Source organism: Escherichia sp. KS167_9B, from assembly GCF_030295215.1.
GTDB lineage: Bacteria > Pseudomonadota > Gammaproteobacteria > Enterobacterales > Enterobacteriaceae > Escherichia > Escherichia coli_F.
On sequence record NZ_AP025754.1, the window covers coordinates 3,608,314 to 3,665,984 of the forward strand.

Annotated in this window: 56 protein-coding genes, 1 tRNA gene and 1 pseudogene (2 of these 58 only partly in view); 29 read left to right on the forward strand and 29 right to left on the reverse strand. The window is 49.1% G+C overall.

Translation table 11 applies throughout. From position 1 onward, the window contains the following. Window positions 1–611, reverse strand: the 5' end (the start) of a protein-coding gene (gene tkt / locus QUE34_RS18125) for a transketolase (protein WP_000098632.1). 1,381 nt of this gene lie to the left of the window's left edge; 611 of the gene's 1,992 nt are visible here — the first part of the coding sequence; it begins with the start codon at window positions 609–611; the stop codon falls past the left edge of the window. A gap of 277 nt (window positions 612–888) precedes the next feature. On the opposite strand from tkt, the gene loiP reads away from it, so the two are divergent. Further along, complete coding sequence (loiP, locus tag QUE34_RS18130) at window positions 889–1,647, forward strand: metalloprotease LoiP (protein ID WP_001299420.1); 759 nt, start codon at window positions 889–891, stop codon at window positions 1,645–1,647. 141 nt (window positions 1,648–1,788) lie between these two features. On the opposite strand, the gene speB is transcribed toward loiP, so the two are convergent. The 6 genes from speB to yqgD all read right to left on the reverse strand — a co-directional run bounded on the left by speB (window position 1,789) and on the right by yqgD (window position 6,437). After that, on the reverse strand, window positions 1,789–2,709 hold the full coding sequence (gene speB / locus QUE34_RS18135; RefSeq protein WP_000105566.1) for an agmatinase: 921 nt from the start codon (window positions 2,707–2,709) through the stop codon (window positions 1,789–1,791). 135 nt (window positions 2,710–2,844) lie between these two features. Beyond that, complete coding sequence (locus tag QUE34_RS18140; RefSeq protein ID WP_103253868.1) at window positions 2,845–3,576, reverse strand: hypothetical protein; 732 nt, start codon at window positions 3,574–3,576, stop codon at window positions 2,845–2,847. 145 nt (window positions 3,577–3,721) lie between these two features. Continuing rightward, window positions 3,722–5,698, reverse strand: coding sequence for a biosynthetic arginine decarboxylase (gene speA / locus QUE34_RS18145; protein WP_286338869.1), 1,977 nt, complete (start codon window positions 5,696–5,698; stop codon window positions 3,722–3,724). 8 nt (window positions 5,699–5,706) lie between these two features. Beyond that, the gene (yqgB, locus tag QUE34_RS18150; protein ID WP_001360961.1) at window positions 5,707–5,838 is read right to left on the reverse strand and encodes an acid stress response protein YqgB; all 132 of its coding nucleotides are present in this window, start codon (window positions 5,836–5,838) and stop codon (window positions 5,707–5,709) included. A gap of 93 nt (window positions 5,839–5,931) precedes the next feature. Further along, on the reverse strand, window positions 5,932–6,075 hold the full coding sequence (gene yqgG, locus QUE34_RS18155; protein ID WP_001297404.1) for a small protein YqgG: 144 nt from the start codon (window positions 6,073–6,075) through the stop codon (window positions 5,932–5,934). A 110-nt stretch (window positions 6,076–6,185) separates the two neighbouring features. Then, on the reverse strand, window positions 6,186–6,437 hold the full coding sequence (gene yqgD / locus QUE34_RS18160; RefSeq protein WP_001446113.1) for a protein YqgD: 252 nt from the start codon (window positions 6,435–6,437) through the stop codon (window positions 6,186–6,188). Between the two features lie 55 nt (window positions 6,438–6,492). Between yqgD and metK the strand changes: the two genes are divergently transcribed. From metK to ruvX, 8 genes are all read left to right on the forward strand, one after another. Further along, complete coding sequence (gene metK / locus QUE34_RS18165) at window positions 6,493–7,647, forward strand: methionine adenosyltransferase (protein ID WP_001062128.1); 1,155 nt, start codon at window positions 6,493–6,495, stop codon at window positions 7,645–7,647. A 486-nt stretch (window positions 7,648–8,133) separates the two neighbouring features. Further along, the gene (gene galP / locus QUE34_RS18170) at window positions 8,134–9,528 is read left to right on the forward strand and encodes a galactose/proton symporter (RefSeq protein ID WP_001352953.1); all 1,395 of its coding nucleotides are present in this window, start codon (window positions 8,134–8,136) and stop codon (window positions 9,526–9,528) included. 76 nt (window positions 9,529–9,604) lie between these two features. After that, window positions 9,605–10,102, forward strand: coding sequence for a SprT family zinc-dependent metalloprotease (locus QUE34_RS18175; protein WP_046080680.1), 498 nt, complete (start codon window positions 9,605–9,607; stop codon window positions 10,100–10,102). A 94-nt stretch (window positions 10,103–10,196) separates the two neighbouring features. Continuing rightward, window positions 10,197–10,904, forward strand: coding sequence for a deoxyribonuclease I (gene endA / locus QUE34_RS18180; RefSeq protein WP_000286513.1), 708 nt, complete (start codon window positions 10,197–10,199; stop codon window positions 10,902–10,904). Window positions 10,905–10,983: 79 nt separating this feature from the next. Beyond that, window positions 10,984–11,715: a 16S rRNA (uracil(1498)-N(3))-methyltransferase gene (gene rsmE / locus QUE34_RS18185; RefSeq protein WP_001222509.1), complete on the forward strand. Its 732-nt coding sequence runs from the start codon at window positions 10,984–10,986 to the stop codon at window positions 11,713–11,715. Window positions 11,716–11,727: 12 nt separating this feature from the next. Then, window positions 11,728–12,678, forward strand: a complete 951-nt coding sequence (gene gshB, locus QUE34_RS18190) for a glutathione synthase (protein WP_000593273.1) — start codon at window positions 11,728–11,730, stop codon at window positions 12,676–12,678. A 108-nt stretch (window positions 12,679–12,786) separates the two neighbouring features. Further along, entirely contained in the window at window positions 12,787–13,350 is a 564-nt protein-coding gene (locus QUE34_RS18195) for a YqgE/AlgH family protein (protein WP_001339287.1), read from the forward strand. Beyond that, window positions 13,350–13,766, forward strand: a complete 417-nt coding sequence (gene ruvX / locus QUE34_RS18200; protein WP_000017111.1) for a Holliday junction resolvase RuvX — start codon at window positions 13,350–13,352, stop codon at window positions 13,764–13,766. The genes QUE34_RS18195 and ruvX overlap by 1 nt, the downstream gene beginning before the upstream one ends. 173 nt (window positions 13,767–13,939) lie before the next feature. On the opposite strand, the gene QUE34_RS18205 is transcribed toward ruvX, so the two are convergent. Continuing rightward, window positions 13,940–14,920: a PilT/PilU family type 4a pilus ATPase gene (locus tag QUE34_RS18205; RefSeq protein ID WP_071526068.1), complete on the reverse strand. Its 981-nt coding sequence runs from the start codon at window positions 14,918–14,920 to the stop codon at window positions 13,940–13,942. 17 nt (window positions 14,921–14,937) lie between these two features. Between QUE34_RS18205 and yggS the strand changes: the two genes are divergently transcribed. From yggS to hemW, 5 genes are read left to right on the forward strand one after another with little or no spacing between them, the layout of a single operon-like run. Next, window positions 14,938–15,642 carry a pyridoxal phosphate homeostasis protein gene (gene yggS / locus QUE34_RS18210; protein ID WP_000997797.1) on the forward strand — a complete coding sequence of 235 codons (705 nt, stop codon included), beginning with the start codon at window positions 14,938–14,940 and terminating at the stop codon, window positions 15,640–15,642. A 17-nt stretch (window positions 15,643–15,659) separates the two neighbouring features. After that, window positions 15,660–16,226 carry an osmotic shock tolerance protein YggT gene (gene yggT, locus QUE34_RS18215; RefSeq protein WP_001094831.1) on the forward strand — a complete coding sequence of 189 codons (567 nt, stop codon included), beginning with the start codon at window positions 15,660–15,662 and terminating at the stop codon, window positions 16,224–16,226. Then, window positions 16,223–16,513 carry a DUF167 family protein YggU gene (gene yggU, locus QUE34_RS18220; RefSeq protein WP_001277222.1) on the forward strand — a complete coding sequence of 97 codons (291 nt, stop codon included), beginning with the start codon at window positions 16,223–16,225 and terminating at the stop codon, window positions 16,511–16,513. Before yggT ends, yggU begins: the two co-directional genes overlap by 4 nt. Before the next feature lie 7 nt (window positions 16,514–16,520). Further along, window positions 16,521–17,114, forward strand: coding sequence for an XTP/dITP diphosphatase (locus tag QUE34_RS18225; protein ID WP_001174747.1), 594 nt, complete (start codon window positions 16,521–16,523; stop codon window positions 17,112–17,114). Continuing rightward, entirely contained in the window at window positions 17,107–18,243 is a 1,137-nt protein-coding gene (gene hemW, locus QUE34_RS18230; protein ID WP_000239967.1) for a radical SAM family heme chaperone HemW, read from the forward strand. Before QUE34_RS18225 ends, hemW begins: the two co-directional genes overlap by 8 nt. A 64-nt stretch (window positions 18,244–18,307) precedes the next feature. Here the strand turns inward: hemW and QUE34_RS18235 are convergent, their stop codons facing one another. From QUE34_RS18235 to trmB, 5 genes are all read right to left on the reverse strand, one after another. Beyond that, window positions 18,308–19,315, reverse strand: coding sequence for a DUF1202 family protein (locus QUE34_RS18235; protein WP_103253871.1), 1,008 nt, complete (start codon window positions 19,313–19,315; stop codon window positions 18,308–18,310). 115 nt (window positions 19,316–19,430) lie between these two features. Further along, window positions 19,431–20,477, reverse strand: coding sequence for an L-asparaginase 2 (gene ansB, locus QUE34_RS18240; protein WP_000394126.1), 1,047 nt, complete (start codon window positions 20,475–20,477; stop codon window positions 19,431–19,433). Window positions 20,478–20,652: 175 nt separating this feature from the next. Further along, window positions 20,653–21,372: a YggN family protein gene (locus tag QUE34_RS18245; RefSeq protein WP_000984793.1), complete on the reverse strand. Its 720-nt coding sequence runs from the start codon at window positions 21,370–21,372 to the stop codon at window positions 20,653–20,655. A gap of 183 nt (window positions 21,373–21,555) precedes the next feature. Further along, the gene (locus QUE34_RS18250; RefSeq protein WP_001107564.1) at window positions 21,556–21,882 is read right to left on the reverse strand and encodes a YggL family protein; all 327 of its coding nucleotides are present in this window, start codon (window positions 21,880–21,882) and stop codon (window positions 21,556–21,558) included. After that, window positions 21,882–22,601 carry a tRNA (guanosine(46)-N7)-methyltransferase TrmB gene (gene trmB, locus QUE34_RS18255; protein WP_000786911.1) on the reverse strand — a complete coding sequence of 240 codons (720 nt, stop codon included), beginning with the start codon at window positions 22,599–22,601 and terminating at the stop codon, window positions 21,882–21,884. Before trmB ends, QUE34_RS18250 begins: the two co-directional genes overlap by 1 nt. A 160-nt stretch (window positions 22,602–22,761) precedes the next feature. On the opposite strand from trmB, the gene mutY reads away from it, so the two are divergent. From mutY to nupG, 4 genes are all read left to right on the forward strand, one after another. Further along, a complete protein-coding gene (mutY, locus tag QUE34_RS18260) occupies window positions 22,762–23,814 on the forward strand; it encodes an A/G-specific adenine glycosylase (protein ID WP_103253873.1) in 1,053 nt (350 codons plus the stop codon). Window positions 23,815–23,841: 27 nt separating this feature from the next. Beyond that, window positions 23,842–24,117 (forward strand): oxidative damage protection protein, encoded by a 276-nt coding sequence (locus tag QUE34_RS18265; protein WP_000091700.1) that lies wholly within the window; start codon window positions 23,842–23,844, stop codon window positions 24,115–24,117. Between the two features lie 64 nt (window positions 24,118–24,181). Then, window positions 24,182–25,261 carry a membrane-bound lytic murein transglycosylase MltC gene (gene mltC, locus QUE34_RS18270; RefSeq protein WP_000760323.1) on the forward strand — a complete coding sequence of 360 codons (1,080 nt, stop codon included), beginning with the start codon at window positions 24,182–24,184 and terminating at the stop codon, window positions 25,259–25,261. Between the two features lie 201 nt (window positions 25,262–25,462). Further along, window positions 25,463–26,719, forward strand: a complete 1,257-nt coding sequence (gene nupG, locus QUE34_RS18275) for a nucleoside permease NupG (protein ID WP_001049791.1) — start codon at window positions 25,463–25,465, stop codon at window positions 26,717–26,719. 48 nt (window positions 26,720–26,767) lie between these two features. On the opposite strand, the gene speC is transcribed toward nupG, so the two are convergent. Continuing rightward, entirely contained in the window at window positions 26,768–28,903 is a 2,136-nt protein-coding gene (gene speC / locus QUE34_RS18280; RefSeq protein WP_103253874.1) for an ornithine decarboxylase, read from the reverse strand. Window positions 28,904–29,065: 162 nt separating this feature from the next. Then, window positions 29,066–29,143 (reverse strand): hypothetical protein, encoded by a 78-nt coding sequence (locus QUE34_RS18285; RefSeq protein WP_212734103.1) that lies wholly within the window; start codon window positions 29,141–29,143, stop codon window positions 29,066–29,068. A 152-nt stretch (window positions 29,144–29,295) separates the two neighbouring features. Between QUE34_RS18285 and QUE34_RS18290 the strand changes: the two genes are divergently transcribed. The 11 genes and pseudogenes from QUE34_RS18290 (at window position 29,296) to QUE34_RS18340 (ending at window position 41,679) form a co-directional block, all read left to right on the forward strand. After that, window positions 29,296–30,003 carry a DUF554 domain-containing protein gene (locus QUE34_RS18290; RefSeq protein WP_000234499.1) on the forward strand — a complete coding sequence of 236 codons (708 nt, stop codon included), beginning with the start codon at window positions 29,296–29,298 and terminating at the stop codon, window positions 30,001–30,003. A gap of 105 nt (window positions 30,004–30,108) precedes the next feature. Beyond that, window positions 30,109–30,184, forward strand: a tRNA-Phe gene (locus QUE34_RS18295). A 236-nt stretch (window positions 30,185–30,420) separates the two neighbouring features. Beyond that, window positions 30,421–31,598 (forward strand): IS3 family transposase gene (locus QUE34_RS18300; RefSeq protein WP_152895938.1). Its coding sequence is split into 2 segments (ribosomal slippage): window positions 30,421–30,679 and window positions 30,679–31,598, totalling 1,179 coding nucleotides; the frame shifts between segments, so codons are not numbered across the junction. Window positions 31,599–31,616: 18 nt separating this feature from the next. After that, on the forward strand, window positions 31,617–32,405 hold the full coding sequence (locus QUE34_RS18305) for a DUF4942 domain-containing protein (RefSeq protein ID WP_105268448.1): 789 nt from the start codon (window positions 31,617–31,619) through the stop codon (window positions 32,403–32,405). A gap of 330 nt (window positions 32,406–32,735) precedes the next feature. Beyond that, window positions 32,736–32,918 (forward strand): annotated as a pseudogene (locus QUE34_RS18310) (IS110 family transposase); the annotation flags it as partial. 810 nt (window positions 32,919–33,728) lie between these two features. Further along, window positions 33,729–34,712, forward strand: a complete 984-nt coding sequence (locus tag QUE34_RS18315) for a KpsF/GutQ family sugar-phosphate isomerase (protein ID WP_001298261.1) — start codon at window positions 33,729–33,731, stop codon at window positions 34,710–34,712. 71 nt (window positions 34,713–34,783) lie between these two features. Beyond that, window positions 34,784–35,932: a capsule biosynthesis protein gene (locus QUE34_RS18320; RefSeq protein ID WP_050009853.1), complete on the forward strand. Its 1,149-nt coding sequence runs from the start codon at window positions 34,784–34,786 to the stop codon at window positions 35,930–35,932. 23 nt (window positions 35,933–35,955) lie between these two features. Beyond that, window positions 35,956–37,632, forward strand: coding sequence for a polysaccharide biosynthesis/export family protein (locus QUE34_RS18325; RefSeq protein WP_001298258.1), 1,677 nt, complete (start codon window positions 35,956–35,958; stop codon window positions 37,630–37,632). 9 nt (window positions 37,633–37,641) lie between these two features. After that, entirely contained in the window at window positions 37,642–38,382 is a 741-nt protein-coding gene (gene kdsB, locus QUE34_RS18330) for a 3-deoxy-manno-octulosonate cytidylyltransferase (protein WP_000030742.1), read from the forward strand. Beyond that, window positions 38,379–40,406, forward strand: a complete 2,028-nt coding sequence (locus QUE34_RS18335; protein ID WP_105268449.1) for a capsule polysaccharide biogenesis protein — start codon at window positions 38,379–38,381, stop codon at window positions 40,404–40,406. The genes kdsB and QUE34_RS18335 overlap by 4 nt, the downstream gene beginning before the upstream one ends. Window positions 40,407–40,440: 34 nt before the next feature. Further along, entirely contained in the window at window positions 40,441–41,679 is a 1,239-nt protein-coding gene (locus QUE34_RS18340) for a capsule polysaccharide biogenesis protein (RefSeq protein WP_105268450.1), read from the forward strand. 366 nt (window positions 41,680–42,045) lie between these two features. Here QUE34_RS18340 and QUE34_RS18345 read toward each other — a convergent pair whose 3' ends face one another. The 14 genes from QUE34_RS18345 to gspD all read right to left on the reverse strand — a co-directional run. Beyond that, entirely contained in the window at window positions 42,046–45,345 is a 3,300-nt protein-coding gene (locus QUE34_RS18345) for an HAD family hydrolase (protein WP_286338870.1), read from the reverse strand. Further along, window positions 45,342–46,610 (reverse strand): CatB-related O-acetyltransferase, encoded by a 1,269-nt coding sequence (locus QUE34_RS18350; protein WP_157945166.1) that lies wholly within the window; start codon window positions 46,608–46,610, stop codon window positions 45,342–45,344. Before QUE34_RS18350 ends, QUE34_RS18345 begins: the two co-directional genes overlap by 4 nt. A 323-nt stretch (window positions 46,611–46,933) precedes the next feature. Continuing rightward, window positions 46,934–47,590: an ABC transporter ATP-binding protein gene (locus QUE34_RS18355; protein ID WP_105268454.1), complete on the reverse strand. Its 657-nt coding sequence runs from the start codon at window positions 47,588–47,590 to the stop codon at window positions 46,934–46,936. Further along, window positions 47,587–48,363: an ABC transporter permease gene (locus QUE34_RS18360; RefSeq protein ID WP_123059890.1), complete on the reverse strand. Its 777-nt coding sequence runs from the start codon at window positions 48,361–48,363 to the stop codon at window positions 47,587–47,589. The genes QUE34_RS18355 and QUE34_RS18360 overlap by 4 nt, the downstream gene beginning before the upstream one ends. Window positions 48,364–49,535: 1,172 nt before the next feature. Next, window positions 49,536–50,072 carry a GspM family type II secretion system protein YghD gene (yghD, locus tag QUE34_RS18365; RefSeq protein WP_105268456.1) on the reverse strand — a complete coding sequence of 179 codons (537 nt, stop codon included), beginning with the start codon at window positions 50,070–50,072 and terminating at the stop codon, window positions 49,536–49,538. 1 nt (window position 50,073) lies between these two features. Beyond that, complete coding sequence (gene gspL, locus QUE34_RS18370; protein ID WP_105268457.1) at window positions 50,074–51,252, reverse strand: type II secretion system protein GspL; 1,179 nt, start codon at window positions 51,250–51,252, stop codon at window positions 50,074–50,076. Continuing rightward, window positions 51,249–52,226, reverse strand: coding sequence for a type II secretion system minor pseudopilin GspK (gene gspK / locus QUE34_RS18375; RefSeq protein ID WP_105268458.1), 978 nt, complete (start codon window positions 52,224–52,226; stop codon window positions 51,249–51,251). Before gspK ends, gspL begins: the two co-directional genes overlap by 4 nt. After that, the gene (gspJ, locus tag QUE34_RS18380) at window positions 52,223–52,828 is read right to left on the reverse strand and encodes a type II secretion system minor pseudopilin GspJ (RefSeq protein WP_105268459.1); all 606 of its coding nucleotides are present in this window, start codon (window positions 52,826–52,828) and stop codon (window positions 52,223–52,225) included. Before gspJ ends, gspK begins: the two co-directional genes overlap by 4 nt. Continuing rightward, a complete protein-coding gene (gene gspI / locus QUE34_RS18385) occupies window positions 52,825–53,196 on the reverse strand; it encodes a type II secretion system minor pseudopilin GspI (RefSeq protein ID WP_105268460.1) in 372 nt (123 codons plus the stop codon). The genes gspJ and gspI overlap by 4 nt, the downstream gene beginning before the upstream one ends. After that, window positions 53,193–53,756, reverse strand: a complete 564-nt coding sequence (gspH, locus tag QUE34_RS18390; protein ID WP_105268461.1) for a type II secretion system minor pseudopilin GspH — start codon at window positions 53,754–53,756, stop codon at window positions 53,193–53,195. Before gspH ends, gspI begins: the two co-directional genes overlap by 4 nt. A gap of 3 nt (window positions 53,757–53,759) precedes the next feature. Then, window positions 53,760–54,215, reverse strand: a complete 456-nt coding sequence (gene gspG, locus QUE34_RS18395) for a type II secretion system major pseudopilin GspG (protein ID WP_001087289.1) — start codon at window positions 54,213–54,215, stop codon at window positions 53,760–53,762. A 16-nt stretch (window positions 54,216–54,231) separates the two neighbouring features. Continuing rightward, on the reverse strand, window positions 54,232–55,455 hold the full coding sequence (gene gspF, locus QUE34_RS18400) for a type II secretion system inner membrane protein GspF (protein ID WP_001173476.1): 1,224 nt from the start codon (window positions 55,453–55,455) through the stop codon (window positions 54,232–54,234). Further along, window positions 55,455–56,948 carry a type II secretion system ATPase GspE gene (gene gspE / locus QUE34_RS18405; protein WP_105268462.1) on the reverse strand — a complete coding sequence of 498 codons (1,494 nt, stop codon included), beginning with the start codon at window positions 56,946–56,948 and terminating at the stop codon, window positions 55,455–55,457. The genes gspF and gspE overlap by 1 nt, the downstream gene beginning before the upstream one ends. Next, window positions 56,948–57,671: the final stretch of a type II secretion system secretin GspD gene (gene gspD / locus QUE34_RS18410; protein ID WP_032303780.1), read on the reverse strand. 1,337 nt of this gene lie beyond the right edge of the window; 724 of the gene's 2,061 nt are visible here — the last part of the coding sequence; its start codon lies off the right edge, out of view; the stop codon is at window positions 56,948–56,950. The genes gspE and gspD overlap by 1 nt, the downstream gene beginning before the upstream one ends.

A 57,671-nucleotide genomic window follows, 5' to 3' on the forward strand; every position in this document is an offset into this window, starting at 1 on the left:
CGCATTGCGGTGTCGTCGGTGAACCAGCCTTCAACGTGACCATCGATAGAGATACCGTTGTCATCGTAGAACGCAATCAGTTTACCCAGCTTCAGCGTACCCGCCAGAGAGCAAACTTCATGGGAGATGCCTTCCATCATGCAGCCGTCGCCCATGAAGGCGTAGGTGTAGTGGTCGACAATGTCGTGACCTGGACGGTTAAACTGCGCCGCCAGCGTTTTTTCTGCAATCGCCATACCGACTGCATTGGCAATACCCTGGCCCAGCGGACCTGTAGTGGTTTCCACACCAGCGGTGTAACCCACTTCCGGGTGGCCCGGAGTTTTGGAATGCAGTTGACGGAAGTTTTTCAGTTCTTCCATCGGCAGATCGTAACCGGTGAGGTGCAGCAGGCTGTAGATCAGCATGGAGCCGTGGCCGTTGGACAGCACGAAGCGGTCACGGTCAGCCCAGGACGGATTCTGCGGGTTGTGTTTCAGGAAATCACGCCACAGGACTTCGGCAATGTCAGCCATACCCATAGGGGCACCCGGGTGACCGGATTTGGCTTTCTGTACTGCGTCCATGCTCAGCGCACGAATAGCATTGGCAAGCTCTTTACGTGAGGACATTTTGACTCCAGATCGGATGATGAAGGGCACGCCCTTAACGACTTGACGACAGCGCGTTTTGGGCTACGCCGGAAAATTTGCCAACAATTTACCGCAAGCCGCGCGTCATGTACATGGAACATCCTTTTACCGCTTCAGAAATCTCTGGATCATGCTCGCATGTTGCGCAATCTACTCGCCCGTCCGCTGCGCTTTTCCTTATACTGAGACTGAGCATCGATTCACCTGCAAACGGTGCATTTTTAGAATAATCCTGACCTTGTGCGGAAGAGAAAACATGAAAATTCGCGCCTTATTGGTAGCAATGAGCGTGGCAACGGTACTGACCGGTTGCCAGAATATGGACTCCAACGGACTGCTCTCATCAGGAGCGGAAGCTTTTCAGGCTTACAGTTTGAGTGATGCGCAGGTGAAAGCCCTGAGCGATCAGGCATGTCAGGAGATGGACAGCAAGGCGACGATTGCGCCAGCCAATAGCGAATACGCTAAACGTCTGACAACTATTGCCAATGCGCTAGGCAACAATATCAACGGTCAGCCGGTGAATTACAAAGTGTATATGGCGAAGGATGTGAACGCCTTTGCAATGGCTAACGGCTGTATCCGCGTCTATAGCGGGCTAATGGATATGATGACGGATAACGAAGTCGAAGCGGTGATCGGTCACGAGATGGGGCACGTGGCGTTAGGCCATGTGAAGAAAGGGATGCAGGTGGCACTTGGTACAAATGCCGTGCGAGTAGCTGCGGCCTCTGCGGGCGGGATTGTCGGCAGTTTATCGCAATCACAGCTTGGTGATCTGGGCGAGAAATTAGTCAATTCGCAATTCTCCCAGCGCCAGGAAGCAGAAGCCGATGATTATTCTTACGATCTTCTGCGCCAACGCGGCATCAGCCCGGCTGGTCTTGCCACCAGCTTTGAAAAACTGGCGAAACTGGAAGAAGGCCGCCAAAGCTCAATGTTTGACGACCATCCGGCATCCGCCGAGCGCGCCCAGCATATTCGCGATCGTATGAGCGCGGATGGGGTTAAGTAAAGCCTGGTGGTGCCGAACGTAGGTCAGATAAGGCGTTCACGCCGCATCTGACATGAATGGCACATTTGTTACCCTGTCCGCAATGCCGGATGCGATGCTGACGCATCTTATCCGGCCTACGGGCGACATCGCATCTGGCGCTTACTCGCCCTTTTTCGCCGCCTGAATATACAGCATCTCCAGCGCCAGCGTCGCTGCTGCCAGAGCGGTGATTTCCGACTGATCGTATGCCGGAGCCACTTCCACTACGTCCATCCCAACAATGTTGAGATCTTTCAGGCCACGTACCAGTTTAATGGCGCGATCGGAGGTCAGGCCGCCGATCACCGGCGTACCGGTGCCCGGCGCGAAAGCAGGATCCAGGCAGTCGATATCAAAGGTCAGGTAAACTGGCATATCACCTACAATCTGTTTCACCTGGGCGATAACGTCATCCACGCTGCGATCGTTCACCTGGCAGGCGTCCAGTACGGTAAAGCCGTTGTCTTTATCAAACTCGGTACGAATACCAATCTGTACGGAGTGATTCGGGTCGATCAGACCTTCTTTCGGCGCGGTATAGAACATGGTGCCGTGGTCAAATTCACAACCGTTCGCATAGGTATCGGTGTGGGCGTCAAAGTGTACCAGCGCCATTTTGCCGAAATGCTTCGCATGAGCACGCAGCAGCGGCAGGGTAACAAAGTGGTCACCACCGAAGGAGAGCATACGCTTACCGGCAGCCAGCAGCTTTTCGGCATGCGCCTGCAGCTTCTCGCTCATCTCACGAGCATCGCCGAAGGCATACACCAGATCGCCGCAGTCCACCACGTTCAGACGCTCGCGCATGTCGAAATTCCACGGGAAGCGGTTGTGTTCCCAGGCCAGATTCGTCGAAACCTGACGGATCGCCGCTGGACCGTGGCGTCCACCCGCACGACCAGAAGTGGCCATATCGAACGGCACGCCGGTAATTACCCAGTCAGCATCGCTGTCATACGGCTGGAAGTTCATCGGCAGGCGTAAAAAACCAAAGGCGTTGGAAACCAGTGAGTTATCGTATTGATGACCTAAGGTGCTCATGGGTGGACTCCTATTACAAAGTCGATATAAAAAAACCCTTCCGCGTCGTTAGGCCCGACGAGGAAGGGTTGGATTTGCGAAACACAATTTTGTGCTAATTATCGCCTTAAATGGGCGAGGCATCAAGCGAGGTTACTATTTCCGACACGGTGGCGGCGCATAGCCATTGTTGTCCGCCGGAAACGCTTGTCCAGAGCACGGTGGCAGCGCGTTTTGCGCTGGGCCTTGTAATTCAAAGGCGGCAAAGCCGATTACACCGGTATTACGCACATCGCCTTGCGCCGAATTGGCTGCGTAGGAATCCGCAACGTTGGCGAACTGAAAAGCCGCTTCGGTATGTTTATCTTTGCGGAATCCTTTAATCGCCAACGAATCCCCGGCATTCACAATATAGCCGTTGTTATTCAGGGAACCTTGTTTACCATTGAGAACATCCAGGCCATCAACTGTCGCAACGATCTCGTAGTTGGTGTTACGACTGTAATTGCGGACATATAATTGGTAATTCATTCCTACTCTGGCATGGACTATATAGCGTAGTTCTTTACCTGATGAATTATAAACCCGCGTAATAGGTAGAGAATTAAAATTACCATCGCGAATAGCATATTCAAGTTCGTTAATACGAATGCTATAAACGCGGTCGTAGCCGGAAGGAACATTAGTCGAATAACTAATAACGATCATCTCTGCCGGATCGCGCCAGGCTCGTTCAGCAGATACGCCCTGAACCGTTGAGTGCACATCCCCACCCCAGGCGGTGCCGACATTGCCCGATGCACTGCTATTATACTGCGCATTACTGGAACAACCGGCCAGCAGCACGACTAATGCCACCAACGCGCTACGTACTTTCCATTTTTTCATAACCGTTCCCTCTGCATTTAATTAATGCAGCGATTGTAGGGAGATTATTCAATAAGGAAAGCAGCTAAATTATTTTTAAGAATATATAAAAAGAAAGCGGGCCGATTTACGTAAATAAATCGACCCGATAGCGGAATAATCTTAATTATTCATCTTCAAGATAGGTATAACCGTACAAACCTGCCTCGAACTCTTCCAGGAACTGTTGTTGCAGTTCAGCATCAAGATCGGTTTTCTTCACTTGATCACGGAACTGGGTTAACAGCGTTTTCGGATCGAGCTGTACATATTGCAGCATGTCCGCCACGGTATCGCCTTCGTCAGACAGTTCCACTTCTACGCTACCATCAGGGAAGACGAACACATCAACCGCTTCGGTATCACCAAACAGGTTGTGCATGTTGCCGAGGATCTCCTGATATGCGCCGACCATAAAGAAACCGAGCATCGGCGGATTCTCTGGATCGTACTCCGGCATAGGCATTGTCGTGGCAATACCATCACCATCGATATAGTGGTCGATGGCACCGTCAGAGTCACAGGTAATATCCAGCAGCACGGCGCGCCGCTCCGGAACTTGATTCAGCCCTTCCAGCGGCAATACCGGGAACAACTGGTCGATCCCCCATGCGTCCGGCATCGACTGGAACAGCGAGAAGTTGACGTACATTTTGTCCGCCATACGTTCCTGCAATTCGTCGATAATCGGGCGATGTGCGCGGTTTTGCGGATCCAGCTGCTTTTGCACTTCATGACACATGCTCAGATAAAGCTGCTCAGCCCACGCGCGTTCTTGCAGGTTGTAAGTGCCCGAAGAATAGCCGATATGAATGTCGTGCAAGTCCATCTGGCTGTCATGTAACCACTCACGCAGAGAACGGCGAGTTCCCGGTTCGTGCATCTCCTGCCAGGTTTCCCACATGCTTTGCAGCGCGCGCGGCGCGTCTTCTGCTGGCGCGGTCGGCATCGTGTATTCGTTACGTTCCACGCCGATGATATTCGACACCAGCACGGTGTGATGCGCAGTCACCGCACGACCTGATTCGGTGATTACTGTCGGATGCGGCAGACCATTTTCTTCACACGCATCGCCAATCGCCCAAATGATGTTGTTGGCGTATTCATTGAGGCCGTAATTCACTGAACAGTCGGACTGCGAACGAGTACCTTCATAGTCCACACCCAGACCGCCGCCGACATCAAAGCACTGAATATTGACGCCCAGCTTGTGCAGTTCCACATAGAAACGCGCGGATTCACGAACGCCCGTGGCGATATCGCGAATATTCGCCATCTGCGAACCGAGGTGGAAGTGCAGCAGTTGCAGGCTGTCGAGACGTCCGGCTTCACGCAGGGTTTCAACCAGTTGCAGTACCTGAGTCGCCGCCAGGCCGAACTTCGATTTTTCCCCGCCAGAAGACTGCCATTTGCCAGAACCTTGAGACGCCAGACGCGCGCGCACGCCCAGACGAGGAACGACATTCAGACGTTCTGCTTCATCCAGCACAATGGCGATTTCTGACATCTTCTCAATGACCAGATAGACCTTATGGCCCATCTTCTCGCCAATTAATGCCAGGCGGATATATTCGCGGTCTTTATAACCATTGCAGACGATGACGCTACGGGTCATGCCAGCATGCGCCAGTACCGCCATCAACTCAGCTTTGGAACCGGCTTCCAGGCCCAGCAGTTCGCCCGAATGAATCAGGGATTCAATCACGCGGCGGTGCTGGTTAACTTTGATCGGATAAACGAGGAAGTAATCGCCGTTATAGCCGTAGGATTCCCGCGCACGTTTGAACGCGGCGTTAATGGAACGCAAACGGTGCTGCAGGATCTGTGGGAAACAGAACAGTGCAGGCAGACGCTGACCCTGTGCTTCACGAGTTTTCACTAACTGCGCGAGATCGACGCGAGCTTCCGGGACGTCCGGGTCCGGGCACACGCTAATGTGGCCCAGCTCGTTAACGTCATAGTAGTTATTGCCCCACCAGGCAATATTGTAAGTACGCAGCATCTTGCTGGCTTCCTGGGAGCTCATTGCAACCTCCTGCATGGAGCGTAGTACACCGTGTTCGCCCGCTGACGAAGGCAAACTCATAGACATGTCGTCAGACATAGCGAACCTCAAATTATTTTATTAAGTGTAAAACAGTTAACGACTATCGCAGCCTGGGACTGCGATAACAACCCATAAGCACACGGATTTTCCAGCAAAGTATGCTGACGCTCCGACTGCGCAACCGGTTTCTTTTTCATAACATTATTAAACACATAACCGAACGTAAGTGTGACAGTTCGGCGAAACCACGAGAAAACTCTTGTTTTTACAAGAGCGCCCTTGTTCAGTCCTCAGTAACTGTAACCAGCTCTTGAATCCTGAGAAGCGCCGAGATGGGTATAACATCGGCAGGTATGCAAAGCAGAGATGCAGAGTGCGGGGAACGAATCTTCACCAGAACGGTGAGACAGGTTAAGCAGCAGACAACGGTTCATTATTTCGTATCACCTCCACGGCCGCCTGTTAAGACGAACCCACAAGCCAAAACTCTGATTTCAACCCGGCTGGAAGTGGCAACACGAAAGAAACGTCGTGTGCTTTTTATTTAAGCCGCGCGCCGCGTTTTATACCCCACAATGGCAGAAAATTGCAAAAGATAAATACTCAGAATGCCAGCATTGTCAGGAAAAATTTCCAGCCACGTTTTTAACAGAATGAGACACGATTCAAAAAAAAGTGGAAATCGGGTGAAGAATTGACCTAAAATAGCCATCCAGATGTTAATCCATCCATACCGATTAACACTCAGACTGCCAGTGTTTTTAACCTGCAGAGTCGTGGTAGGATCCGCTACCACAGAAAATCCACACAACAGTTTGAGCTAACCAAATTCTCTTTAGGTGATATTAAATATGGCAAAACACCTTTTTACGTCCGAGTCCGTCTCTGAAGGGCATCCTGACAAAATTGCTGACCAAATCTCTGATGCCGTTTTAGACGCGATCCTCGAACAGGATCCGAAAGCACGTGTTGCTTGCGAAACCTACGTAAAAACCGGCATGGTTTTAGTTGGCGGTGAAATCACCACCAGCGCCTGGGTAGACATCGAAGAGATCACCCGTAACACCGTTCGCGAAATTGGCTATGTGCATTCCGACATGGGCTTTGACGCTAACTCCTGTGCGGTCCTGAGCGCTATCGGTAAACAGTCCCCTGATATCAACCAGGGCGTCGACCGTGCCGATCCGCTGGAACAGGGCGCGGGCGACCAGGGCCTGATGTTTGGCTACGCAACCAATGAAACCGACGTGCTGATGCCAGCGCCTATCACCTATGCACACCGTCTGGTTCAGCGTCAGGCTGAAGTACGTAAAAACGGCACTCTGCCGTGGCTGCGCCCGGACGCGAAAAGCCAGGTGACTTTCCAGTATGACGACGGCAAAATCGTTGGTATCGATGCTGTAGTACTTTCCACTCAGCACTCTGAAGAGATCGACCAGAAATCGCTGCAAGAAGCGGTAATGGAAGAGATCATCAAGCCGATTCTGCCCGCAGAATGGCTGACTTCCGCAACCAAGTTCTTCATCAACCCGACCGGACGTTTTGTTATTGGCGGCCCGATGGGTGACTGCGGTCTGACTGGTCGTAAAATTATCGTTGATACCTACGGCGGCATGGCACGTCACGGTGGTGGTGCGTTCTCTGGTAAGGATCCATCAAAAGTGGACCGTTCCGCAGCATACGCAGCACGTTATGTCGCGAAAAACATCGTTGCTGCTGGCCTGGCCGATCGTTGTGAAATTCAGGTTTCCTACGCAATCGGCGTGGCTGAACCGACCTCCATCATGGTGGAAACTTTCGGTACCGAGAAAGTGCCTTCTGAGCAGCTGACCCTGCTGGTACGTGAGTTCTTTGACCTGCGTCCATACGGTCTGATTCAGATGCTGGATCTGCTGCACCCGATCTACAAAGAAACCGCAGCATACGGTCACTTTGGTCGTGAACATTTCCCGTGGGAAAAAACTGACAAAGCGCAGCTGCTGCGCGATGCTGCCGGTCTGAAGTAATCTTTCTTCACCTGCTTTCAAAGGCCAGCTTCGCGCTGGCCTTTTTCTTTTCCAGAGAAATGCCTGATGCGCTACGCTTATCAGGCCCACAACCGCTGTCACATGTAAGTGGATAAGGCGTTCACGCCGCATCCGGCAAAAAAAAACCGCCTGCACAATAACATCATTCTTCCTGAACACGTTTTACCCTCAAATCATCACCACGACTGAAACCGATTACACCCACCACACCAGCCAAATATTTGTAATATTTTCATATTATTATTCAGTTTTCACAGCTGTTACATTTCTTTTCAGTAAAGTCTTAATTGCAGATAACTGCGTTTAATCTATGATGATATAACTCAATTATTTTCATGCACTTAAATCATAACTAAGATAAATGTTAGTGTAAGCGATTACACTGATGTGATTTGCTTCACATCTTTTTACGTCGTACTCACCTATCTTAATTCACAATAAAAAATAACCATTTTGGAGGGCATCATGCCTGACGCTAAAAAACAGGGGCGGTCAAACAAGGCAATGACGTTTTTCGTCTGCTTCCTTGCCGCTCTGGCGGGATTACTCTTTGGCCTGGATATCGGTGTAATTGCTGGCGCACTACCGTTTATTGCTGATGAATTCCAGATTACTTCACACACACAAGAATGGGTCGTAAGCTCCATGATGTTCGGTGCGGCAGTCGGTGCGGTGGGTAGCGGCTGGCTCTCCTTTAAACTCGGGCGCAAAAAGAGCCTGATGATCGGCGCAATTCTGTTTGTTGCCGGTTCACTGTTCTCTGCGGCTGCGCCAAACGTTGAAGTACTGATTCTTTCCCGCGTTCTGCTGGGGCTGGCGGTGGGTGTGGCCTCTTATACCGCACCGCTGTATCTCTCTGAAATTGCGCCGGAAAAAATTCGCGGCAGTATGATCTCGATGTATCAGTTGATGATCACTATCGGGATCCTCGGTGCTTATCTTTCTGATACCGCCTTTAGCTACACTGGTGCATGGCGCTGGATGCTGGGTGTGATTATCATCCCGGCAATTTTGCTGCTGATTGGTGTTTTCTTCCTGCCAGACAGCCCACGTTGGTTTGCCGCCAAACGCCGTTTTGTTGATGCCGAGCGCGTGCTGCTGCGCCTGCGCGACACCAGCGCGGAAGCGAAACGCGAACTGGATGAAATCCGTGAAAGTTTGCAGGTTAAACAGAGTGGCTGGGCGCTGTTTAAAGAGAACAGCAACTTCCGCCGCGCGGTGTTCCTTGGCGTACTGTTACAGGTAATGCAGCAATTCACCGGGATGAACGTCATCATGTATTACGCGCCGAAAATCTTCGAACTGGCGGGTTATACCAACACCACCGAGCAAATGTGGGGGACAGTGATCGTCGGTCTCACCAACGTACTCGCCACCTTTATCGCAATCGGCCTTGTTGACCGCTGGGGACGTAAACCAACGCTAACGCTGGGCTTCCTGGTGATGGCTGCTGGCATGGGCATACTCGGTACAATGATGCATATCGGTATCCACTCTCCGTCAGCGCAGTATTTCGCCATCGCCATGCTGTTGATGTTTATTGTCGGCTTTGCCATGAGTGCCGGTCCGCTGATTTGGGTACTGTGCTCCGAAATTCAGCCGCTGAAAGGCCGCGATTTTGGCATCACCTGCTCCACCGCCACCAACTGGATTGCCAACATGATCGTTGGCGCAACGTTCCTGACCATGCTCAACACGCTGGGTAACGCCAACACCTTCTGGGTGTATGCGGCTCTGAACGTACTGTTTATCCTGCTGACATTGTGGCTGGTACCGGAAACCAAACACGTTTCGCTGGAACATATTGAACGTAATCTGATGAAAGGTCGTAAACTGCGCGAAATCGGCGCTCACGATTAATCTCCTCAGGCTTCCTCCCGTCGCGGAGGAAGCCACCTCTTGCAGTCATCTTTTCTTCGCTCTATCCTCTGCCGCTATGAAAACATCCCGTCTCCCTATCGCCATCCAACAGGCCGTTATGCGTCGCCTGCGGGAAAAACTCGCCCAGGCCAACCTGAAGCTAGGCCGTAACTACCCGGAGCCAAAACTCTCTTACACCCAGCGCGGAACCTCTGCCGGAACAGCCTGGCTGGAAAGCTATGAAATTCGCCTCAATCCCGTTTTGCTGTTGGAAAACAGTGAAGCCTTTATTGAAGAAGTGGTGCCGCACGAACTGGCACATTTGCTGGTATGGAAACATTTCGGCCGCGTAGCGCCACATGGCAAAGAGTGGAAGTGGATGATGGAAAACGTGCTGGGCGTTCCCGCCCGTCGTACGCATCAGTTCGAACTGCAATCCGTGCGTCGCAACACCTTCCCCTACCGCTGCAAGTGCCAGGAGCATCAGCTTACCGTACGCCGTCATAATCGCGTAGTTCGTGGTGAGGCCATCTATCGCTGTGTACATTGCGGTGAACAGCTGATTGCAAAATAATCACCTGAACTATCAGGAACTTTCCTGATCTGGCTGATTGCATACCAAAACAACTTTCGCTACGTTGCTGGCTCGTTTTAACACGGAGTAAGTGATGTACCGTTATTTGTCTATTGCTGCGGTGGTACTGAGCGCAGCATTTTCCGGCCCGACGTTGGCCGAAGGTATTAATAGTTTTTCTCAGGCGAAAGCCGCGGCGGTAAAAATCCACGCTGACGCGCCGGGTACGTTTTACTGCGGATGTAAAATTGACTGGCAGGGCAAAAAAGGCGTTGTCGATCTGCAATCGTGCGGCTATCAGGTGCGCAAAAATGAAAACCGCGCCAGCCGCGTAGAGTGGGAACACGTTGTTCCCGCCTGGCAGTTCGGTCACCAGCGCCAGTGCTGGCAGGACGGTGGACGTAAAAACTGTGCCAAAGATCCGGTCTATCGCAAGATGGAAAGCGATATGCATAACCTGCAACCGTCAGTCGGCGAGGTGAATGGCGATCGCGGCAACTTTATGTACAGCCAGTGGAATGGCGGCGAAGGCCAGTACGGTCAATGCGCTATGAAGGTCGATTTCAAAGAAAAAGCCGCCGAGCCACCAGCCCGTGCCCGTGGCGCTATTGCGCGCACCTACTTCTATATGCGTGACCAGTACAACCTGACACTCTCTCGCCAGCAAACGCAGCTGTTCAACGCATGGGACAAGATGTATCCGGTTACCGACTGGGAGTGCGAGCGCGATGAACGCATCGCGAAGGTGCAGGGCAATCATAACCCGTATGTGCAACGCGCTTGCCAGGCGCGAAAGAGCTAACCTACACTAGCGGGATTCTTTTTGTTAACCCCTACCCCACGCGTACAACCGCGTGGGGAGACGACGCGGATTTTTAACTATGCGTATCCCCCGCATTTATCATCCTGAACCACTGACCAGCCATTCTCACATCGCGCTTTGCGAAGATGCCGCCAACCATATCGGGCGCGTACTGCGTATGGGGCCGGGGCAGGCGTTGCAATTATTTGACGGCAGCAACCAGGTCTTTGACGCCGAAATTACCAGCGCCAGCAAAAAAAGCGTGGAAGTGAAGGTGTTGGAAGGCCAGATCGACGATCGCGAATCTCCGCTACATATTCACCTCGGTCAGGTGATGTCGCGTGGTGAAAAAATGGAATTTACGATCCAGAAATCGATCGAACTCGGTGTAAGCCTCATTACGCCACTTTTTTCTGAACGCTGCGGCGTTAAACTGGATAGTGAACGTCTGAACAAGAAGCTCCAGCAGTGGCAGAAGATTGCAATTGCTGCCTGTGAGCAGTGTGGTCGTAACCGGGTACCGGAAATCCGTCCTGCGATGGATCTGGAAGCCTGGTGTGCAGAGCAGGATGAAGGACTGAAACTGAATCTTCACCCGCGCGCCAGTAACAGCATCAATACGTTGCCGTTACCGGTTGAACGCGTCCGCCTGCTGATTGGCCCGGAAGGCGGTTTATCGGCAGATGAAATTGCCATGACTGCTCGCTATCAATTTACTGATATCCTGTTGGGACCTCGCGTTTTGCGTACAGAGACAACTGCGCTCACCGCCATTACCGCGCTACAAGTACGATTTGGCGATTTGGGCTAACGGAGAAGAATAATGATCAAGCTCGGCATCGTGATGGACCCCATCGCAAACATCAACATCAAGAAAGATTCCAGTTTCGCTATGTTGCTGGAAGCACAGCGTCGTGGTTACGAACTTCACTATATGGAGATGGGCGATCTGTATCTGATCAATGGCGAAGCCCGCGCCCATACCCGCACGCTGAACGTGAAGCAGAACTACGAAGAGTGGTTTTCGTTCGTCGGTGAACAGGATCTGCCGCTGGCCGATCTCGATGTGATCCTGATGCGTAAAGACCCGCCGTTTGATACCGAGTTTATCTACGCGACCTATATTCTGGAACGTGCCGAAGAGAAAGGGACGCTGATCGTTAACAAGCCGCAAAGCCTGCGCGACTGTAACGAGAAACTGTTTACCGCCTGGTTCTCTGACTTAACGCCAGAAACGCTGGTTACGCGCAATAAAGCACAGCTGAAAGCGTTCTGGGAGAAACACAGCGACATCATTCTTAAGCCGCTTGACGGTATGGGCGGCGCGTCGATTTTCCGCGTGAAAGAAGGCGATCCAAACCTCGGCGTGATTGCCGAAACCCTGACTGAGCATGGCACTCGCTACTGCATGGCGCAAAATTACCTGCCAGCCATTAAAGATGGCGACAAACGCGTGTTGGTGGTGGATGGCGAACCGGTGCCGTACTGCCTGGCGCGTATTCCGCAAGGCGGCGAAACCCGTGGTAACCTGGCTGCCGGTGGTCGCGGGGAACCTCGTCCGCTGACGGAAAGTGACTGGAAAATCGCCCGTCAGATCGGACCGACGCTGAAAGAAAAAGGGCTGATTTTTGTTGGTCTGGATATCATCGGCGACCGTCTGACTGAAATTAACGTCACCAGCCCAACCTGTATTCGTGAGATTGAAGCAGAGTTTCCGGTGTCGATCACCGGTATGTTAATGGATGCCATCGAAGCACGTTTACAGCAGCAGTAACCCACCTTAGCGAGAAGGATCTCGTTGAGACTCTGAGTGACAGCGCCCTTCTTTCCACGCATACTGGGCGCTGTTGCTTTTTTGAACCAGGAAACAGAACCTCTGACAATGAATTTACAGCATCACTTTCTTATTGCCATGCCTGCTCTCCAGGATCCGATTTTCCGTCGTTCCGTGGTCTACATTTGCGAACATAATACCAATGGTGCAATGGGGATCATCGTCAACAAGCCGCTGGAAAATCTCAAAATTGAAGGGATTCTGGAAAAGCTGAAGATCACGCCGGAGCCGCGTGATGAATCAATCCGTCTGGATAAACCGGTTATGCTCGGCGGTCCGCTGGCGGAAGATCGCGGGTTTATTTTGCATACTCCACCCTCCAATTTTGCTTCCAGCATTCGCATTTCAGACAACACTGTGATGACCACTTCCCGCGATGTGCTGGAAACGCTCGGCACCGATAAACAACCGTCTGACGTATTGGTGGCGCTGGGTTATGCCTCCTGGGAGAAAGGTCAACTGGAACAAGAAATTCTCGATAACGCGTGGCTAACGGCCCCGGCAGATCTGAATATTCTGTTCAAAACGCCGATTGCCGACCGCTGGCGCGATGCGGCAAAACTGATTGGTGTGGATATTCTCACCATGCCTGGTGTGGCAGGGCATGCCTGATGAGTGGAACCTTACTCGCCTTCGATTTCGGCACTAAAAGCATTGGCGTAGCGGTCGGACAACGCATTACCGGCACCGCTCGCCCACTGCCCGCAATTAAAGCGCAGGACGGTACGCCGGACTGGAATCTCATCGAACGTTTACTGAAAGAGTGGCAACCGGACGAAATTATCGTCGGTTTGCCGCTGAATATGGACGGTACCGAGCAACCGTTGACTGCCCGGGCGCGTAAATTCGCCAATCGTATTCATGGCCGTTTTGGTGTTGAAGTTAAGCTCCATGATGAACGGCTTAGCACCGTGGAAGCGCGCTCCGGTCTGTTCGAACAGGGCGGCTATCGGGCGCTCAACAAAGGTAAAGTCGACTCTGCCTCTGCGGTTATTATTCTCGAAAGTTATTTCGAGCAGGGATATTAAGGCGATTTACTAGCGCACAGATTTCTGACAATGTGCTCGTTGTTTCATGTTGGATGCGGCGTAAACGCCTTATCCAACCTACGGTGAGTGCGAATTCAAAGTTACGCTTCCCTTGTAGGCCCGATAAGCTTGCGCATCGGGCATGTTTACAATTCGTATTAGACACAGCAACGTCACAAGCGCCCTTCTTTCACCCGCTGCTGATAACTCTGCTGAAACGTTAACATCCCCACTTGTTGCCCAGTTTGAATAACATGCGGTAACTGGTGGGTTTTCCCTTCACGTATCAAATTCCCCACCGCGGGTGTGTTAATCAGCAATTCAAACAGCGCCACGCGTCCTTCTTGTTTATCCACTTCCAGCTTTTGTGACAACACTGCCCGCAAGCTCCCGGCCAGTTGATTACGCACGGGATCTTTTTCCTGCGCCGGAAATGAATCCACCAGTCGCTCAACTGCCTGCGCCGCACCACGCGTATGTAATGTTGCCAGCACCAGATGCCCGGTTTCTGCCGCCGTCAGCGCCAGACGTATCGTTTCGCTGTCACGCAGCTCTCCGAGCAATATCACATCGGGATCTTCCCGCAATGCGGCACGCAATCCCGATGCGAACGTCATACAGTGCAAACCAATCTCCCGCTGCTGGATCAAACATCGCTGACTGGTATAGAGATATTCCACAGGATCTTCCAGCGTCAGAATATGCGCATCGGCATGTTGATTGAGATAGCCAACCATCGCCGCCAGCGTGGTAGATTTGCCACTCCCCGTCGCCCCCGTCACCAGAATCAGGCCATTCTCGCTCTTGAGTAATTCCGGCAATACCGGTGGTGCGCCAAGCTGTTCGAGCTGCGGGCAGTGCGAAGGTAACAACCGTAATGCCAGAGAAATACCTTGCCGTTGCGCGAACGCACTGCCACGCAACCGCTGGTTTTCCGCCAGCGACACAGCAAAATCTAACTGACCATTCTCCAGCAATATTGCCCGCTGATCGTCATCCAGCCACTCCCGCAATAGCTCTTCCACGTCCGGCGCATCAAACGGCGCAGCTTCCATTCTCCCGCGAATACGCCATCGTGCGGGCCAGGCGCTGCACAGGTGTAGATCCGAGACGTTATGCTTTACACTAAGGGCCACAATTTCTTCCATATTCATACTAAGATCCTCGGAAAATGAACGATATTGCGCATAACCTGGCACAGGTCCGGGACAAAATCTCAGCGGCTGCAACGCGTTGCGGTCGTTCTCCAGAAGAAATTACGCTGCTTGCAGTCAGTAAAACAAAACCTGCGAGCGCCATCGCAGAAGCCATTGATGCCGGGCAGCGTCAATTTGGTGAAAACTATGTTCAGGAAGGGGTAGATAAAATTCGCCACTTTCAGGAACTGGGCGTAACAGGATTAGAATGGCATTTTATTGGCCCGTTGCAGTCTAATAAAAGCCGCCTGGTGGCAGAACATTTCGACTGGTGTCATACCATCGACCGTTTGCGCATCGCCACCCGCCTGAACGACCAGCGCCCGGCAGAACTTCCCCCTCTTAACGTACTGATTCAAATTAATATTAGTGATGAAAACAGTAAGTCCGGGATTCAACTGGCTGAACTGGACGAGCTGGCAGCAGCGGTCTCTGAACTACCGCGTTTACGTCTACGCGGGCTGATGGCGATCCCTGCGCCTGAGTCAGAATATGTAAGGCAGTTTGAAGTTGCACGCCAAATGGCTGTAGCATTTGCCGGACTGAAAACGCGCTACCCGCATATCGACACGCTCTCTCTGGGAATGTCGGACGATATGGAAGCCGCCATTGCGGCAGGTAGCACGATGGTTCGTATCGGCACTGCAATTTTTGGTGCGCGTGATTACTCTAAAAAATAAGGAATTAAAGGAACGCCATGAATACGTTGACTTTCCTGCTTTCAACGGTCATTGAGCTGTATACCATGGTGCTGTTATTACGCATCTGGATGCAGTGGGCTCATTGTGATTTTTACAACCCCTTCTCACAGTTTGTGGTGAAGGTGACGCAGCCGATTATCGGACCACTGCGCCGCGTTATTCCGGCAATGGGACCGATTGACAGCGCCTCGCTGCTGGTTGCCTATATTCTCAGTTTTATCAAAGCCATCGTGCTGTTTAAAGTCGTGACTTTCCTGCCGATCATTTGGATTGCTGGTTTACTGATTTTGCTGAAAACCATCGGCCTGTTGATTTTCTGGGTCCTGCTGGTGATGGCGATTATGAGCTGGGTAAGCCAGGGTCGTAGCCCGATTGAATACGTCCTGATCCAGCTGGCCGATCCACTGCTGCGCCCGATTCGCCGCCTGCTGCCAGCAATGGGTGGGATTGATTTCTCGCCGATGATCCTCGTTCTGCTGCTGTATGTCATTAATATGGGTGTCGCAGAAGTACTGCAGGCGACCGGAAATATGCTACTACCGGGGCTGTGGATGGCGTTATGAGTGCCGTAACAGTTAATGATGACGGTCTGGTTTTACGGCTTTATATTCAGCCGAAAGCCAGCCGTGATTCTATTGTCGGTTTACATGGCGACGAAGTAAAAGTCGCCATTACCGCGCCGCCGGTTGACGGCCAGGCCAACAGCCATCTGGTGAAATTTCTCGGCAAGCAATTCCGGGTAGCCAAAAGCCAGGTGGTAATTGAGAAAGGCGAACTTGGCCGCCACAAACAAATTAAAATCATTAATCCGCAACAAATCCCGCCAGAAATCGCGGCGTTAATTAATTAGGTATCCTATGCAAAAAGTTGTCCTCGCAACCGGCAATGCCGGTAAAGTGCGTGAGCTGGCGTCGCTGCTTAGCGACTTCGGTCTTGATATCGTGGCCCAAACAGACCTCGGCGTAGATTCTGCCGAAGAAACCGGCCTGACCTTTATCGAAAACGCGATTCTGAAAGCACGACACGCGGCAAAAGTGACCGGTTTACCAGCAATTGCCGACGACTCTGGTCTGGCGGTAGATGTGCTTGGCGGCGCGCCTGGGATTTACTCCGCACGTTATTCCGGTGAAGACGCGACCGATCAAAAGAATCTGCAAAAACTGCTGGAAACTCTGAAAGACGTACCGGACGATCAACGTCAGGCGCGTTTCCACTGCGTGCTGGTATATCTGCGTCACGCGGAAGATCCCACTCCGCTGGTGTGCCACGGTAGCTGGCCGGGCGTGATTACTCGTGAACCGGCGGGTACTGGCGGCTTTGGTTATGATCCAATCTTCTTCGTGCCTTCCGAAGGTAAAACCGCAGCCGAACTGACCCGCGAAGAAAAGAGCGCCATTTCCCACCGTGGTCAGGCATTGAAACTGCTGTTGGACGCTTTACGAAATGGTTAAATTACCGCCGCTGAGTCTCTACATTCACATCCCGTGGTGCGTGCAGAAATGCCCGTACTGCGATTTCAACTCTCACGCGTTGAAAGGAGAAGTGCCGCACGACGATTATGTTCAGCATCTGCTTAACGATCTGGACAACGATGTGGCTTACGCTCAGGGCCGTGAAGTGCAGACAATCTTTATTGGCGGCGGTACGCCGAGCCTGCTTTCTGGCCCGGCGATGCAAACGCTGCTGGACGGCGTGCGTGCGCGTTTGCCGCTGGCAGCGGATGCAGAAATCACCATGGAAGCGAACCCAGGCACGGTAGAAGCCGATCGCTTTGTTGATTATCAGCGTGCTGGCGTGAATCGCATCTCTATTGGTGTGCAGAGTTTTAGCGAAGAAAAGCTGAAACGACTTGGGCGCATTCATGGCCCGCAAGAAGCGAAACGAGCTGCGAAGCTGGCGAGCGGTTTAGGGTTACGTAGCTTTAACCTCGATTTGATGCATGGGCTACCGGATCAATCACTGGAAGAGGCGCTTGGCGATCTACGCCAGGCTATTGAACTGAATCCGCCGCATCTTTCCTGGTATCAGCTAACCATCGAACCTAATACGCTGTTTGGCTCGCGCCCTCCTGTACTGCCGGACGATGACGCGCTGTGGGATATTTTCGAACAGGGGCATCAGTTATTAACCGCAGCGGGCTATCAGCAGTATGAAACATCCGCTTACGCCAAACCAGGTTATCAGTGCCAGCACAATCTCAACTACTGGCGATTTGGTGACTACATCGGTATTGGCTGCGGCGCGCACGGCAAAGTCACCTTCCCGGATGGGCGCATTCTGCGTACCACCAAAACGCGTCATCCGCGTGGTTTTATGCAGGGGCGGTATCTGGAAAGCCAGCGCGATGTTGAAACCGCAGATAAGCCGTTTGAGTTCTTTATGAATCGCTTCCGTCTGCTGGAAGCCGCGCCGCGCGTGGAGTTTAGCCAGTATACTGGCCTTTCAGAAGAGGTTATTCGCCCTCAGTTAGACGAGGCTATTGCTCAGGGTTATCTCACAGAATGTGCGGATTACTGGCAGATAACGGAACATGGGAAGTTGTTTTTAAATTCGCTGCTGGAGCTTTTTCTGGCTGAGTAAATTTGTATTGCCGGATGCGGCGTGTACGCAACATCCGGCTACAACTCTTGCGTCATCGCAAAAATTACTTAATCACCCCATTGCGCCGCAATTGTTCGGTATCTTTTTTCCAGCGTTCATTAGCCTGGTTGATATCGTCAATTTTCATCAAAATCGCGACTTTTTTACTGTTTATTTCTGAAACTTTCATCGTTAACGGATATTGCCCTTTTTCGAGCGTTATCCAGTCATCCTGCAATTTACGGCTAAGTTTTTGTGATTGCAGAAAAGTCTGTCGCCGTTGTTCGTTGATATCGAAATCTCGCTTCTGCTGAATCGGCACTTCATAACACTCTGCACTCTGTTTATGACATGCCGCAATCGCCGGTTGATAAACCTCTTTGTCATATTTAACCGCGAACGCCTCGCTATCGTTCTGTTTATTAAACTCATCACGCTGTTGGTGAATTTTTTTAAATGCGTCTTCGCGGGTCATTTGCTTACCGTTTGCATCTTTTCCCCAATATGCATCCGCTGCTTTCTGCGCCGCCACCATTTGCTTATCAAGCGCTTTCACTTCCTTTTCCAGCGCAGGAATCGAGTTCTTCTGGGTATTCAACGCTGATTCAAGCTGACTAAAGCGATAATTGAAATCTTCGCTATTCACTATCAGATATTTATTATTCGTTTTGATATCGTCGACCACCCGCCCACGATCGCTGGCTGCCGCCTGAAAAGAGTAAAAGTTCACCGACCAGCCAGACGCGGGCGTTCCTTTACTGGTTAACATCGCCGAGAATTTTACCGGTTTATCTTTCGTCCAGGTCTGTTCGAGCAGTTCGTAATCTGCCAACTGACCGACCCAGGTATAGAGATCGTCACTGGAAGAGACATCGCCTTCCGCTGACCAGGTGGCCTGATTACCCTTAGCATCAAGATTTTTTAAGCTGATGGCTTCAAGCTTGAGAATGCCGTGATACTGCTTTTTGAATTGATCTTTTAAGATATTTTCAGTTGGCGGTTCGCCATCTGCCCAGGCATTACCAGTCATCAACATAAGCAGCGCCGTGCCTACAATCCATTGCTTTTTCACCCGAAAACCCTCGCGCGGAATAATTCATTCCGGTGATTATCATTAGGGTGATGAAAATTGGCAATGGACGTGAGTCTGAAGTGAAAAGCCCCGGCACGATACCGGGGCGAGGTGATTAGTACTGATTGAAGAGCTGCTGGATCTGCTGCGGATCTTTGGTTTGCGTCAGAGCCAGTTGCAGCAGAACGCGCGCTTTTTGCGGGTTCAGCGTTCCAGAGGCCACGAAGCCATATTTCGCATCATCCACTTCGGCATCCTGAGTGGTAGCGCCCGTCGGTACGCGGGAAGAACGCACTACTGCAGTGCCGTTTTTCGCGGCGGTCGCCAGAGTGTCGAACACGGATTTATACAGGTTACCGTTACCCACACCAGCGCTGACGATGCCATCATAGCCCGCATCTACCAGTGCTTTAGCCGGAAGATCGGATGCGTTAGCGTAGTTATAAACGATGCCGACTTTCGGCAGTTCATTCAGCTTAGAGACATCGAACGGCGTGTCGCTGGTATGCTTACGTGCCGGGGTACGTTGGTAGTCAATCTTACCGTTGTGAATGTAACCCAGAGGACCGTAGTTAACAGACTTGAAGGTCGCTACGTCGGTGGTGTTGGTTTTGGTGACATCGCGACCGTCCAGTACGGTGTCGTTCATCACCACCAGCACGCCACGATTAGCGGAGGCTTTATCAGCTGCGGTCACTACCGCGTTATACAGGTTGAATGGACCGTCTGCGCTCATGGACGTGGACGGGCGCATTGCGCCGACCATCACCACCGGTTTGTCGCATTTCACCGTCAGGTCGAGGAAGTAAGCGGTTTCTTCCATCGTGTCGGTACCGTGAGTAATGACGAAGCCGTCGGTTTTATCGCAGTCGGTGTTAATTTTTTTCGCCAGTGTCAGCCAGACATTATCGTTCATGTCCTGGGAGCCGATATTCACTACCTGCTCGCCTTTAACGTTCGCAATGTCCTTCAGTTGCGGCACCGCATTAACCAGATTTTCTACGCCAACTTTACCCGCTGTGTAGTTAGATTTGGTTGCGGAGTCACCACCACCGGCAATGGTCCCGCCGGTTGCTAAAATGGTGATATTGGGTAATGCCAATGCTGCACCACTAAAACCCATAACCAGTGCGGCAAGTGCCGTCTTTTTGAAAAACTCCATTTCATTCCTCCAGTTACGTGAACGCTACGCATTATCCCTTAGCTTTATATGGGAAATTTGACGTTAAACAATTTACAACGTGAATATATTTTGGAGATCTACAAAGTTAGAGGCAGGTAACAAAACGAAGAATTAAACGGCATAAAAAAGTATTATGCCGTCTTAAAATAGAGGATTATTTTAAGTTCCCGACCAGGGCTTTGCGGCTATCTTCCAGAGTCACAACGCGGCTACAGACATCTTTGCCAAACTGCTGGAAGTCTTTTTCCTGCTTTTTCCACTCGGTCTGGATTGAGGATTGCAGACCGCCCAGGCTTCCCAGCACGTTCTGTAATGGGTTACCGCCGCTTTTCAGCACCGCTTTCGCGCCCATTTCATTAATGCTGTCCTGTAAAATTCCGCCCATTGCCTGATTCACTAATTGTTGACCTTCGGCGCGAACCTGATCAATGGCTTTATAGTGAAACGTCAGGCCGTCGCTGCGCGTTTCGATAATGCGGTTCATCTGCTCTTTCAGTTGCGCATCAAGTTTGGTCAGACGGCTGCGCATTTTACTGTTTTCGCCCATCTCCTGAACGATGATTTTATCCAGCGCGATACGGGCTTTCTCGACGCGGCTTTTCGCGCCTTCATCAATCCACGGCAGCGTGCTACGCAGTTCAGCCTGATAATCCTTCGCCTGCTCGCGCTGGGCGGCGTTCAGGGAATATTGCTTACCGTTATACATCACGTTGCCGTCTGGCGTGATCACCAGATTGCCGTTTTCGCCCTTCACCTGCACGGTTTGCGGGCTGACAATCACATCATCACGCGGCGTGACGCTGCACTGGTAGTCGGCGTGAGCGGTCATTGCCGTCACTGAAAGTGCTGCCGCCAGCAGCATTTTGCGCATCATAGTCTTCCCTCAAGAACAAATCAGGCCAGCATTTGCTGGCCCCAGATTGATAACAAAGTACACGTTATCCATGCCGGATGCGGCGTAAACGCCTTATCCGGCCTACTCGATTGTGCATCTTTCCAGGCCGGATAAGCGTAGCGCATCAGGCAGTTTTGCATTTGTCATCGCCCGTATGCTTTCTTAGTCCCACCAAACGTCGAAAAGTTCGCTGGTGCGTACCTCATCCAGTTTGCGCTCTTCCAGCCACTTACGCACAATCGCCTGATGTTCTTCGGTGCATTTGCCGATTTCCTGCATGCAGATCAGACCTTCCCAGGCCAGATATCCGCTGCCGTCAAAGGCCAGTTTGTTCGGTTCGATAACCTCGTTAATAAAGTCATCAACGGTTTTATCAATCTGTTCTTCCGATGTACCTTCCGGGAATCGCCATGCCACCGAAAATCCTAATTCCTGGAATTCGTCGATGTGCATTTTTTTACGCAGACGACGACTACGGTTCTTTGCCATTATTTCACCCTCTCGAACATTAAGTCCCATACTCCGTGACCAAGACGATGACCACGTTGTTCAAATTTCGTCACCGGACGTGATGCCGGACGCGGTACGTAATCATTGCTCTCTGACAGGTTTTTATAACCGTCAATAGAAGACATCACTTCAAGCATATGTTCCGCATAAGGTTCCCAGTCGGTCGCCATATGGAATACGCCCCCCAGCTGCAGTTTGCTTTTTACCAGTTCGGCAAACGGCACCTGAACGATACGGCGTTTATTATGGCGCGCTTTGTGCCACGGGTCAGGGAAAAAGAGCTGCACCATGCGCAATGAATTGTCAGGAATCATTTTGTGTAGCACTTCAACCGCATCATGACACATCACGCGCAGGTTGCTTAAACCTTCTTCATGCGCAGAAGCCAGGCACGCACCAACGCCCGGTGAATGCACTTCAATGCCGAGGAAGTCCTGCTCAGGGCGATCTTTAGCCATTGCCACCAGCGACGCCCCCATGCCGAAACCAATCTCAAGCGTCACTGGCGCTTCACGGCCAAAAAGCGCAGGGAAATCCAGCATATCTTCGCTGAACTCAACGCCCATCACCGGCCAGTAGTTTTCCAGCGCATGTTCCTGGCCTTTGGTCAGTCGCCCCTGGCGGCGCACAAAACTACGGATACGGCGCAGCGGGCGGCCGTTTTCATCAAATTCCGGTGAGATGACGTCGTTTTTCATAAAGATTTAGTCGCTTGTGAAAGTGTTCTGAAAACGGGCATTATCCAAAGTTAGTTGCCGGATGCAAGCATGATAAGGCCGTGGCTGCGGAAAGTTCCGGTTTACACCCTGCCGTCGCTGTGCTGCAATCTTGCCCCCAACAACAGTGAATTCGGTGACCATGCAAGCGTCGCAATTTTCAGCCCAGGTTCTGGACTGGTACGATAAATACGGGCGAAAAACTCTGCCCTGGCAAATTGACAAGACGCCCTACAAAGTATGGCTCTCAGAAGTGATGTTGCAACAAACTCAGGTTGCGACCGTTATCCCCTATTTTGAACGCTTTATGGCGCACTTCCCGACGGTGACCGATCTCGCCAATGCGCCGCTGGACGAAGTTCTCCACTTGTGGACCGGACTGGGCTATTACGCCCGCGCGCGCAATCTACATAAAGCGGCACAGCAAGTTGCCACCTTACACGGCGGTAAATTCCCGGAAACCTTTGATGAGGTTGCCGCGTTACCGGGCGTCGGGCGTTCCACCGCAGGCGCGATTCTCTCGCTTTCTCTGGGTAAGCACTTTCCGATTCTCGACGGTAACGTCAAACGGGTGCTGGCGCGCTGCTATGCTGTAAGCGGCTGGCCTGGGAAAAAAGAGGTCGAGAACAAACTATGGAGTTTAAGCGAGCAGGTGACGCCCGCGGTTGGCGTGGAACGGTTTAACCAGGCGATGATGGATTTGGGCGCGATGATTTGTACGCGTTCGAAGCCGAAATGTTCGCTCTGTCCGCTACAAAACGGATGTATTGCCGCCGCCAACAATAGCTGGTCGCTTTATCCGGGCAAAAAACCGAAACAGACGCTGCCAGAGCGCACCGGCTACTTTTTGCTGTTACAGCACGAAGATGAAGTATTGCTGGCGCAGCGTCCGCCGAGCGGATTGTGGGGCGGTTTATACTGTTTCCCGCAGTTTGCCGATGAAGAAAGTTTGCGGCAGTGGCTGGCGCAACGACAGATTTCTGCCGATAACCTGACGCAGCTGACTGCGTTTCGGCATACCTTCAGCCATTTCCACTTAGATATTGTGCCTATGTGGCTTCCCGTGTCGTCATTCACCGGCTGCATGGATGAAGGCAATGCGCTCTGGTATAACTTAGCGCAACCGCCGTCAGTTGGCCTGGCGGCTCCCGTGGAGCGTTTGTTACAGCAGTTACGCACTGGCGCGCCGGTTTAGCGCGTGAGTCGATAAAGAGGATGATTTATGAGCAGAACGATTTTTTGTACTTTCCTGCAACGTGAAGCAGAAGGTCAGGATTTTCAGCTGTACCCCGGCGAGCTGGGAAAACGCATCTATAACGAGATCTCCAAAGAAGCCTGGGCGCAGTGGCAGCACAAACAAACCATGCTGATTAATGAAAAGAAACTCAACATGATGAATGCTGAGCACCGCAAGCTGCTGGAGCAGGAGATGGTCAACTTCCTGTTCGAGGGTAAAGAGGTACATATCGAGGGCTATACGCCGGAAGATAAAAAATAAAAACAGAGCCGGAGGTCACCTCCGGCAACTTGCATAAAAACAAACACAACACGCACCCGGAATGATGAAAAAATATCTCGCGCTGGCTTTGATTGCGCCGTTGCTCATCTCCTGTTCGACGACCAAAAAAGGCGATACTTATAACGAAGCCTGGGTCAAAGATACCAACGGTTTTGATATTCTAATGGGGCAATTTGCCCACAACATTGAGAACATCTGGGGATTCAAAGAGGTGGTGATCGCCGGTCCTAAGGACTATGTGAAATACACCGATCAATATCAGACCCGCAGCCACATCAACTTCGATGACGGTACGATCACTATCGAAACCATCGCCGGGACAGAACCTGCCGCGCACCTGCGACGGGCAATTATCAAAACGTTGTTGATGGGTGACGATCCGAGTTCGGTCGATCTCTATTCCGACGTTGATGATATTACGATTTCGAAAGAACCTTTCCTTTACGGTCAGGTGGTGGACAACACCGGGCAGCCGATTCGCTGGGAAGGTCGTGCGAGCAACTTCGCGGATTATCTGCTGAAAAACCGTCTGAAAAGCCGCAGCAACGGGCTGCGTATCATCTACAGTGTCACCATTAACATGGTGCCGAACCACCTTGATAAACGTGCGCACAAATATCTCGGCATGGTCCGCCAGGCGTCACGGAAATATGGCGTTGATGAGTCGCTGATTCTCGCAATTATGCAGACCGAATCTTCCTTTAACCCCTATGCGGTCAGCCGTTCCGACGCGCTGGGGCTAATGCAGGTGGTACAACATACTGCCGGGAAAGATGTTTTCCGCTCGCAGGGGAAATCCGGCACGCCGAGCCGCAGTTTCTTGTTTGATCCTGCCAGCAATATAGATACCGGCACCGCGTATCTGGCGATGTTAAACAATGTTTATCTCGGCGGAATTGATAACCCAACGTCGCGGCGTTACGCCGTCATCACCGCCTATAACGGCGGCGCAGGCAGCGTGCTGCGAGTCTTTTCGAATGACAAGATTCAGGCTGCCAATATTATTAACACCATGACACCGGGCGATGTTTATCAGACTCTGACGACCCGCCATCCCTCTGCGGAATCTCGCCGTTATCTTTATAAAGTGAACACCGCGCAAAAATCTTACCGCCGCCGATAATTCCACTTACCGCCCCTGACGATGCTCAGGGGTAAAAATGTTATCCACATCACAATTTCGTTTTGCAAATTGGGAATGTTTGCAATTATTTGCCACAGGTAACAAAAAACCAGTCTGCGAAGTTGATAGAATCGCATCATCTTGCACGGTCAAATGTGCTTTTTCAAACACTCATCCGCATCACGATGTGAGGAAATTAACATGAATCTTAAGCTGCAGCTGAAAATCCTCTCTTTTCTGCAGTTCTGTCTGTGGGGAAGTTGGCTGACGACCCTCGGCTCCTATATGTTTGTTACCCTGAAGTTTGACGGTGCTTCTATCGGCGCAGTTTATAGCTCACTGGGTATCGCCGCGGTCTTTATGCCTGCGCTGCTGGGGATTGTGGCCGACAAATGGTTAAGTGCGAAATGGGTCTATGCCATTTGCCACACCATTGGCGCTATCACGCTGTTCATGGCGGCACAGGTTACGACGCCGGAGGCGATGTTCCTTGTGATATTGATTAACTCGTTTGCTTATATGCCAACGCTTGGGTTAATCAACACCATCTCATACTATCGCCTGCAAAATGCCGGGATGGATATCGTTACTGACTTCCCGCCAATCCGTATCTGGGGCACCATCGGCTTTATCATGGCAATGTGGGTGGTGAGCCTGTCTGGCTTCGAATTAAGCCACATGCAGCTGTATATTGGCGCAGCTCTTTCCGCCATTCTGGTTCTGTTTACCCTGACTCTGCCGCATATTCCGGTTGCTAAACAGCAAGCGAATCAGAGCTGGACAACCCTGCTGGGCCTCGATGCATTCGCGCTGTTTAAAAACAAGCGTATGGCAATCTTCTTCATCTTCTCAATGCTGCTGGGCGCGGAACTGCAGATTACCAACATGTTTGGTAATACCTTCCTGCACAGCTTCGACAAAGATCCGATGTTTGCCAGCAGCTTCATCGTGCAGCATGCGTCAATCATCATGTCGATTTCGCAGATCTCTGAAACCCTGTTCATTCTGACCATCCCGTTCTTCTTAAGCCGCTACGGTATTAAGAACGTAATGATGATCAGTATCGTGGCGTGGATCCTGCGTTTTGCGCTGTTTGCTTACGGCGACCCGACTCCGTTCGGTACCGTGCTGCTGGTACTGTCGATGATCGTTTACGGTTGCGCATTCGACTTCTTCAACATCTCTGGCTCGGTGTTTGTCGAAAAAGAAGTTAGCCCGGCAATTCGCGCCAGTGCGCAAGGGATGTTCCTGATGATGACCAACGGCTTCGGCTGTATCCTCGGCGGCATCGTGAGCGGTAAAGTGGTTGAGATGTATACCCAAAACGGCATTACCGACTGGCAAACCGTATGGCTGATTTTCGCAGGTTACTCCGTGGTTCTGGCCTTCGCGTTTATGGCGATGTTCAAATATAAACACGTTCGTGTCCCGACAGGCACACAGACGGTTAGCCACTAATTACGCAAAGAAAAACGGGTCGCCAGAAGGTGACCCGTTTTTTTATTCTTACTTCAACACATACCCGTACAACCGTTTCATACCATCCGCATCGGTTTCGCTATATACACCTTGCAGCTCCGGTGAAAAACCTGGCAGCAAATTCACCCCTTCTTCCAGCGCAAGGAAATAACGCTGGACAGCCCCGCCCCAGACTTCCCCGGGCACCACGCAAAGCACGCCAGGCGGATAAGGCAAAGCCCCTTCTGCCGCAATTCGCCCTTCGGCATCACGAATCCGCACCAACTCCACTTCACCGCGAATATAAGCGCTATGCGCGTCCTGGGGGTTCATCACCACTGACGGGAAACTCTGCTGGCGGAACATCGCTTTTTGTAGGTCTTTGACGTCGAAACTGACATACAGATCGTGCATCTCCTGACACAACTGGCGCAGGGTGTAGTCGCGATAGCGCACCGGATATTTGTTATAAACGCTCGGCAACACCTCAGCCAGCGGTGAGTCATCCTCAATATGCTGTTCAAACTGCGCCAGCATCGCCACCAGTTGTGCCAGCTTCTCGTGGCTTTCCGCCGGCGTTAATAAGAACAGAATGGAGTTGAGATCGCACTTCTCCGGCACAATACCGTTCTCACGCAGATAATGCGCCAGAATCGTCGCCGGAACGCCAAAGTCGCTATATTCACCGGTTTCAGCATCAATACCTGGTGTGGTCAGTAACAGCTTACACGGATCGACAAAATACTGCTCCGCGGCATATCCTTCAAAGCCGTGCCACTTCGCCCCCGGCTCAAAACTGAAAAAACGACGGTCGCTGGCTAACACTGACGTCGGATAATCCTGCCACAATTTGCCATCAACAACGGGTGGAATAAACGGGCGGAACAGCTTACAGCGCGCAAGAATCGCCTTCCGGGCTTCAATCCCCAACGCAACGCACTCCGCCCACAGCCGACGCCCACTCTCCCCTTCATGAATTTTGGCGTTAACGTCCAGCGCGGCAAACAGCGGATAGAACGGGCTGGTAGAAGCATGGAGCATAAAGGCATTATTTAACCGCTTATGCGGGCAAAAACGCGCCTGCCCGCGAATATGGTTATCTTTTTTATGGATCTGCGATGTCTGCGAGAAGCCCGCCTGCTGTTTATGCACCGACTGCGTCACAAAGATCCCCGGATCGTTTTCGTTAAGCTCTAACAGCAGCGGCGAGCTATCTGCCATCATCGGGATAAACTGTTCATAACCGACCCACGCGGAATCAAACAGAATGTAATCACACAGATGCCCAACGGTATCGACCACCTGACGGGCGTTATAGACAGTGCCGTCATAGGTTCCCAGCTGAATAATCGCCAGGCGAAACGGACGCGGCAGGTCTGCTTTTTCTGGCGCAACGTCGCGAATTTGCTGGCGCAGATACTCTTCATTAAAACAGTGCGCATCAATACCGCCAATGAAACCAAACGGGTTACGTGAAGCTTCCAGATAGACTGGCGTCGCCCCCGCCTGAATCAGCGCGCCGTGATGATTCGACTTATGGTTGTTACGGTCGAAGAGCACCAGATCACCACGCGTTAACAGCGCATTCGTCACAACCTTATTTGCTGCCGATGTGCCGTTAAGCACAAAATAGGTTTTATCGGCATGAAAGACTTTGGCTGCGAATTTCTGTGCATCCTTCGCCGAACCTTCATGAATAAGCAAATCGCCCAGTTTCACGTCGGCGTTACACATATCGGCACGAAAGACGTTCTCGCCAAAGAAATCATAAAAATGACGACCAGCAGGATGCTTTTTAAAGAACGCACCATGTTGATGCCCAGGGCAAGCAAAGGTGCTGTTGCCCATCTCAACGTACTGCGTCAGCGTGTCATAAAACGGTGGCAGCAAATTCTCTTCATACTGACAGGCTGCGGATTCCAGCTCCAGCCACTGCTGCTCGTTGCCGTTGATTACCGCCGTAACGCCCGCGGGTAATTCAACAGCATGTTCTGAGTACAAAAACACCGGCAGATGAAAACCAGTGCGCTTAAGTAACGCAAGAATGCCACTGCGACTATCCGCAGCGGTAATGACGACTGCCGCGACGTCCGTAAAATCAGTATGTTCCAGCGCCACCACGCGACGATGGGTGGAAATTCGGGAAACCAGTTCACCACTGGCGGCAATACTCATTGATTTCATAAGCGCAAAACCCGTTTCGGGGAAGTAAGAGTACCGGACAGGATGGACAAACCTGCCCCATGAGATGTGGGTCAAACTGGTCACCAGCTCCGACCGCCAGACATCAGTAAAAGCAGAAACGCTCTGATTTTACTGTTGTCCTGCAGTGAGCGTGCGTTAACTTCACCGCATGAGCAGAAAAAGGGAGGAGTTTCGCGCGAAACGGCGATAAGCAAGAGAATGTAAGGAGGTGGCGTGCATCGGGCAAACTCCGTACAGATAGGAGAAAATTCGCGCAATCATGGCACCTTTCGCTAAAGCGCGCAAGCCAGGACTTTGCGAACAAACAAGCCATCGAAGGAGCCAAACGTTCATAATAAGAAAATCAAACAATACAGTTAACAGGAACTCTTGTGGTCATCGGCCCTTTTATCAACGCGAGTGCAGTCTTACTGGGTGGCGTTATCGGCGCACTGCTCAGCCAACGTTTACCGGAACGTATCCGCGTCTCCATGACATCAATTTTTGGTCTGGCATCGCTGGGGATTGGTATTTTACTGGTGGTGAAATGCGCCAACCTTCCAGCGATGGTTTTAGCTACGCTACTTGGCGCTCTAATTGGCGAAATTTGTCTGCTGGAAAAAGGTGTCAATACAGCAGTCGCCAAAGCACAAAATCTGTTTCGCCACTCGCGTAAGAAGCCAGCGCATGAATCTTTTATTCAGAATTTTGTCGCGATTATTGTCCTGTTTTGCGCCAGCGGCACCGGGATCTTCGGTGCGATGAACGAAGGTATGACCGGCGATCCGAGTATTTTAATCGCCAAGTCATTTCTTGATTTCTTTACGGCGATGATCTTCGCCTGCTCGCTGGGCATCGCGGTATCGGTGATTAGCATTCCATTACTGATCATCCAGTTAACGCTGGCGTGGGCTGCCGCACTGATATTACCGCTGACCACACCGTCGATGATGGCAGACTTCAGCGCCGTGGGCGGTTTATTGCTGCTGGCAACCGGCTTACGCATCTGTGGCATTAAAATGTTCCCGGTGGTCAACATGCTTCCAGCATTGCTTCTGGCAATGCCGCTTTCCGCCGCCTGGACCGCCTGGTTTGCCTGACAATGCGTGCAATAGTGGCAAAGTGATGATAGATTGTGCAGTCTGCAGTAAATTGAAGAAATTTGATTGACGAGACGAGGCGAATCAGGTTTAATGCGCCCCGTTGCCCGGATAGCTCAGTCGGTAGAGCAGGGGATTGAAAATCCCCGTGTCCTTGGTTCGATTCCGAGTCCGGGCACCAAATTCATATCAACGGACCTCCACGGAGGTCCGTTTTTCGTTTCAGAACGCCACAATTTAAGCGTTCTGCCTCCAAATCAATTCTACCGAACTCAACCAGATTCCCCCCACATCAACCCCATTGTGTGGGTATAATTGCGGGTATACCCCAGTTCGACAGAATTTTGTAGTGGCACAGTAAATTTGGCCACCTGATTAAAGGTGATATTCTCACCTCAACACAAAACAGGTGACTTAATGAACAAGAAAACCAAACGTACTTTCACCCCTGAGTTCAGGCTGGAATGTGCACAGCTGATTGTTGATAAGGGCTATTCGTATCGACAAGCCAGTGAGGCGATGAATGTCGGTTCTACCACGCTTGAGAGCTGGGTACGTCAGCTCAGGCGAGAGCGCCAAGGTATTGCGCCCTCTGCAACACCCATTACCCCTGAACAGCAACGTATTCGCGAGCTGGAAAAGCAGGTTCGCCGACTGGAGGAACAAAATACGATATTAAAAAAGGCTACCGCGCTCTTGATGTCCGACTCACTGAACGGTTTACGATAGTTTCCAGACTGAGTGACAGCCACTCAGTTGTCAGCCTCTGTTCCGCACTGGGAATACACCGTAGCAGTTACCGGTACTGGCGAAAACGACGCGATACGGTTAATTCGGCTCGCGTCAGGTTGTGCAGCGAAATACGCCGGGCATGGAACCAGAGCCGGGGCTCTGCAGGCGCGCGCACGCTGGCTGAAATGCTGACCCAAAACGGCGTCCCGATGAGCCGTTATCGTGCCGGACGGCTGATGAAATACCTGAACCTGAGCAGTTGTCAGCCCGGAAAACATCAATACAAAAATGCCTGTCAGGAGCATACGTGTTTGCCGAATCTGCTCGAGCGTCAGTTCGCTGTACCGGAGCCAGACAGGGTATGGTGCGGAGATATTACGTATATCTGGGCAGGAAATCGCTGGTGCTATCTGGCGGTCGTCATGGATCTTTTTGCCCGCAGGGTTATCGGCTGGAGCCTGTCAGCGAATGCCGATACTGCACTGATAAGCAGTGCCTTGCGGATGGCGTATGAGGTGCGTGGTCAGCCGCGGGACGTCATGTTCCATAGCGACCAGGGAAGTCAGTATACAGGACTGAAATATCAACAGCTTCTCTGGCGTTACAGGATAAAGCAAAGTGTCAGCCGACGGGGAAACTGCTGGGATAACAGTCCTATGGAACGCTTCTTCCGCAGTCTGAAAACAGAATGGGTGCCGACGGATGGTTACGTAGGCAAGGACGAGGCCCGGCAACAAATTAGCGGTTATATCCTGAATTATTACAATAGCGTCAGGCCTCACCATTACAACGGTGGGTTGACGCCGGAAGAATCAGAGAACAGATACCGTTTTTACTGTAAAACCGTGGCCAATATTACTTGACCACTACATACGGACGTTATCTGCTTAACCAGTATCCGCCACATTCTGGCTGTACGAAAGAGTACACTGCTGCAAATCGACACACTTATCCGGCAACTGGCTGAAATATCAGCAATGACAGAAAGTATTGGCGGTAAAGCCGCCCCGGACTGGGCCATGAAACAGGATTTTCGCTGCGGCTGCTGGCTGATGGAGAAACCGGAAACCGCAATGAAAGCCATCACACGCAATCTCGATCGCGAAATCTGGCGTGACCTGATGCAACGTTCAGGGATGCTTTCCTTAATGGATGCACAGGCCCGTGATACATGGTACCGGTCACTGGAGTACGATAATTTTCCGGAAATCAGTGAAGCGAACATTCTGAGCACATTTGAACAACTACACCAGAATAAGGATGAGGTGTTTGAGCGAGGGGTGATCAACGTCTTCAGGGGACTGAGCTGGAATTACAAAACCAATTGCCCCTGCAAATTTGGCAGTAAAATTATCGTCAACAACCTGGTGAGGTGGGACCGGTGGGGGTTTCATCTTATCACCGGGCAACAGACTGACCGACTCGTCGACCTGGAAAGAATGCTACATCTGTTCAGCGGCAAACCGATCCCCGACAACCGGGAAAACATCACTATTCGTCTGGATGGTCACATCCAGTCCGTTCAGGGTAAAGAGCGCTATGAAGACGAGATGTTCATCATTAAATACTTTAAGAAGGGATCTGCACACATCACTTTCAAAAGGCTGGAACTGATTGACAGAATTAACGATATAATAGCCAGGTACTTTCCTTCTGTGCTCTCAGCCTGATCCCGAGTGTGATTCCCTTTCGATATCAAAAGGGACTGCGGGTATAATTGAGGGTACATTTTTAATCAAACCAAACAAATTGTATTAATATCAATATGATAAAAGAAATTTTCGATTCCGAGTCCGGCACCACTAATTCTTAAGAACCCGCCCACAAGGCGGGTTTTTGCTTTTGGATCTTTATATAAAATAAACTTGGGAGCATAACGCCATCAGGTCTTAAACACTCCCGAATCATCAATAAACATCCCCCGTTAACAAAACACAGTTCAGTTCACATAACATCCCTGTTATCCCACACATATCTGCTGGCCGAACGACGCCAGTGCGCGTACGGAGGCAAGAGCAGCCCTGCACATGGCAGCGCTTGTGGTAACCTGGTTTAATCCGGTGATAAAGGCGTTTTACATGCATCTGCCAACAGCCGGAAAAACCAAAAAAGTGGCGCTGGTTGACTGTATGCGTAAATTGCTGACCATCCTGAACGCAATGCTCAGAAAGAACGAAGAGTGAAATGAATCGTAGCATCATGTTGCTCCATAATTTTTACGTTCAAGACAGTTGATTATCGGCGCATATGACTCAAAAAGAGCCTGATGATTGCCTCTTTTCCATAGGCTCTTTCTCTGAAATGAAGGAAGGCCCGGAAGAAAGCACTCGCTGGCATACGTGACTCCAGCTCAACCGGAGATAATCACCATTGTTATTTTTCTATTTAATAATAATCTCCTGAAAAACAGATATAGCAAAAATACAATCCGGCCAGATTTAATTCCGCATTCATTACCAGAAATAATCAACACCACAACTATCATATCATTCAATAGTCACCGCTAAAATTTTATTATTTTCCTCTTCTTTACATAGAAATCGTCAACCTGTTTATTATGCCACACTTAAATAGTTAATCACAAAACAACATCACCATTATTTGCGTATTTTATTTATTAATAACATAGTCATACGTTCTTTTTTTACAAGGAAATAATCAATTGATAAATTGTTTTTGATCTTAATAGTCAAGTAGGAAACATTTTAATAAATGATAAAAATCCTAAATTCCTTGTTCATAATGTAGGGGTGTGTTAAATAGGTGGGCAAAATTTGGTTCCCCTTCTCGCCTGTAATATTGCAGCATCTTCGCACCTCCATGAGACATTGCGACTTAATAAGAAGGTGATAAGTCCTGCATATAAGCATGGACTGACCATGGTTTTATATTCATTAAAAATTTTGTTACAACCCATTGATTTAGCATAAATAAATTATAGTGGGTTCGGGTTTGTTGTGACTGTGGCATTATTTCCGTGCAAAGGAGCTGATATGTCTGAAAGACATTTACCTGATGACCAGAGCAGTACTATCGATCCATATCTAATTACCTCTGTTCGCCAGACTCTGGCAGAACAAGGCGCAGCATTACAAAACTTGTCTAAACAACTGGATTCCGGGCAGTACCAGCGTGTCCTTAATTTGATAATGAACTGTAAAGGGCACGTTATTCTTTCGGGAATGGGTAAATCAGGGCATGTCGGTCGTAAAATGTCAGCGACGCTGGCCTCTACGGGTACGCCTAGTTTCTTTATTCATCCTGCAGAAGCTTTCCATGGCGATCTGGGCATGATTACGCCTTACGATCTTCTGATCCTTATTTCTGCCAGCGGTGAAACGGATGAAATCCTCAAGCTAGTTCCTTCACTGAAAAATTTCGGCAACCGAATTATCGCCATTACCAATAATGGAAATTCCACGCTGGCGAAAAATGCTGATGCCGTGCTGGAACTCCATATGGCGAATGAAACCTGCCCGAATAATCTTGCACCAACAACGTCTACCACGCTGACGATGGCGATCGGCGATGCGCTGGCGATTGCCATGATCCACCAACGCAAATTTATGCCGAATGATTTTGCGCGCTATCACCCGGGCGGTTCATTAGGTCGTCGCCTGCTGACCCGCGTTGCTGATGTCATGCAGCATGATGTTCCTGCGGTACAGCTGGATGCGTCATTTAAAACCGTGATTCAACGTATCACCAGCGGATGCCAGGGAATGGTGATGGTAGAAGACGCAGAAGGTGGGCTAGCAGGCATTATCACCGACGGTGACCTGCGTCGCTTTATGGAAAAAGAGGATTCTCTGACATCCGCCACGGCTGCGCAGATGATGACACGTGAACCGCTGACGCTACCGGAAGACACCATGATCATTGAAGCGGAAGAAAAAATGCAAAAGCACCGCGTCTCAACGTTATTGGTGACCAACAAGGCAAATAAAGTCACTGGCCTTGTGCGCATTTTCGACTAATTAAGCAACGGGGTGCGAGAGGTTAGTCTCTCATTGAGTTTGCGCCCCACTGAAACTTTGATAATCGTTACATGTTGATAAAAGTGAAGTCTGCCGTATCCTGGATGCGTGCTCGTCTGTCTGCCATCTCACTGGCAGATATCCAAAAACACCTGGCGAAAATCATCATTCTGGCACCGATGGCGGTGCTGCTGATCTATCTGGCTATCTTCAGCCAGCCTCGCTATATGAGCGAGTCGAAAGTCGCCATTAAACGCTCGGATGATTTAAACAGCGGCAGCCTGAATTTTGGTCTGCTTCTGGGTGCCTCTAACCCCAGTTCCGCAGAAGATGCGTTGTATCTGAAAGAGTACATCAACTCGCCGGATATGCTGGCGACGCTGGATAAGCAACTAAATTTTCGTGAAGCGTTTAGCCACAGCGGGCTCGATTTTCTTAATCATCTTAGCAAGGATGAAACTGCAGAAGGCTTCCTGAAGTACTACAAGGACCGTATCAACGTCTCGTATGACGATAAAACCGGATTACTGAATATTCAGACGCAGGGCTTTAGCCCGGAGTTTGCGCTTAAGTTTAACCAGACCGTGCTGAAAGAGTCAGAGCGCTTTATCAATGAGATGTCACATCGCATCGCGCGTGACCAGCTTGCCTTTGCAGAAACGGAGATGGAAAAGGCACGCCAGCGTCTGGACGCCAGCAAAGCGGAATTGCTCTCTTATCAAGACAACAACAACGTTCTGGATCCACAGGCACAGGCACAGGCGGCGAGCACGTTAGTGAATACGCTGATGGGCCAGAAGATCCAGATGGAAGCGGATCTGCGTAACTTGCTGACGTATCTGCGTGAGGACGCCCCGCAAGTAGTGAGTGCGCGTAATGCGATTCAGTCATTGCAGGCACAAATCGATGAAGAACAAAGCAAAATCACAGCGCCGCAGGGTGACAAGCTAAACCGTATGGCGGTGGATTTTGAAGAAATCAAATCAAAAGTAGAGTTCAACACCGAGCTGTACAAACTGACCCTGACCTCCATTGAAAAGACCCGTGTAGAAGCGGCTCGTAAGCTCAAGGTGCTGTCAGTGATCAGTTCGCCACAGTTGCCGCAGGAATCGTCTTTTCCAAATATCCCTTATTTGATCGCCTGCTGGTTACTGGTGTGCTGCCTGCTGTTCGGCACCCTGAAACTGTTGCTGGCTGTTATTGAAGATCACCGAGACTAACGCTGTCGCTGAATGAGTTTGTGATGAAATTATTTAAATCAATTTTACTGATTGCCGCCTGTCACGCGGCGCAGGCCAGCGCGGCCATTGATATTAACGCTGACCCAAACCTTACAGGAGCCGCGCCGCTTACCGGTATTCTGAACGGGCAACAGTCGGATACGCAAAACATGAGCGGCTTCGACAATACCCCGCCGCCCGCACCGCCGGTGGTAATGAGCCGTATGTTTGGTGCTCAACTTTTCAACGGCACCAGCGCGGATAGCGGTGCGACGGTAGGATTCAACCCTGACTATATTCTGAATCCGGGTGATAGCATTCAGGTTCGCTTGTGGGGTGCGTTCACCTTTGATGGTGCGTTACAGGTTGATCCCAAAGGTAATATTTTCCTGCCGAACGTTGGTCCGGTGAAAGTTGCTGGCGTCAGTAATAGTCAGCTAAATGCCCTGGTCACATCCAAAGTGAAGGAAGTATACCAGTCCAACGTCAACGTCTACGCCTCCTTATTACAGGCGCAGCCAGTAAAAGTGTACGTGACCGGATTTGTGCGTAATCCTGGTCTGTATGGCGGTGTGACGTCTGATTCGTTACTCAATTATCTGATCAAGGCTGGCGGCGTTGATCCAGAGCGCGGAAGTTACGTTGATATTGTGGTCAAGCGCGGTAACCGCGTGCGCTCCAACGTCAACCTGTACGACTTCCTGCTGAACGGCAAACTGGGGCTTTCGCAGTTCGCCGATGGTGACACCATCATCGTCGGGCCGCGTCAGCATACTTTCAGCGTTCAGGGCGATGTCTTTAACAGCTACGACTTTGAGTTCCGCGAAAGCAGCATTCCCGTAACGGAAGCTTTGAGCTGGGCGCGCCCTAAGCCTGGCGCGACTCACATTACGATTATGCGTAAACAGGGGCTACAAAAACGCAGCGAATACTATCCGATCAGTTCTGCGCCAGGCCGTATGTTGCAAAATGGCGATACCTTAATCGTGAGCACTGACCGCTATGCCGGCACCATTCAGGTGCGGGTTGAAGGCGCACACTCCGGTGAACATGCCATGGTACTGCCTTATGGTTCCACTATGCGTGCGGTTCTGGAAAAAGTCCGCCCGAACAGCATGTCGCAGATGAACGCAGTTCAGCTTTATCGCCCATCAGTGGCTCAGCGTCAGAAAGAGATGCTGAATCTCTCGCTGCAAAAGCTGGAGGAAGCCTCACTTTCTGCCCAGTCATCCACCAAAGAAGAAGCCAGCCTGCGAATGCAGGAAGCACAACTGATCAGCCGCTTTGTGGCGAAAGCACGCACCGTGGTTCCGAAAGGTGAAGTGATCCTCAACGAATCCAATATTGATTCTGTTCTGCTTGAAGATGGCGACGTCATCAATATTCCGGAGAAAACATCGCTGGTTATGGTTCATGGCGAAGTGCTGTTCCCGAACGCGGTGAGCTGGCAGAAGGGTATGACCACCGAGGATTACATCGAGAAATGTGGTGGCCTGACGCAAAAATCGGGTAACGCCAGAATTATCGTCATTCGTCAGAACGGTGCTGCCGTCAACGCGGAAGACGTGGATTCACTCAAGCCGGGCGATGAGATTATGGTTCTACCGAAATATGAATCGAAAAATATTGAAGTTACCCGTGGTATTTCCACCATCCTCTATCAGCTGGCGGTGGGTGCAAAAGTGATTCTGTCTTTGTAAGGAGTTGAAATGAGCAAAGCTGTTATTGTCATCCCGGCTCGTTATGGCTCATCGCGTCTGCCGGGTAAGCCGCTACTCGATATTGTCGGCAAACCGATGATCCAGCATGTTTACGAGCGTGCGTTACTGGTGGCGGGCGTCGCAGAAGTTTGGGTGGCAACAGACGATCAGCGTGTTGAAAAGGCCGTGCAGGCATTTGGCGGGAAAGCCATCATGACGCGCAACGATCATGAATCCGGCACCGATCGGCTGGTCGAGGTGATGCATAAAGTCGAGGCAGATATCTACATTAACCTGCAGGGCGACGAACCAATGATTCGCCCGCGGGATGTAGAAACGCTGCTACAAGGAATGCGTGATGATCCCGCGTTGCCAGTGGCAACGCTATGCCACGCGATTTCTGCCGAAGAAGCGGCTGAGCCAAGCACGGTAAAAGTGGTGGTAAATACCCGCCAGGATGCGCTTTATTTCAGCCGTTCGCCTATTCCGTATCCGCGTAATGCTGAAAAAGCGCGCTACCTGAAACACGTTGGTATTTACGCTTATCGTCGCGATGTGCTGCAAAACTACAGCCAGTTACCGGAGTCCATGCTGGAGCAGGCGGAATCACTGGAGCAGCTGCGGTTGATGAGCGCGGGGATCAACATCCGCACATTTGAGGTTGCCGCAACCGGTCCGGGCGTCGACACCCCAGCATGCCTGGAAAAAGTGCGCGCCCTGATGGCACAGGAACTGGCTGAAAACGCATGATTGGCATTTACTCGCCTGGCATCTGGCGTATTCCGCATCTGGAGAAATTTCTGGCGCAACCGTGCCAGAAACTTTCTCTGCTGCGCCCTGTTCCGCAAGAAGTTGATGCTATCGCCGTGTGGGGACATCGTCCCAGCGCGGCGAAACCAGTCGCCATCGCCAAAGCAGCGGGAAAACCCGTCATTCGTCTGGAAGATGGATTTGTGCGTTCGCTGGATCTTGGCGTCAATGGCGAGCCGCCGCTTTCTCTGGTGGTGGATGATTGTGGCATTTACTACGATGCCAGCAAGCCTTCAGCACTGGAGAAACTGGTACAGGATAAAGCCGGAAATACAGCTCTGATAAGCCAGGCCAGAGAAGCGATGCACACCATCGTAACCGGGGATTTGTCGAAATATAACCTGGCACCTGCGTTTGTGGCGGATGAATCAGAACGTTCAGACATCGTTCTGGTTGTCGATCAGACATTTAATGATATGTCAGTGACGTATGGTAATGCGGGTCAGAATGAGTTTGCCGCCATGCTGGAAGCCGCGATTACGGAAAATCCTCAAGCCGAAATTTGGGTGAAGGTGCATCCGGATGTCCTGGAAGGAAAGAAAACAGGTTATTTCGCTGATCTGCGCGCCACGCAACAAGTACGTTTGATTGCCGAGAATGTCAGCCCGCAATCGCTGTTGCGACACGTTTCCCGGGTTTACGTCGTGACCTCCCAATATGGCTTTGAAGCCTTACTGGCAGGAAAGCCAGTGACATGTTTCGGTCAGCCCTGGTATGCCGGCTGGGGCTTAACCGACGATCGCCATCCGCAGTCCGCTTTGTTATCTGCCCGACGCGGTTCTGCCACGCTGGAAGAACTTTTTGCCGCAGCATACCTGCGTTACTGTCGCTATATCGACCCGCTAACGGGGGCCGCAAGCGATCTGTTTACCGTGCTGCAATGGCTGCAATTACAGCGTCGACATCTGCAACAGCGTAATGGCTATTTATGGGCGCCAGGCTTAACGCTGTGGAAGTCGGCGATTCTGAAACCTTTCTTGCGTACCGCGACAAACAGGCTGAGTTATTCACGCCGTTGTACTGCGGCGACGGCTTGCGTGGTATGGGGTATAAAGGGAGAGCAGCAATGGCGAGCCGAAGCGCAGCGAAAATTACTGCCGTTATGGCGAATGGAAGATGGTTTTCTGCGTTCATCCGGGCTTGGCTCTGACCTGTTGCCGCCGCTATCGTTGGTCCTGGATAAACGCGGGATCTACTATGACGCCACGCGCCCCAGCGACCTAGAAGTGCTGCTTAATCATAGCCAGCTAACGCTGGCGCAGCAGATGCGAGCTGAAAAATTACGCCAGCGACTGGTTGAAAGTAAACTGAGCAAGTACAACCTGGGAGCCGATTTCTCTCTACCAGCCGAAGCCAAAGATAAAAAAGTTATCCTGGTGCCGGGTCAGGTAGAGGACGATGCCTCTATTAAAACAGGCACTGTCTCGATTAAGAGCAACCTTGAGTTATTACGCACAGTACGCGAGCGTAATCCGCACGCCTACATTGTTTATAAACCGCACCCGGATGTACTGGTGGGGAATCGCAAGGGCGATATTCCGGCAGAACTGACTGCTGAACTAGCTGATTATCAGGCACTGGACGCCGATATTATTCAATGCATTCAGCGCACAGATGAAGTGCACACCATGACATCATTGTCCGGGTTTGAAGCGTTATTACATGGCAAGCACGTACATTGTTACGGCCTGCCCTTCTATGCCGGTTGGGGTTTAACCGTCGATGAACATCGCTGCCCGCGTCGCGAGCGAAAATTAACGTTAGCGGATTTGATCTATCAGGCGCTGATTGTTTATCCAACCTATATCCACCCAACACGGCTACAACCTATTACGGTTGAAGAGGCGGCGGAATATTTGATCCAGACGCCGCGCAAGCCGATGTTTATTACCAGAAAAAAAGCGGGGCGAGTAATACGTTATTACCGCAAATTAATTATTTTCTGCAAGGTCAGATTTGGCTAAACAATTTCATAGTTGACTATTACGCAAATTATTTATGCAAGGTAATGCACTAACCGTTTTATTATCCGGTAAAAAATATCTGCTATTGCAGGGGCCGATGGGACCTTTTTTCAATGACGTCGCCGAATGGTTAGAGTCATTAGGACGTAACGCTGTGAATGTTGTATTCAACGGTGGGGATCGTTTTTACTGCCGCTATCGACAATACCTGGCTTACTACCAAACGCCGAAAGAGTTCCCCGGATGGTTAAGGGATCTCCACCGGCAATATGACTTTGATACCATCCTCTGCTTTGGTGACTGCCGCCCATTGCATAAAGAAGCAAAACGCTGGGCAAAGTCGAAAGGGATCCGCTTTCTGGCATTTGAGGAAGGATATTTACGCCCGCAATTTATTACCGTTGAAGAAGGCGGAGTGAACGCATATTCATCGCTACCGCGCGATCCGGATTTTTATCGTAAGTTACCAGATATGCCTACGCCGCACGTTGAGAACTTAAAACCTTCAACGATGAAACGTATAGGTCATGCGATGTGGTATTACCTGATGGGCTGGCATTACCGCCATGAGTTCCCTCGCTACCGCCACCATAAATCGTTTTCCCCCTGGTATGAGGCTCGTTGCTGGGTTCGTGCATACTGGCGCAAGCAACTTTACAAGGTAACACAGCGTAAGGTATTACCGAGGTTAATGAACGAGTTGGATCAACGTTATTATCTTGCCGTTTTGCAGGTGTATAACGATAGCCAGATTCGTAACCACAGCAATTATAACGATGTGCGTGACTATATTAATGAAGTCATGTACTCATTTTCACGTAAAGCACCGAAAGAAAGTTATTTGGTGATCAAGCACCATCCAATGGATCGTGGTCACAGACTCTATCGACCATTAATTAAGCGGTTGAGTAAGGAATATGGCTTAGGTGAGCACGTCATTTATGTGCACGATCTCCCGATGCCGGAACTATTACGCCACGCAAAAGCGGTGGTGACGATTAACAGTACGGCGGGGATCTCTGCACTGATTCATAACAAACCACTCAAAGTGATGGGCAATGCCCTGTACGACATCAAGGGCTTGACGTATCAAGGGCATTTGCACCAGTTCTGGCAGGCCGATTTTAAACCGGATATGAAACTGTTTAAGAAGTTTCGTGGGTATTTATTGGTTAAGACACAGGTTAATGGGGTTTATTATGGGGGGAATAAAGGAAATACGAGAACGTATTTTTATTTAAATAGTTTAGATAAATATTCATACAGTAAATGAAATCGTATGATATTTTATTTTAACGTTCTCTGAATGATAGATAAACTCAATTATTTCATAATTAGAGGAAAAGAAAAATCATAAAAGCACGCTTAATAAGAGCAAATAGAAACCATAATATTTTAACATCAAGTAATGTAAGTATAATCATAAAATCGTTTTATATGTTTGGTACAGTCGCAGCAAACAAACAACACAAAAATTTCAAATGTGCACGAACCACTTATTATTACTGTTGCAAATTCAAACAAAATGCACTTTCTTTACCTAAACAAAAGAGATACAATAAAATATTATTTATAAATAGCTCAATACATTTTAATATATATTCCACCACTTCCAGAATAGATGTGGTGGAATACACCATTATTTTAATATATATTTATTCAAAATACTCTTGGCAAGAGTTGACTTACTATCACAAATAAATTTATATGGTTCTGATTTGAACTTTGAAAATTTTTTATTATTTATAAGTTTCGCTTTATTGGCCAACGTTATAAAGGGAGTCATAACCTTTACAACCCTCGTCAACCTCCCCCTCATACGAAGAATGTCTTTATGGTTTTTAATTACTTGCTCTCCTTTTTTCCATAAACTAGAATCATTTTTATCTGTTAGCAAAAATTGAATATCACGACAAGAATATCTGTTCTCGAAGCTAATGTCCATAAAAGCATTAGCATCAATATAATTTGGTTGATTTAAGAAGTAAGAATATACTTTTATACTTGAAGCTGGAGAAACTTTTATTTCATCTATTAAATGGCCATAACGACTAACAAGATCAATATTAAAATCAATAATTCCTTTATGCAAATCATTTGCAAATTTGACTCGTTTCCCTTCATCGCGCACTGATAAATAAACAGGTTTTCCATGATGGAATCGAACAAAGCTTCCCTGATTGTTAAGAAACGCCATTTCATACATCAGAATATTCTTACTATAAGAATGCGCTGATGTCTTAGGATTTAATTTATCGTGTATATATCCCTTTGCAGAACCAATATCTTTTGTTATATTTTTATCTATTTCACTAAAAGTGCAAAAATAATACCCAATCAACTGTTTTCCTAGCAAATTGAACAACGAACGCTGCATTGTTCCGTTATGACCAATATCAACTATAGCATAATTTTCATTATTAAGAAGACCTTCATTTCTATAGTAATTAATTAACTCATCTCGTTCATGCTGTGTATGCAGCAATATATCACCAGATAGAATATCAATTAAAGCATTTAACTTAGCACGATCATCATCTGAGCGATAACTTACAGATTGTTCCATATCTGTAAATCCTGATGCAGAAATTGCAGAGTGATGCTTTGAAATATCAAAACCAAGCCTATTTAAAAATAATTTCTTTAATGAAACAGGGGAAAAATTAACATCAAACAGAGACTTTATATCTTCAGTCGTTTTAATTGATGCCACATTAACACTGCGACGAGACGCTAAAAGATAATAAGATTCTGGTGCGTTAGGATATAATTTAGCGACAACATCATACACTTTTTTAATTATATCACCATCTCTAGAAAGAAAATAAATTCTTTTAATATTATCTTGAATACTATTTCTATAAATCCACTGTGCAAATCCAAAAAATACATATCCTAACACTCCATATCCTAATTTATATGGTTCACCTGAAAACAGAGTATTTTCTTTAAATAAAAATGGATTGTCACAGAATTTATTTCCAATAATTCCTTTTATAATAGCGTTGAGTTTTTTATCTCCAGTATCAATTTGCGTTAATAAAGAAGATTTTTCCTTAAGACAGTCAATTGTACGAGGCATATACACTGCAGCAATACCGTGATGTACTGCCATTTTTATATCGGCATTTTGGTTATCGCCAATATGCAAAATATTGCCTGCAGATATATTAAGATCTTTCTTAATGTAATCGAACAAATTGCCAGTATGTTTCAATAACCCAACTTCGGAAGAAAGATAAAGCTTATCCCAATGATCATATCCATTTTTGTTAAGTAACTTCTGAATAAACTCTTTTCTAAAAAAAATGTCTGACGTAATGATAACTTTCTTACCTTTTAGTTTTGCATAATTATATAATTCATAGACCACTTCACGTTTACGACAGAAAATCATTTCAAATTTTAGTTCTAAATTTGTAAGTTCTTTTGCTATCGATTTTTTTACACCCAATTTTTCACATAAGGCTTCGTATCTCTGCTCTATGGTAATTTCTTCGCCAACATGATCAACAACTAATTTCCTTGCATTAAGACGTTCTTCTTTAAAATTTTTTACTGAATCACCAAGTAACGATAAAGCATCATCGTGCATTATATCAAATAAATCACTAGGCGTATCAAGATCGCGAACTAATAGTGTATCAAAGATATCAAACGAAACGACTTTTGCCCCATCAATTTTTCGTTTTATTTCTTTTAGCTTAAAACGCATTTTTTTATTATTTATTTTTGTTAATGGTAAAAGAGTTTCAGGCAATTTTTTTTGAGTATTTCCCGGTGTTTTATCTGAAGAATTTGCAATAAAGCTTTGCATTTTTCGATCAACCGCCAATAACCAGTTTCTAATATACTCATTTTTATCAATCTGTTTATACCCCCAATAAAAACCAAGCATATCTCGAATTTTATCTTTTTTGTTTAAAAATTCGATCTTTGGACAAACTCGAGTTTCTGTAATTGGAGATAAAATAATAGACCAGAAATGCGAGGTCATAAAATCTTGGAATATTGGAATATAATTTCTATCACCGAACTCCTTGCTTTCATTAAAAATCGGTTGATATAAAAACTCAATTTGCTTATCAAAATATTTAGCTTCTGTTGCAACGGACGAGGAAATTGTCACTACTTTTGAAATATTAGGATGACTTAGTAAATAATAAGTAGGTTCATTTATAACAGAAGCAAAACCACATGATTCGACATAGTCTATAATATGCTTATCTTCATTTTTTAAAAAAGGATGTCTACTATAATAAACTTTACCATATTCGATGCCGAGTTGCTCAAACTCTTTTTTAAAATCTAAAAGATTTAGCATTTTACCATTCTTAGAGACAGCTTTATCTTCAAGTGTTTGACCGATAAAAAGAGCACTATTAGGTTTTATTTTTATATTATCAATAATTCTTTTCCATCCTTTAAATGCTGATATTCTCAATCGGTCTGCATATAGCCAATATGTTTCTGTTGGGTAATAAAAATCTCCTAGTTTTTTAAAAACATTTCTATCATTCGAGGAAAAACCAAATAATACGTCATCCAAGAAACGAACTGGATGTAACCATATGTCGACATATTTTATATTAGCTCTAGTTAATATACTTCTTGTTTGCTCGGATAATTCGTACCCAATTACAAGATCGTCATGACTTATAAAATCATGCAGATACGCCAAGGAATCATTAATAATATCTTTGTGATTATAATAGAATTGAGTTTTATGTATATTAAGTTCAACATTAGATTTTTTGAAAAATTCTATTCGTGAAAATTTATCCAATGCAGTGAGGGAGGATGTAAAAATTCTTGCTTTTTTTCCTGAGCTCTGCTCAATCGGTCTTTTTAAAACTTCATACAACCATTTAACGTTGGAAAATTGCTCCTTTTCTTTTGTCATCAAAAAGTCAGATGAAATATAAATATTTTTAATCATTTCTTTGTAACCGGTTTATTAAAATATGTATGTAAAAGAGATATACCTTCACCGTTAGGGTGAATTGTGCCGTCGTTTAAAGTATGCTGCAATATATCGATCCCTAATTCTTCAACAGGGATCATTCGACTTTTATATTTTTCCTTCAGTTCATTTAAATTCCATATAGGATGTTTGTATTCCCCTTCACATATAAATTTGTTACTTTTTTTATTTAGCATTTCCCTTCCAGACAAACACCAAAAAATATATTTTAAGTTATTGATGTCAGTCAACTCATCAAGACATTTAATTCCTTTCTGATAGCAAAGACGATCATTATCACCATTCATGAAATTAGGGTCTATAAATACTCCATCTTGTTCATTATCAATTAATGTTGCATTTCCTATTCGAAAATCAGGCACAAAAAAATAAACCATTCTAAATATTTTACTCAGCCATATGATGGTTTTTTTTAAATTTATACTGTATGAAGATGCTCCTGGGATACCAAGCAAAAAATAATTACGAGGAAAGAGATGTCCTTTTGAAATTTCTTTTTGCCATAGATAAACATGAGAAGGTCCAACAATTATATTTTCACGTTTAATTTCTGATAGTTGTTTATTAAAATCGTTAAAATAATAAGAGTCATATTTTTTTTCAGGCAATCTGGATTCCGCAATCTGGAGAATAAAATTGGAATTATTTATAAGATTTGTTTTTTTATTCATCATCAATGATGATAAATCTAAATCCCACCATTTAATACTCAAAAGCAAATTAATTTTTTCAACAGAAAATCTATAACCTATTACTTGTGCAGGAATACCAGCTACAATAGCATAATCTGGAATATCTTCTTCGACAACTGAATTAGGATATATAACAGAGCCGTCTCCAATACTCACGCCAGAATATACAGTAACACCTTTGTGAATCAATACATCATTACCAATTAAGGTGATTTTATCTTTTTCGTAAAAAAAACGGTTGGGTTTGATGGATTGGTAATATTCATCATTAATAAATGGGCCATTCTCAGCGTAGTTGAAGAAATGATTACTGAATGATCCTTTTTTTTCTTTATTAAGCCCTATTAGACAATTTTCATCAATACGACTAAATCTTCCAATAAAGCAATTTCTTATCTTACTTAAGTTAGAAATAAATGTATACGCGCCTATATAAAAACGCCCCTCAATTTTGCTGTTAGCGTAACAAGGTGATTCAAGGATCCCCGAACCATTAATTTTATCAGAATTTAAAGTTAAATTTTTCATATGAAATTTATTATAGCAAACTCTATGTACAGAATATATAAAAATGATAGTGTAAAATGTAATAGCCTTCATTGTCATTAATAACACATCGTATCATTTCATGAATTATTTTATTATTTACAATATATTGCCACAAACGCTGCGTTATATTGCAAGGTTTTATTGGCAAATAATTTTAATATTTTTAATGAAGGATAAAATATTAGCACCATAAAAATTAATACGGCACTACAAAATTAAAAACAACAATTAAAAAACATGTAGAAAATATATAAGCGATGGTTATAAACAATCATTACTTCAAATTGACATATTTTACATTTTTAGACTTTAAAATACTCCGCCACCCCTTCCTGAACATCCTCATGAAAACTAACCACATTATCATCCTTAAATACAATCGCCACATCACAAAACTCTTTCAATGAATTCAAACTATGTGAAACCATTAAAAAGCTAGATTCTTTATGCCTTTCTTTAAACAATTGAGCGCATTTTTCTTTAAACCTGGCATCACCGACTGCGGTTACTTCATCGACGATATAATAATCAAACTTAAATGCCATGCTTAAACCAAAGCCCAGACGAGATCGCATACCTGATGAGTAAGTTTTAATCGGCATATCGAAGTACTTACCGAGCTCGGCAAATTCTTCGACAAACTCAATTTTCTCTTTCAGCTCTTCTTGCTTCGCGTATAACCGCGCAACAAATTTTACGTTTTCGCGTCCGGTTAAACTTCCCTGAAATCCACCTGCGAGGCCAACTGGCCATGATATTGTTTTATTAGTAATGATCTTTCCACTGTCGGGGCGGTCAATGCCGCCAATCATTCTCAGTAACGTTGATTTACCCGCTCCGTTGCGACCAATAAAGGCAACACTTTTTCCTGAAGGGATTTCGAGGTTTAAATCCTTAAAGACATAATGTCGACCCGTTGGCGTGCGATATGACTTCGTCAAATTCTCAATCTTAATCATGATGTCAGCATGGCCTCCTCACGAGTTCGGTATAACGCCAGACCAATGAACAGGGTTACCAGAGTGAACATTGCCAGGTAGTTCAGACTCACGCCTTCGCTGATATAGCCAGGCATGACGGCCTCGCGGCTTAACTCCACGACATGCACTAATGGGTTCCAGAGTATATACGACCAGTATTGCTTTGGAATTGAGTGCAGAGGGAACATGATGCAGGAGATGAAATAAAGGGGCTTAAGAAGTATCGGCAGAACCTTTTGCATTTCGGGGAAGGTTTTACCAACGACCATGAATATTAAGCCGACGCTGCATGAAAGAATGATCAGCAGACTCCAGGTAGCCACAAGTTGTAAAAAATTTGTTATCTCGAAATATTCGCCTGCCATCCTGACAATGAGCATAAGCAGAATATAAACAGCAACGTAAATCAGCGTCTCAAGCAGGGCGCGCGCAATGATCGTATCGATGGGTTTTACTGGTCGATAATTAAACAGCCCCTGATTCGCTTCAATAGCACCTACAGAACGATTGCTGATACTGCTAAAGATAAAAAAGGGAATCAGGCCATTAAGTAAAAACACCGGGAATGAGATGTCTGGCATCGTGCGGTGCATAATGTAACCAAAAATGCCCAACAGTATCAGCAAATGTGCAGAGGGCTCGAGAATCGCCCACAGATATCCCAGACGGAACTTACCAAAGCGTGTTCGTATTTCTCGTAGAAATAATGCCTCTACGGTGACTTTCTGGACTTCAAATCCACTTCTTGCCATTTGATGATGTGATCCTAATATCTTCAGGTATGCTACCGCCCTTGGCTTAACAGCTACCAATACACTGGAGGTAATACTTATTTGTAACTGGATAAATTTCGTTCAGACGGTTCGGCCTTTTTAATAGCCGTAAACAATTTCAGCAGAAATTATTTCCACAGGAATAAACTGTTCTATTTCCGTCTCGTTTCTTCTAATCCATTCTTCAGGCATGAATGCATTCGGTCTTCTGGTTCTTTCAGAAAACTGGCCATTTTTAGAATGTAGAGTTAATTTCTCAGGAAATTATTTTTACCCCTTTTTGCTTAACCAATATGGCTTGAAAAAGACATAAGGCCCCATGCGTTCTGGATTGCTCCGTAACACACTTATTCAAAATTGGTCGCTAATTTCGCGAGAAATTATTTTTTACTATTACTGTTAACTACTTGATTATAATGCCTCTATGAATTTTATGCGTAACAACACCTACAATCTGTCTCAAACCAGAACGCACGCGATTGATTACCAATTAATTATTTACCGAGAAACTATTTCCCTATTTAAAATTCACTCATGTACTTCTTATTTATATCTACGGCACCCTCTTTACAGCCATATTTGTGATTTACATCACATTTAAACGATATTATTTAAGCCGCACCAATAATTCCGCGAGCAATTATTTTTGTCGATTAAAATATACATCTTGATTATTTTGTGTATTTATTTTAACCAGCGTTACAGCCAGCATTATCCCTCAGTAGATATACCTGAGCAGATATTTCTTAAAATCGACGAATAGTTTCCTGGGGAATTATTGTGTTTATTTAAAATTCCCTTTCTGATTATCTCCAGGAATTTTACTAATTTCCAGGCTACACAAAATACAGATCACACAAGAATTATCCTATATGTTTTGACCTATCAATTGTTACTCAATGATTTATTACAACTATTAATAATCATAATGTGTCAAAACACTTAAGCATCTTTACATTCTGAAAAAGGTGATGATTAACGAAGGCTACATACTGAAAAACGAATTCTTACAGTATTGTCGAACATTCCGTGGTGGTCTGGTGGGAGATAATTCTTACTACATCAGAACTCAGCCCGGTGAGCGGGTTTGACAGTTCCGCACTCACCTTTGGGCTAAGGTTATCAGGTGGGGTTTAAGGGGATGGCAATACCTACCCCCGTCCAAACTCCAGTCGCTGCACATTCACCATCCCAGGCTTCTCACCCGCACTGACATCAATTTGTGTCACCCGCAGCGCATACTTTTCATCCAGCGCGTTTAACCAATTCAGCAGGTCATTAAACACCACAGGTTCTATCCAGACTTGAATATTCTCCCCACGCTCGGCTATCCGCTTGATGACCACCGAGTGCGCGGAAGCACTGTCACTGATAACCCGCGATACCTGTGCAGGCGTTGTTGTGGCGGATTTTCGCGCCGCAATAATATCCGGCGCGGAGCTCTTCAGTCGCGCGTTCATCGCCACCAGCTGCTGCAACATCGTCTCCTGTTGCTCAATCCGTTCGCTCAACGGCTGCCAGATGAGAACGTAATATCCGGCGCTAAACAGGAACACTACCGCTGCCAGTAACATGCCTTTTTCACGCGGAGAACGCCCCGCCAGGTGTTGTGTCAGCCAGTGTTCGCCACGGCTTAACTGGCGTTCACGCCATTGCTGAAAATAGTGAATAAATTTATCGCGTAACATGTTATTTCCTCCGCAACGTTACGCCGCCGGAAACCGCATCACCCTCTTTCTGTAACGCGTCCTGTTGCACAACATAATCTGCCGCCAGTGCGCTACGCAGTTTGTCGAAGCTGGCAAAGTTCGCAGCCCGTAGCTGGAGGTGAAGCGTCTGGCGTTTTTGATCAAAGGTGAAACCACGCATTTCGATGTCGGAAAGTGACGCTGATTTCAGGGTGCTGGCAATCGCTGACAACTCAGCGAGCAGCCGGGTATCATCGGCCTGCGGGCGATATTTTTTCAGCGCCATCGTCACCTGGGAACGCAAATTCACAATCCGCTTCTGCTCCGGGAACAGTGTTAAGAACTTTTTTTCCGCCTGGGTGCGGCTTTGCGCCACCTGTTCGCTGATGCTCCATAACGTCACGCCCCGTTCCACTGCCAGCGCAACCAGAATCAGCAATATCGGCAGAATCATCACCCGCCAGCGCGCCCACTGTTTTCGGTAGCTGACCCGAGGCTGCCACGGCCCTGTTAGCAGATTCCCTTCCGGTTCGCCATAAATGGTAATGGCGGGCAGAGCCGTAACGGTCAGGCGTTCGGCGTCCGCACCAGCCCATGCAGATAGTTCTTCCGGTGCAATGCCGACCACGGTTAGTGAAATCGGTAAATTCTGCTCATTGAGCTGTGCGCGGAACATGACCGGAGCCAGCGCCCGCCCGGCGCTCCATCCCCGGCATTCATCGATGCGGCAGATAACCCGTTGCGCATCGCCAGCCATAAACCCACAAGGAATGGACATCCAGTCTGGCGCGACGGTAGCGCGGGTGATGCCGTTTGCCTGCAACCACTGCGCAATGTTGCGCATATGCTGCTGGTGAATCACCGCCACGGTTGCCTGTTGTTGGTCGATTTTCAACGCGGCGAAATGCAGTTCGTCAATATCCTGATTCAGCTCTTCTTCCAGTAAGGCAGGCAGAATAGTTGGTATCTGCTTGCGGGAGACATCAGGCAGTTCAACCTGCCAGACGCTGATCCATTCGCCAGGAATGTAGAGTCGAATCGCATCAGTTTGCAGCCATTGCTGGAGACGTTCGTCAGCAACGTCAGGCCAGATGCCACACTCCACGTCGGCGGTACGACGCTGCCAACGGATGGAATCAGCGGCGCAAAGCGGGAAAAAAATCTCAGGCATGGAACTCACTCACTTTCTCCTGTCTGATGCCAGAGAACAGAAAAGTGTTGTGGGCCCATGCGGACAATTAACGAGTTCATCGTCAGTTCAATCTCATTCACGGTGATATCTGAACGCAGCCAGAAGTAATTGCTGTCCACGCTCAGGACGGTTTTTAGCTGTTTTTTAGTACGCTCATCGACGTCAGCAAGTAGCGGCTGTGCAAGAAACTGATCGACATCTTCCCAGCCCTTCGCCGGACGTTGTTGTAATAACGCCCGCGCCTGTACAGGGCTTAACCACGGGTCAAACAGCGCCTCAAGAATCACACTTTGCGTGACGTCCAGGGTGTTGATGTTGATTTGCTGGCTGGTCATCGGCAGCGCACAGACCAGCGGTTTCAGTTTTTGATAAAGTCCGGTGTCCATTCCCTGCACCACGCGCATCTCGCTGATATCAGCCAGCGGTTGATTCGCGGCGTAGAACGGTACCGAGCGGGCGAGATACTCGCTGTCTTCACGGCCCAGACGCGTCTGCACGCTGCGGTCCTCGTCAATAAATTCCCACAGGCTTTCGGCTATCAGTTCGGCCCGATAAGCAGGCACATCCAGGCGCGAGATCAGGGCAATCAGTTGTTGTACCGCGAGCGGACGCGACGCCGTTGTTGGTTGAGCAAGGGCATTCAGGTTAAAGCAGGCCTGAGCGTCACGCAGAGTGACGGCAATTTGCCCCTGCGGCAGTGGCAACAAACGAGGGCCGGAAGCCCACGGCTGCGCCAGATGCACGCGCTTTTCATTTTTCAGGCTCAGACTGAGTGCGCTCAGCGCGAGGCTTTCTGCACTGGCGCTATACCACAGCGCCTGCTGGTACCCCTGCTGGCTGCGCGTTCGCCCAAGTTGTTGCTGCATCCGCCCGGAAAGCGTGATGGTTACCAGCATCATGACCGCCAGCAATACCAGCACTACGACCAGTGCCATTCCGCGTTTTGGTGGTGAAGTGATCATGATAATTGCGGCCCGCGTAACAACCAGATGCGTTCAATCTCGCCCCATTGCGGCGAATGCAGAGTCATGCGCACTGCCACAGGGATCGCCTGCACTGATGACCAGATTTCCTGCCAGCGAGTGCCGTCGTAAAACTGCAAACGAAGTGAATCCGCCGGAATCAACTTTTGCGTTGTTGGCTTCACGCTGCCTGCGGCATCGGTCAGCGGCCAGGCTAACCGTTCGAGATAACCGTCATGAATGCGGTAACCGACGGTGAGCAGATTACTGCGCGGCAGACGCATCAATGGATTAACCACACCGCCGCGTACAAAGCGTATTCCTTCACTCTCAGAGGCCAGCACGCCAGCGCCCGCCAGTAACGCAGGTTCTCGCTGCCCCTGATCGCCTCTTACCGGACGCGGCATCATTTGGGTCAGATCGTGGGTCAGAAAACTCATCGTTTGCTGCATGAGGTTCAGTTTTTGATCGTGTCCGGCGACGGCGCTATTCACGCGTGTGACGCCGTTTGTCACCTGCTGTGCCATCAGTGCCAGTGAGGCAAAAATGGCGATTGCCACCAGCATTTCCAGTAACGTGAAACCAGCGCGAGTCCTTTTCACTGTTGGCCTCCCACGGCGCTAAACCAGGCGCGTCGTGACTGAATCACTGACGAAAAGTCTTCATGAAGACTGACTTCAATATCCACCGCCTGGAGCAGCGCATTACCGGTATTCAGTGGTGTGGTTCGCCAGAACCAGCGGCTTCCTGCCATATCGCTCTCGCCCTGGTGCCTGACCGCCCGTTGTTCGCGGGTCATCAGGTAGAGCAGTGCGGTCTGGTTTTCAGCTACCCAGCCCGCTACCGTTTTTTCCTCAAGGATTTGCTGATTACTCAGCGCACCGCTGGCAATCTGTAACACCGCCGTGGCAGCCAGCGCAAAAATCGCCAGTGCGATCATCACTTCCAGCAAGGTAAATCCGCGCTTCATGGCATCCTCTCATCACATTGATTGAGGGATAACGCGCCATCGTGCGCCAGCTTTACCGCCCAACATGCGTTTTGCGCCGCCGAGTAGAAGCGCAGCGTAAACGGCGTGGCGGGTTCAAAAGGCGAAAAACGGATCTGCGGCGTCTTCTTTTTCGCCTCTTTTTGCAGCTCCAGTTCAATATCGTGCAGCGTCAGGCGACGACGTTGCAGCTCCAGCGCATACTCCTTCTGCCAGATATCACTTCCGGGTTGTAACAGCATCTGCACCTGTTTCGGCACCGTAACCTGTGCCGATAACCGGGTCGCAGAAACAGGCAACCACTGCCCGTGACGACGCTGCATAAACTGATAACCAGGCGGGTCGATTAGCACACCGAGTGTTTGCCCTTCGATCACTGCCCTGTCCTTAAACTGCGCAAAGCGAGTCAGAAAATCCTGCGCTGCTTTTTTCGCAGGCGGTTCAGAATCGGTCGCAAAAGTCTGCACCACGCCCGCACTGGCAAGGCCGATAAGGAAAATCACCAGCATGATTTCCAGAAGAGTGAATCCGCGTCCAGGCACTGATTACTGAAACTCCTGCAAATTCCAGTTACCGATATCTGCGCCAGCGCCTTCCCCGTTTTCCTGACCATCTGCCCCCAGGGTATAAACATCAAACAGCCCTTTTTCACCCGGGCTGAGATACTGATAATCATTGCCCCACGGATCCTTTGGCAGTCGTTTAATGTATCCACCGGTACGGTAGTTGCGGGCGTCCGCCATATTGGCTGGTTGCTGGATCAACGCCTCCAGTCCCTGTTCGGTAGTCGGATAACGCCCGTTATCCAGTCGATACATATCCAGCGCGTTCTCCAGCGCCACGATATCGCTGATGGCTTTTTGCCGATCTGCTTTCTCTTTGTTGCCCAACAGGTTAGGCACCACCAGACTTGCCAGGACGCCAAGAATAACAATCACCACCATCACTTCCAGCAGGGTAAAACCTGCCCGTGGTTTTTGTGTGCGGGATAACGAATTCATGTGATAACTCCGTAAATTACATTCCAACCATATTGTTCAGTTGCAGCATCGGTTCGAGGATGGCGATGACGATAAACAGCACCACGCCCGCCATCATCACCACCAGCGCCGGCTCAAACAGCCCCAACGCCAGCCCCACCTGGGTATCAAATTCCCGTTCCTGGTTGACTGCGGCCTGTTCAAGCATGGTTTCCAGTTCACCGCTCTGTTCGCCGGAGGCGATCATGTACAGCATCATCGGCGGGAACAGGCGCAATTCCGCTAGCGCAGCGCGTAGACTGCTTCCTTCGCGGACGCGATCTGCCGCCAGCAGCAGTTGTTGCTCGACATAGCGATTTGCCGACACGGCGGCGGCGGTCTGAATGCCTTCCAGTAGCGGAACACTGCTGGCGGTGAGGATGCTTAAGGTGCGGGAAAAGCGCGCCGTATTCAGTCCGCGCGCAACACGCCCCGTCACGGGAAGACGCAGCAAGGTTTTATCCCAGCGCAGGCGCATCGCAGGATTTTTGAGTAGTCGTTGCCCCAGCACCAGAAGCCCCAGCAGACCCGCCAGCCAGTAAACGCCGCTGGTCTGCAACGCGTCGCTCATAGCGATAAGAGCGCGGGTGGAGGCAGGCAGCGCGTGTCCGAGATGATCAAACTGTTCGATAATTTTCGGCACCACCGCCGTCAGCAAAATAGTGACCACGCCCGTTGCCACCACCAGCAGTACCAGCGGATAGAGCATGGCCTGCAGCAGGCGTGATTTCAGGCGCTGTCGCTGTTCGGTGTAATCCGCCAGGCGATTGAGCACCACGTCGAGATGCCCGGATTTTTCTCCGGCAGCCACCATCGAACAAAACAGGGAGTCAAAGACGCGGGGATGTTCGCGCAGGCTGTCCGACAGGGTGTAACCTTCCTGAATCCGGCTGCGTAGCGCCATTCCGAGGCTTTTTACATGCAGTTTTTCACTTTGCTCACTGACCGCCTGTAAGCAGGTTTCCAGCGGCATTGCTGCCTGCACCAGCGTTGCCAGTTGGCGAGTGAACAGCGCCAGATCTGCCGCCGCCACACGACGATGTGCGTGTCGCCGACGCTGCAACATTCCCCCTGACGAAGCATTCATCCGGGCTTCAATGTGTACGGGGATAAGCTCTTTACCGCGCAACAACTGGCGGGCATGACGCGCGGAATCCGCCTCAATCATACCTTTGGTTTTGCGACCATTACGCTGTAACGCCTGATAGTAAAACAGTGCCATTACGCCTCCATCGTTACCCGCAGCACTTCATCGAGAGAGGTTTCTCCGGCAAGCACTTTCTCAATGCCGTTGCTGCGGATACCCGCAGAGTGTTGCCGGACATAACGTTCCAGCTCCAGTTCCCCGGCCTGACGGTGGATCAAATCACGCAATGTGGCGTCTACCACGATCAGCTCATGGATGGCAGTACGCCCGCGAAAACCTTTGTGATTACAGGCGGGGCAGCCCTGCGGATGGTACAGCGTGACGGTACGCACATCGGTAATTCCCAGCAGGCGTTTTTCTTCATCAGTGGCAGGCGCGGGCTGGCGGCAGTCGGTGCACAGTGTGCGAACAAGTCGCTGCGCCATCACGCCCGTCAGGCTGGAAGAGAGCAGGAAAGGCTCAACGCCCATATCCTGCAAACGCGTGATCGCCCCCACCGCCGTGTTGGTATGCAGCGTGGAAAGTACCAGGTGTCCGGTCAATGACGCCTGGACGGCGATTTCTGCGGTTTCGGTATCGCGGATTTCACCGACCATCACCACATCTGGGTCCTGACGCAAAATCGCGCGCAGGCCACGGGCGAAGGTCATGCCGACGCGGGTGTTAACCTGTGTCTGACCGATCCCTTCAATCATGTATTCGATGGGGTCTTCAACCGTGAGAATGTTGCGCGAGTGGTTGTTCAGCTCCTGCAATCCGGCGTACAGCGTGGTGCTTTTGCCGGAACCTGTCGGCCCCGTCACCAGAAAGATGCCGTGCGGTTTGTGCAGTAGCTGGCGCAGCTGCGCGGTCAGTTGCTGACTTAAACCCAGACGCTCCAGCGTCAGGCGGGCCTGGTTTTTGTCCAGCAGTCGCAGCACCACGCGCTCGCCCCAGGCGGAAGGCATAGTGGAGACACGCACGTCAATCGCCCGACCACCCAGCAGCAGCGCAATACGGCCATCCTGCGGTACGCGCTTTTCGGCGATATCCAGCCGCGCCATCACCTTAATACGTGATACCAGCAGCGAGGCCAGTTTGCGCCCCGGGCGCAGCATTTCATGTAATGTGCCGTCAACACGAAAACGGATAACCAGACTCTTTTCAAATGTCTCGATGTGGATATCCGAAGCGCCTTCTTTAATCGCCTCTGCCAACATGGCGTTGATCAGTTTGATGATTGGCGCATCGTCGTCACTTTCCAGCAGATCTTCCGTTTCCGGCAGTTCTTCAGCGAGGGTAAAAAAGTCCTCGGCGGAACCGAGATCTTCCATCAGCTGGCGGGCCTCGGAAGAGTCCCGTTGCCAGACCGCATTCAGCCGCTGTTCAAATTCGGCCTCGTCGATTTGCCGCAGCGTAAAAGACGCGTTCAGCCCCCGCTGCAGCTCCTGCAAAACAGAGAGCGACAACGGATGCACATGGAGGATCTCCAGCGACGCTTCGCACCATGCCACCAGGCTAAACCGACGGCTGAAACTGTAGGGCAGACGCACGGTGTTAGCAGTGGTTTCCTGTGCTACAGGCACCATTAACGCGTTCTCCCAGCATTAAGGAACGCGCGAACTTCTGGCGGTAAGGCCTGATTTTGCGCAGGCAATATCGGCTGCGCGGTGTGCGGCATCAGGCTTAAGCCCTGCTCATCGCGATAGATCTGTTCGGCGCGCATATAGTTATATTTGCGCTGCGACACGCCGTCTGCCGCCATACCATCACGCAGAATGGTCGGGCGGATAAACACCATCAGGTTACGTTTTTCTTTTTTATCCGCCGTCGATTTAAACAGGTTACCAATCAACGGGATATCGCCCAGCAGCGGCACTTTCGCCACGCTTTCTCCCGCCTGATCGTCCATCAGACCGCCAAGCACGATCAGCTCACCATCGTTTGCCAGCACGGTGGTTTTCAGTTTGCGCTCGCCAAACACGACGTCGAGGCTGGTCTGTCCTTCCACCTTCGACACTTCCTGCTCAATCACCATCTGTACCGCGTTTCCTTCGTTAATCTGCGGCGTGACTTTCAGCATGATGCCGACTTTTTTCCTTTCTACTGTATTGAAAGGATTGCTGTTATTGGAGCCAACGGTAGAGCCGGTTAATACCGGAACATCCTGGCCCACCATGAAGAAGGCTTCCTGGTTGTCCAGCGTAGTGATGCTCGGCGTGGAGAGAACGTTCGAGCTGGAGTCGTTTTTAACCGCCTGTACCAGCGCCATCCAGTCGCCTTTCACCACGCCAACCGCCGTACCGCTAAAG

Coding starts and splice junctions, on each gene's coding strand:
- loiP (WP_001299420.1), top strand. CDS start 889: ATGAAAATTCGCGCCTTATTGGTAGCAATGAGCGTGGCAACGGTACTG.
- speB (WP_000105566.1), bottom strand. CDS start 2,709: ATGAGCACCTTAGGTCATCAATACGATAACTCACTGGTTTCCAACGCC.
- QUE34_RS18140 (WP_103253868.1), bottom strand. CDS start 3,576: ATGAAAAAATGGAAAGTACGTAGCGCGTTGGTGGCATTAGTCGTGCTG.
- speA (WP_286338869.1), bottom strand. CDS start 5,698: ATGTCTGACGACATGTCTATGAGTTTGCCTTCGTCAGCGGGCGAACAC.
- yqgB (WP_001360961.1), bottom strand. CDS start 5,838: ATGAAAAAGAAACCGGTTGCGCAGTCGGAGCGTCAGCATACTTTGCTG.
- yqgG (WP_001297404.1), bottom strand. CDS start 6,075: ATGAACCGTTGTCTGCTGCTTAACCTGTCTCACCGTTCTGGTGAAGAT.
- metK (WP_001062128.1), top strand. CDS start 6,493: ATGGCAAAACACCTTTTTACGTCCGAGTCCGTCTCTGAAGGGCATCCT.
- galP (WP_001352953.1), top strand. CDS start 8,134: ATGCCTGACGCTAAAAAACAGGGGCGGTCAAACAAGGCAATGACGTTT.
- QUE34_RS18175 (WP_046080680.1), top strand. CDS start 9,605: ATGAAAACATCCCGTCTCCCTATCGCCATCCAACAGGCCGTTATGCGT.
- endA (WP_000286513.1), top strand. CDS start 10,197: ATGTACCGTTATTTGTCTATTGCTGCGGTGGTACTGAGCGCAGCATTT.
- rsmE (WP_001222509.1), top strand. CDS start 10,984: ATGCGTATCCCCCGCATTTATCATCCTGAACCACTGACCAGCCATTCT.
- gshB (WP_000593273.1), top strand. CDS start 11,728: ATGATCAAGCTCGGCATCGTGATGGACCCCATCGCAAACATCAACATC.
- QUE34_RS18195 (WP_001339287.1), top strand. CDS start 12,787: ATGAATTTACAGCATCACTTTCTTATTGCCATGCCTGCTCTCCAGGAT.
- ruvX (WP_000017111.1), top strand. CDS start 13,350: ATGAGTGGAACCTTACTCGCCTTCGATTTCGGCACTAAAAGCATTGGC.
- QUE34_RS18205 (WP_071526068.1), bottom strand. CDS start 14,920: ATGAATATGGAAGAAATTGTGGCCCTTAGTGTAAAGCATAACGTCTCG.
- yggS (WP_000997797.1), top strand. CDS start 14,938: ATGAACGATATTGCGCATAACCTGGCACAGGTCCGGGACAAAATCTCA.
- yggT (WP_001094831.1), top strand. CDS start 15,660: ATGAATACGTTGACTTTCCTGCTTTCAACGGTCATTGAGCTGTATACC.
- yggU (WP_001277222.1), top strand. CDS start 16,223: ATGAGTGCCGTAACAGTTAATGATGACGGTCTGGTTTTACGGCTTTAT.
- QUE34_RS18225 (WP_001174747.1), top strand. CDS start 16,521: ATGCAAAAAGTTGTCCTCGCAACCGGCAATGCCGGTAAAGTGCGTGAG.
- hemW (WP_000239967.1), top strand. CDS start 17,107: ATGGTTAAATTACCGCCGCTGAGTCTCTACATTCACATCCCGTGGTGC.
- ansB (WP_000394126.1), bottom strand. CDS start 20,477: ATGGAGTTTTTCAAAAAGACGGCACTTGCCGCACTGGTTATGGGTTTT.
- QUE34_RS18245 (WP_000984793.1), bottom strand. CDS start 21,372: ATGATGCGCAAAATGCTGCTGGCGGCAGCACTTTCAGTGACGGCAATG.
- QUE34_RS18250 (WP_001107564.1), bottom strand. CDS start 21,882: ATGGCAAAGAACCGTAGTCGTCGTCTGCGTAAAAAAATGCACATCGAC.
- trmB (WP_000786911.1), bottom strand. CDS start 22,601: ATGAAAAACGACGTCATCTCACCGGAATTTGATGAAAACGGCCGCCCG.
- mutY (WP_103253873.1), top strand. CDS start 22,762: ATGCAAGCGTCGCAATTTTCAGCCCAGGTTCTGGACTGGTACGATAAA.
- QUE34_RS18265 (WP_000091700.1), top strand. CDS start 23,842: ATGAGCAGAACGATTTTTTGTACTTTCCTGCAACGTGAAGCAGAAGGT.
- mltC (WP_000760323.1), top strand. CDS start 24,182: ATGAAAAAATATCTCGCGCTGGCTTTGATTGCGCCGTTGCTCATCTCC.
- nupG (WP_001049791.1), top strand. CDS start 25,463: ATGAATCTTAAGCTGCAGCTGAAAATCCTCTCTTTTCTGCAGTTCTGT.
- speC (WP_103253874.1), bottom strand. CDS start 28,903: ATGAAATCAATGAGTATTGCCGCCAGTGGTGAACTGGTTTCCCGAATT.
- QUE34_RS18285 (WP_212734103.1), bottom strand. CDS start 29,143: ATGCACGCCACCTCCTTACATTCTCTTGCTTATCGCCGTTTCGCGCGA.
- QUE34_RS18315 (WP_001298261.1), top strand. CDS start 33,729: ATGTCTGAAAGACATTTACCTGATGACCAGAGCAGTACTATCGATCCA.
- QUE34_RS18320 (WP_050009853.1), top strand. CDS start 34,784: ATGTTGATAAAAGTGAAGTCTGCCGTATCCTGGATGCGTGCTCGTCTG.
- QUE34_RS18325 (WP_001298258.1), top strand. CDS start 35,956: ATGAAATTATTTAAATCAATTTTACTGATTGCCGCCTGTCACGCGGCG.
- kdsB (WP_000030742.1), top strand. CDS start 37,642: ATGAGCAAAGCTGTTATTGTCATCCCGGCTCGTTATGGCTCATCGCGT.
- QUE34_RS18335 (WP_105268449.1), top strand. CDS start 38,379: ATGATTGGCATTTACTCGCCTGGCATCTGGCGTATTCCGCATCTGGAG.
- QUE34_RS18340 (WP_105268450.1), top strand. CDS start 40,441: ATGCAAGGTAATGCACTAACCGTTTTATTATCCGGTAAAAAATATCTG.
- QUE34_RS18345 (WP_286338870.1), bottom strand. CDS start 45,345: ATGATTAAAAATATTTATATTTCATCTGACTTTTTGATGACAAAAGAA.
- QUE34_RS18350 (WP_157945166.1), bottom strand. CDS start 46,610: ATGAAAAATTTAACTTTAAATTCTGATAAAATTAATGGTTCGGGGATC.
- QUE34_RS18355 (WP_105268454.1), bottom strand. CDS start 47,590: ATGATTAAGATTGAGAATTTGACGAAGTCATATCGCACGCCAACGGGT.
- QUE34_RS18360 (WP_123059890.1), bottom strand. CDS start 48,363: ATGGCAAGAAGTGGATTTGAAGTCCAGAAAGTCACCGTAGAGGCATTA.
- yghD (WP_105268456.1), bottom strand. CDS start 50,072: ATGTTACGCGATAAATTTATTCACTATTTTCAGCAATGGCGTGAACGC.
- gspK (WP_105268458.1), bottom strand. CDS start 52,226: ATGATCACTTCACCACCAAAACGCGGAATGGCACTGGTCGTAGTGCTG.
- gspI (WP_105268460.1), bottom strand. CDS start 53,196: ATGAAGCGCGGATTTACCTTGCTGGAAGTGATGATCGCACTGGCGATT.
- gspG (WP_001087289.1), bottom strand. CDS start 54,215: ATGAATTCGTTATCCCGCACACAAAAACCACGGGCAGGTTTTACCCTG.
- gspF (WP_001173476.1), bottom strand. CDS start 55,455: ATGGCACTGTTTTACTATCAGGCGTTACAGCGTAATGGTCGCAAAACC.
- gspE (WP_105268462.1), bottom strand. CDS start 56,948: ATGGTGCCTGTAGCACAGGAAACCACTGCTAACACCGTGCGTCTGCCC.